Source organism: Brevibacillus sp. Leaf182 (assembly GCF_001423865.2).
GTDB lineage: Bacteria > Bacillota > Bacilli > Brevibacillales > Brevibacillaceae > Brevibacillus > Brevibacillus brevis_C.
The window spans coordinates 346,030-402,473 of the sequence record NZ_LMPN02000037.1 but is presented as its reverse complement, the minus strand read 5'-3'; the positions used below and the strand labels follow the sequence as shown (position 1 = coordinate 402,473).

The following is a 56,444-nucleotide window of genomic DNA, read 5'->3' as shown; positions in this document are numbered from 1 at the left end:
TTCAGTTTGGAAGAAAGAACTAGGGGTTTGCTTCTCGATCAAGTAGTCGGAATAGTCTTTTAATGGAGGGTGTATTTCAGAACCGATAGAGCTTCTATTCAGTGGACTTTCTTCTGCATCATCGATATGTCTGATAAAAATGACAGGACGATTGCTCTCTTTAAAATCCTTGATCACCTGTTCCATCAAAAAAAGTGCCTCTTTGTAATCCCCACAACTCACAATTCCATTTTGCACATCAATCACTAAGAGTGCGTTCATTCCTTCACCTTCCTTTTACCATGTTGAGAAATAATTCGGAAAGATGGAGTGTACTTCCTGCAAGGTAGAAACCATGAGATAATAAAGGGAAGGAAATAATAGGAAAGGTTGAGTTAGATGAAAGTTTCTTTTTCTTATGCATTTATACTTGTCGCATTTATTCTTGTTACAGGATGTGGTTCAACCAATTCAAGTACTTCATCCGTGTTTTCCAATTTAGCGACGCAAGGCTCTTCTTCCACGAGTGAAGGTACAGAGGCAGTTGCGGAATCAGAAAATAATAACATCGCTACGTACCTTTCGTTGGCTGTACTCGCCTTACATGAAGTGAATGGCTTTGAAGCTGGAGAAGAATTTCCACCGGAATCCAAAGCGTTTTTGGCAAAGCATGCTCATTTGTTTCCAGCAACCGGGGATAAAGTGAAAGAAGCCCAGCAATTAGTCGATCATAATGTGCAACCGAAACATATCAATAAAAATATTTCCAAGTATCAAGCCTCGATGATTCAAGATAAAGGAACAGTGTTGAGCATCGAAGAGGAAGAGATACCGGAAATCGGGACTTTTTCTGTCTTGCATGTCGTCAATGACGAGGAGGATAGCTACCAAGTTGTTTACCTAGGAGCATTAGATATTTATGAAGATGATACGGTTGAATTTGTGGGCGTCCCAACCTTGCTCTCTGGCTTCGAGAATGTAAGTGGTGGATACACGAATTCGATCATCATTGCAGGGAGCTATGTCGGAAAAAGTGCGAATTAAGCAAGAGTAGTCGAAAAAAAGGATCGCCGCTCGCTCCTCTACAAAATCTTTCACGGCCTCGAATGGTACAGTTCGAGGCTTTTTGTATGCAGTTTTGCCTGCTGTTTTTGATATGATAGAAAGGTGTTAGTTTGTGCGAATACTTGTTCAGTAAAGATTTATGGAGGTTGCCATGCGCTATCAAGTCATATTATTCGATGTAGATGATACACTTCTCGACTTCAAAAAGACAGAAGAAAATGCACTGCAAAAGACGTTTTCCCAATTTGGACTCGCTACGGGATCGTCTGATTATGGAGCGACTTACAAAGAGATCAGTAAAGGATTGTGGGAGGATTTAGAAAAGGGGCGGATCACTCTAGCAGAGCTGGGCGTAGAGAGATTTCGGAGACTTTTCAAAGCTGTTCAGCTAGATGTCGATGCAGAGGCGTTCGGCAGCGCCTATCTCGAATCCTTGGGCAAAGAAGTGCATTTGGTACCGGGAGCGGTTGAATTGTGCAACAGTTTGGAGGATTGCCGTTTGGTGATCATTACGAATGGGTTCGCCTCTGTTCAAACGGCAAGAATTGCCGCTTCACCGCTTTGTAACACTTTTGAACACCTGATTATTTCCGAAGAGGTCGGCTATAAGAAGCCGGATCGGGAAATTTTTGAATACGCGTTTTCCAAACTGCAATGGACGGAGAAGGCGAACGTACTGATGGTGGGAGATTCGTTGACTTCTGATATACAAGGGGGAGTCCAATACGGGATCGATACGTGCTGGTTCAATCCTTTGGGCAAGGAAAATCAGACGAGCATTCAGCCAACGTACGAAATCAGAGAACTGAGCGAGCTTCAAGAAATTGTGCGGAAGGGTAACGTGAATTTGTAGGATCTTTCCTGTATGATTAGAGGGTATTGATCTACAGATAAATCTATAATCTAGTGATTGGAGCCCTATAGATATGTATCAGAATTTAGAAGAGTGCATCCTTGACTTGGAAAGGCACGGACATTTGGTCCGTATTCGCGAAGAAGTAGATCCCTATCTGGAAATGGCCGCGATTCATTTGAAGGTGTATGAAGCTGGGGGACCAGCCTTGCTGTTTGAAAATGTAAAAGGCTCAAAATTTCGTGCGGTATCCAATCTTTTTGGCACAATCGAGCGCAGCAAATTTATTTTTAGAAGCACTTGGCAAGCCGCTGAAAATATCATCGCCATGCGTAATGATCCGATGAAAGCGCTAAAGCAGCCATTTAAAAATATCGAGAACGGCTTTGCTGCACTGAAGGCTTTGCCTGCAAAAAAATCGACTAGCATGCCCGTAACTGCACAGGAAATCAGCATAACTGACCTACCACTCATCCAAAGCTGGCCAATGGATGGCGGAGCTTTTGTTACGCTGCCCCAAATCTATTCAGAAGATCCGGACAAGCCTGGAATCATGAATTCCAATTTGGGTATGTACCGTGTGCAGTTGACTGGTAATGAGTATGAAGTAAACAAAGAAATTGGCTTGCACTATCAAATCCATCGCGGAATCGGTGTCCACCAAGCCAAAGCGACTAAAATGGGGATGCCGCTAAAAGTAAGCTGTTTCGTGGGCGGACCACCAGCACATACCTTATCGGCGGTAATGCCATTGCCAGAAGGCTTGAGTGAAATTACTTTTGCTGGCTTGCTATCTGGGCGTCGTTTTCACTACAGCTATATCGATGGCTACTGCATAAGCAATGATGCGGATTTTGTGATCACAGGAGATATTTATCCTGAAGATACGAAACCAGAAGGACCGTTCGGCGACCATTTGGGCTATTACAGTCTGATTCATCCATTCCCTGTGATGAAGGTAAAGAAAGTGTATGCCAAGCCGAATGCCATCTGGCCATTCACGGTTGTGGGTCGTCCGCCACAAGAAGATACGTCGTTCGGTCAACTGATTCACGAGTTAACGGGCGATGCGATCAAGCAAGAAATCCCGGGTGTAAAAGAAGTCCACGCAGTAGATGCTGCTGGCGTACATCCGCTGCTGTTTGCCATCGGAAGCGAGCGATATACGCCTTATCAGCAAGTTAAACAGCCGACGGAGATGCTCACCATCGCCAACCGCATTTTAGGGACGGGCCAATTGAGCTTGGCCAAGTATTTATTCATTACTGCTGAAGAAAATCGACCATTGACGACGCATGATGAAGTTGATTTTATGACCTATATTTTGGAGAGAATCGATTTGCATCGCGATGTTCATTTTTATACGAACACGACTATTGATACGCTGGATTATTCGGGAACGGGCTTAAACAGCGGCAGTAAGGTTGTCCTCGCTGCTTACGGCGATCAGAAACGCGAGCTGTGCAAAGAGGTGCCGGATGAGCTGAAGGATTTGCGAGAGTTTGAGAACGCCCGCTTGATTATGCCAGGTGTGGTGTCGATCCAAGGTCCTGCTTTTATCGATTACGCGAGCGCCCAGCAGCAATTACAGAATCTGTGTGACGCGATTCAAGCGAGAGGGTCGATCCCGTCTTGCCCGATGATCATCCTTTGCGATGATAGTAGCTTCATGAGCGCGTCGCTACAAAACTTCCTGTGGGCAACCTTCACCCGAAGCAATCCATCCCACGACATTTACGGTGTTAACAGCTACTATGAGAACAAGCATTGGGGTTGCGATAATTTGATCATTGATGCGCGTACCAAGCCCCATCAAGCACCACCATTGGTACCAGACCCAACTGTTGAGAAAAATATCGAGCGACTGTTTGTCAAAGGGGCAAGCCTGGGAGGAATCCTGTAAGCACCTCTTACTAGAAGAGGTCCGTAACCTTCCGTTGCGGACCTATTTTTGTAATTATGTCAAGTAAGTGATGAAAAAGAGATGGCTTCTTGTTTTAATCCGGAGTCATCTTTTTCATTGCTGTCGAATTGAACTGATAATTGCAAAAATTGCACGATTGATGGGGAAAGGAATCGTTCTTTACCACCGAGAAAGCGTTTTCTATAATGAATCTCAAGTAAGGACACAGCTTTTTATGGAAAGGAGAAAGGAATGGTCTTTTTAACCACACGTTCCCATGCGTTACTGAAGGTGATACTCGACAGCTACTATCCGCTGAAAATCAAGGATGTCGCGCGCGATTTCCAGGTAAGCGAACGCACCGTCAAGTACGATCTGGATAACGTCAGGCAATGGCTAAAGGAACGAAATGTCATCCTCCATTCTCAACCGAATAAAGGGCTGTGGATCACGGAAGAGCAAGAGCATCGAAATGCTTTGAAGGAAAATTTGCAAAGTAATGACAGCAAGACGCTCATTCTGCCGCAAAAGGATCGGGTCAAGCATTTTTTGTTCATTCTTCTGCTGTCAAAAGGGTATCAGCGGATGAACGATTTGGCCGACCACATGGGAGTCAGTCGCAATACCGTTGTGGCCGATGTCAAGGACGCGGAAAAGCTGCTCGATGGCTGGCGTCTCGAGCTCGTCACGAAACAAAGGTACGGTGTACGGGTAGACGGGAGTGAGCGGCACAAGCGGTATGCTCTCGAAAACTTGATTCACGATCTGTTGGATGGAATTGACATGTATCGGATGGTACAAGGGATGTTTTTAGAAAATGGACAAGAAGCGAGAACAGGTCCGTTATTGGAGAAATGGCTGATCAGCCGGACAGAGCTAGGAGAGATCATTCACAGCATCAAAGCATGGATGAATGCTGCTGCCGAGACGCTAGCAGACCGAGCTCTGATTAGTTTATTGATTCGCCTATGCATTGTCGTCCATCGTGTACATCGGGGCCAATTGGTCACTGCGGATGATGCCGAGATGGGAGAAGCGAGGCATTGGAGTGGATACGAGCTGTTTTCACACGAGGTTCGAGCATTATGTCAGCGATTGAACGTCGATATTCCCGAACACGAGATTGCGTATGCGTGCCTTCCGCTGCTAGGGACTGAACAGGTGCCAAGAGAGGCGCGTGCAGGGAGGATTGTCTTGGATGTTTTCCAGGCAACGAAGGAGCTAACGGAAGCGGTTAGCAGCCGGATGCTGGCACCGTTGTACGAGGATCACGAGCTGGTCAGACTGCTTTTTGCTCATCTGGATGACAGTTTGAACCGGTATCGTCAGGGCGTTCTTTTTGCGAATCCACTGACGGAGGAGATTCGCCGTTCATACGCACGCATGTTTGATGCCGTTAAACGCTCTTGCGAAGAAGTGTTTTGGCATCGCGGGGTCTACTGGCTTGATGCAGACATTGCTTACTTTGTCCTGCATTTCCAAGCAGGTTATGATCGATGGCTGGAGCAGAAAAAGGCAGATGCGCTTGTCGTTTGCGGAACAGGCAGAGGGACTTCACGGTTTTTGAAAACGTACTTGGAAAGCGAATTGCGTTCACTTCGGGTCGTAGGCCTGTGTTCCAGCACAGAGGTAGAGAAGTATTTGGCGAGTCGTCGCGTAGATGTCATCATCAGTGTCCTGCCGATCAAAGCCGAGGTGCCAGTTGTGATTGTCAGTCCTCTTCCAACACGCCAAGATATCAACCAGATTCAGAACTGTCTGGAAGCGTTGCAAGTGGAGGACGGAAATCGACAGCAGGCTGTAAATGCTCGCAAGGAAGCTTGGTTTCCCACGCTGACTGCTGATCTCAATCCATCAGATTTACCCGTGGTGGAGAGGCTGTCCCAGGATGTTATCTGCAAAGGGTATGAGATCAGTCAGAAAATCGTGACTGCCTTTCGGGAGTACGTAACGGAACAAACGGCGAGCGGACTTACGCTGCACCTGCTGCTGATGGTGAATCGACTGGCTTTTGGATCACCTTATCAGGAGGAGTGGGAATCGTCGGCTGAGGCAGAATCGAAAGAATGGAAGGCATGGCGTGAAAAGCTGAATCAATTAATGGCTGAGGCCAACCTCCAGGTTCCGCCGAGTGAAGTGACGGCCATTATGCGCTATTTTTCAGGAAAGGGGACGGTAGAGAGTGAAAGTGGATCTACTCATACGCAACGGACGGGTCATTGATCCTTCCCAGAACCTGAACGGGCACTATGATCTTGCCATTCGGGAAGGGCGGATCGTTGGGTTGTATGAGAAAGGGAAGACAACCGATGATCAAGGGATGAATCTGGAGGGCAAGGAGACGATCGATGCAGAAGGATATGTGGTGACACCTGGTCTGATCGATCTGCACGCTCATGTTTTTCCGACAAAGACGAGCTTGGGCGTAGCCGCGGATCGGGTCGGGGTCGAGCAAGGAGTGACAACCGTAGTAGATGCTGGCAGTGTCGGGCTATGGTCGTTTGATGCTTTTCTTGAAGAAGCTGTGTATCCTTCTGTTACTCGTGTTCTGGCATTTCTGAACATTTCAGGGGATGGCTTGTGCACAGGCGGCGGGGAGCTCGCAGACATGTCGCGGTTAACCCCCAGAGAAGCCGTAGCCCTCATAAGAAAGCAACCGATATTACGAGGGATAAAAGCCCGCATGAGCGGTTCTGTCGTCAAGCAAAACGGGATACAACCCTTACTCGTAGCCAAGGAAGCGGCGAGAGAAGCGGGTGTACCCATGATGGTGCACATCGGAAACGCTCCGCCAAAACTCACGGAAATATTGCCTCTGCTAGACCGAGGAGACGTGGTGACACATGCGTTTCACGGGAAAAAAGGAGGAATGTTCGACGAACGAGGCGAGTTGATGCCAGAGGCGCAAGACGCATTGGAAAGGGGAGTCTTACTCGATATCGGGCACGGCGAAGCGAGCTTTAGTTTTCAAACACTGCGCCATGCACAGGCCCAAGGTATTATGCCACATGTCATTAGCACGGATGTTCACCAGCGCAACATCGATGGTCCAGTGCACAGCTTGACGCACACACTTACGAAGTTTCTCGCCATGGGCTACTCGCTCGACGATGTGATTGCGGCGAGTACGCTTGCGCCCGCACGAATTCTTGGGCTAGAAAACGAGATAGGGACGTTGAAAGTAGGGGCATGCGCGGACGTATCCATATTGCAGATAAAAAAAGAGCCGACAATGTTGACCGACAGTGAACAAGAAACGGTGGAGACAAAGGAAAGAGTAGTGGCTTATCAAGCGATTACTTCGGGAAAGGTACTGACATGCAAATGATTGATGACATCCTCAAGGAACTGACTGAGACAAAATTGGATTATTTATCTGAAATTTCTGAAACAAAACAAATTCTCCAAAAAATTGAGGAGGAGTTCCGCCTCATGGAGATTCATATACCGCGAGATCGCTGGCTAGCCATCGGAGCTCATGTACTGGCATTTGTACGACGGATGACAAACGGTGAAAGGCTGCCCGTGATTGAAGCAGAGTTATTCGCCGAAATTCATCCTGATATGGTTACGCTCTCGCACAAAGTTCTTTCGGAAGAGAAGAGTGCGTGGCAGGCAGATGATACAGAAGCGTTTCTGTTAGCGGTTCATTTTGAAGCCATCCGTGCCATGCAGATGGGGCCATCGTAAAACATTGCTATGAAAAAGAGGAGGGCATGTCTATGTCTAAGGTAAAAATCGTGATTGGTGATCGTCTTGGAAAAGGACAGAACATCGCAAAAGGAATCGAAGCTGCTGGCGGGACCGCGATCGTCATTCCAGGTGTTGGCGCTGATATGAAGGTAGGAGATGTCATGGTCAGTGAAAGTGCAGACCTCGGGCTGTCCTTTTGCGGAAGTGGTGGGGCTGGGGCACTGACTGCCAAGACCAAGTATGGTTTTCCGGTCGAGTACGGCTTGCGCTCCGTAGATGCTGGTATTACTGCCTTGCGTAGCGGCAAAAAAGTGATCGGCTTTGGCTTCATGGATACAGAAGAGCTGGGCAGACGCATGGTGGAAGAATACATCAAGCTGGGAGGGAAGTAATCCATGTACACGGAGACGACGCAAACCTTGCGATTATCCGGCAGTGGCGATACGAAGGAGGGAGCCTTCAACAAGATTTTCTCCCAAATCAAGCATGTAGTGGCGAGACAGACGAGTGATTTGGTCGTGCGAATCGAACCTGTAGGCGTTTCCATTGTGTCTGCGACAGAGACAGTGAAGCATGAGCGATTTTTTGGATTGTTCTTCCCACGCAAACGGACGCGGTATGACATTACTGTAGATATACAAGTGAGGTTGGGGCTGGTCCAGGTAGAAAACATAACATTTCAGCAGCAGACCGAGCAGACTGCGGGTATGGTGCAGTTGGTTCGTCAGCGATAGAAGCAGACAGGGGGTAGGTTCATGGTTACGTTGATGATTGTGTTGAAGTCGATCGTCATCGGGGCATTGGTCGGCTTCGGTGTTGGTGCAGGGGCGGCGAGGATGTTCCATGCACCCAATGTCCAAGGGATGGGAGCATTCCGGACTTTTGGAGAGCTGAACGCATGTGCGGGCGATCCCATTTCCCATTTTTCATTTGGACTTGGCTTTTTGTTTAACTCATGGGCGTCAGTTGTCGGTGCCGGTGCGTTGACGCAAGATGTGGATCATCGTGTCATTCCGAACTGGGCCGCAGCCGTGTTGCTCTGGCGCAACAAGAATGTCGGAGAGACGTTGCACAATCCGAAGCAAATGGCGATTGCCGGAGCAGCAGTCGGTGTCGTTGTGGTCACCTTGTTGAATTCTACAGCAACGGCGATTCCCGAATCGATGCAGCTCGTCGCAACGAAGGTACTGGTTCCGGCTGCGAACTGGTTGATCAACCCGATCATGCCGATTGTGTTCTGGATGGCGGCGATGGATGCAGGCAAACGGACAGGGATTTGGGGTACGGTCCTGGGCGGTTTGTCGCACTTGGTCATGGGGAATGCGGTACCTGGAATCGTCTTGGGTATTTTGATCGGTAAAGGCTTAGATGACAGTGGTTGGAACAAAATTACGAAATCCATGTTTATTGCAGTCATTCTCTTGTTTGTATTCAGTGGCTTCTTCCGTGGTTTTGATGTCGCGCTCTTGAAAAGTATGTACGTGGAAATTCCACAATGGCTGATTGAGCTTCACGAAACATTCGGATCGGTGGTGAAAAAGTAATGGGTGAATTGCAGGCAAAAGGATTTTGGTATTCAGAATGGGCATTTCCCCTCTTTGTTGCGTGCTTGTCTTCAGGAATCTTTGCGGGTACTCATCTTTACTATGTGTATCATGTCGGTGCTTTTAACGATATCGCCATCGTTGCGATGCTGGAGGCGGGGATAAAAGGGGGTGGATACGGTGCGGCTGCCGCGTTTGGTGCGAGCTTTTTGTTCGCCCGCATTTTGGAGGGACCGCTGGTTGGGATTCTCGATATTGGCGGCTCGTTGCAAACGGGTATCGGGATTGGCGTTCCAGCATTGATGTTGGGAGCAGGCTTTACAGCTCCGTTGACTTCCTTCCCTTTGGCGCTTGCGACAGGTGCACTCTTGGGTTTGATCATTGGTACCGTGATTATTATGATTCGGAAGTACACGATCAACGCATCGAACTCCACCTTTGGTGCGGATGTCATGATGGGGGCTGGAAACGCAGCAGGTCGTTACTTAGGTCCATTGATTGTTATTTCTGCGATTATGGCTTCGATTCCAGTCGGACTCGGCGCAACAGCAGGAGCAGCGATTTTCTACTATTACAACAAACCGATTGCGGGTGGTGCGATTATCGGAGCCATGATCCTCGGCGCCATTTTCCCGATCCCGACACAATGAGGGTAGAGAGAAAAGTTTTCACAGGAAGGGTGGGCAAACCATGGGAATCTATCAGCAGCTAGGGTTGAAGCAAGTCATTAATGCAAGCGGTAAGATGACGGCACTGGGTGCAAGTGCCGTCCATCCTTCTATTGCACAGGCGATGGGAGAAGCCGCCATGGATTACGTAGAAATCAGCGAGCTGATGATTGTGGCAGGTCGTCATATCGCAGAGGCGACCGGAGCAGAAGACGGTTGTCCTACCTCAGGAGCAGCTGCAGGTATTGCCATTAGTGTAGCGGCAGTCATAGCTGGTTGTCAGTTGAGTTTGATCGAGCGGCTTCCTTTTTCCGAAGGGTTGAATAACAAGATCATCATCCAAAAAGGACACGCGGTGCACTTCGGCGCTTCCGTACAACAGATGATTGCACTGGGCGGTGGGAAAGTCGTAGAGGTCGGGCATGCCAATCACGTAGAAGCAGACCATTTGCGAGAAGCCATTGATGATCAGACCGCAGCACTGCTTTTTGTCAAATCTCACCACGCGATTCAAAAAGGGATGCAGTCGTTAGACGCGATACTTCAACTTGGTAGGGAGTTTGGAATTCCGGTAATAGTCGATGCAGCGGCGGAAGAAGATCTTCGGCGCTATATAGCGATGGGTGCCGATCTGGTCATCTACAGTGGCGGAAAAGCAATTGGTGGACCAACGTCTGGCTTTATCACAGGTCGTGCCGATCTGGTTGCCGCATGTCGCGCGCAATATAAAGGTGTCGGTCGTGCCATGAAGGTAGGAAAGGAAGCGATTGCGGGTTTACTTGTAGCACTTGGACAGTACGACCCTGAAAAACTAAATGTTCTCGAGCAGCGCAGACGAGTGGAGTGGCTGGCAGGGGAACTGAACTGCTTGTCCGGTGTGAAAGCAGTGATCGTACAGGATGAGGCAGGCCGGGCGATCTATCGTGTGCAAATTCAGCTTGACGAACAAGTGACGGGAATGACGGCTCGGGAGCTTACACGCCAGCTAGAACAAGGAAATCCAGCTATTTTTACCCGCAACCATTATGTGAATACGGGAGTGATTGCCTTTGATCCACGACCGTTTCACGAGGGACAAGAGCACATCATAGCAGCGCGAATGAAGGAACTGCTGCAAAAACAGGGTGAAGGAGAATAACAAACGTGGGCACACCAAAAATTCGTTTAAACGTTTTGGCAAGGGATGTAGAAAACGCAAAACAAATATGTTCCGTGGCTGATGGCCGCGCTCTGATCGGGATCTTGGTCAAAGGATTTGCGTCCGTAGAAGCAGCAATAACCGCTGTTGAACAATATCAGCAAGCAGGTGTTCCGGTGTCCGTAGGGCTGGGTGCAGGTGATCCTACTCAATGGAAAAAGGTCGCAGAAGTCGCGGTGCAGACCCAACCGGATCACGTCAATCAGGTATTTCCGGCAGCAGGTTATACGCTCGGGGGGCTACAAGCAGTCGGCAACACACATACCATCGTGAATGCATTAATTGCCCCCGGCGGACAATCGGGAAAGGTTCAAATCACTACGGGACCAATGAGCAACAAAGTGTCTGAATGGCTCTCTTGCGATGCAGCCGCCGCGATGCTGGCGGAGATTGGCGTTCACTCCGTCAAATTTTATCCGGTAGATGGGCTGGAAAGGCTGAATGAAATCAAGGCGATGGCAGAAGCAGCCGTACGTTATGGAATTCCTGTTTTTGAGCCAACTGGCGGGATCGATGCAGCTTCGATTCGCCCGATTGTGGAGGTATGCCTCGCCGCAGGTGCAAAGCAGGTCATTCCGCACATTTATACATCGATCGTCGACAAGGAAACGGGATTGACTCGTTTGGATCAAGTAGAGGAACTGCTGACTGCTATAGAAGGCCTGTAGTTATTTTACGCGAAAGGGATAGGAGTGAATCAAATGAGAGAGAGACAGGTCATCGTCCAGTTGGCACAGGGATTACATGCGCGTCCGGCTACTGTGTTTGTGAAAGTGGCAGCTTCCTTTTCCAGTGAAATCGGATTGAACAAGGATGAAAAGAAGGTGAATGCCAAGAGTATTATCGGCGTCATGTCCCTCGCTGTTTCAAAAGGACAATCGGTCGTCTTGACTGCGGATGGAGCAGACGCGGAACAGGCGTTGGATGCGTTGGAGCGCGTTTTGGTAAGTGTGGAGTAAAGGACAGCGACAATCTGTGATGCACCATGATTGTTGGGAGACGGATTCAAATCATAAGTAAAACAATATCAGCGGCAGTTTAAGACTTTCATTATCAAGGTCTTAAACCACCGCTTTTTCTTTTATTGGAACAGTCTAAAACATTGTTATAGCAATATGTTACTTCCGGGTTCCTATAGCACTAAAAAGTGCGTTCTTTTTTTTGATGAGGCTATACCACATAATGAGTCTCAAGACCATGATCGCCTTTGAAGAAGACGATTATATCGTTCAAGGGATATCGTCGATACGAAAGTAGTAAATCAAATTCTTTAGGAGGAATTCATATATGAAGTACATTTTGCAGGGGAAACAACTTGGTTTTGGTACGGCTCCGCTGGGCAATATGTTCCGCAACATCCCGGAAGAAGAAGCACTGGCTACTGTCGATGCTGCTTGGGAGAATGGCATCCGGTACTTTGACACCGCCCCATTTTATGGTGCTGGCTTGGCTGAGCTTCGCCTGGGTGAAGCCCTCGCGAAACGTCCGCGTGACGAGTATGTGTTGAGCACAAAGGTTGGACGTATCATCCTGGATGAACTCGAAGATCCAACCTTGCGTGACTTGGGCGAAAAAGGCGGACTGTTCGAATATGGTCGTAAAAATAAGATCCACGTGGACTACAGTGAAGACGGTACGCTTCGCTCGATCGAGGACAGCCTGAAACGGTTGCAGACTGATCGCCTGGACATCGTCTACGTTCATGATATCGCACAGGACTTCTATGGCGACGAGTGGCTTTCACACTTTGAAAGTGCTCGAAAAGGTGCCTTTCGTGCCCTGACTCGTTTACGTGATGAAGGTGTCATTAAGTCGTGGGGCCTCGGCGTAAACCGTGTAGAGCCAATCGAGATCGCGATGGCATTGGATGAAGCACAGCCGGATGCTTTCTTGATGGCTGGTCGCTACTCCCTGCTGGATCATGACCGAGCCTTGCAACGCGTGATGCCAAACGCGGCAAAAATGAATGCCAAGATTATTGTTGGAGGGCCGTACAGTTCAGGTGTTTTGGCGGGAGGTACCCACTTCGAGTATCAGAAAGCATCGCCTGAAATCATTGCAAAAGTCAATAGCATCAAAGTGATTGCCAATCGTCACAATATTAGTATCAAGGCTGCTGCGCTGCAATTTGTGCTTGCGAATCCGGCGGTTGCTGCCGTCATCCCTGGTGCGAGTCGCCCGGATCGAATCACGGAGGATGTAGCTGCTATGAACGAAGTGATTCCTGTAGCATTCTGGCAGGAAATGCGTGAACAGAAACTGGTGGCACAAGACGCTCCACTACCAATCTAACTATAAAAGGAGTAATCAACATGGCAAACACAATGGCAACGATTGAAATCTCTGCTTCTCCTGATCAAGTATGGAATTTGATCGGTGGATTTAACTCACTTCCGGACTGGCTTCCTTATATCCCAAGCAGCGAACTGAGCGAAGGTGGACGGGTGCGTCGGTTGGAAAATCCGGACGGCGATGTGATTATTGAGCGCCTGGTAGGCTTCAATGACAAAGAGCGCTCTTACACCTACTCCATTATGCAGGCGCCATTTCCTGTCACCAATTATGAATCCACGCTTCGTGTTCGTGAAAATGGTAGTAAAGGAACGCTGGTGGAATGGTCTGGTACATTTACACCGGTAGGGGTTAGCGAGGATGAAGTTATCAAGCTGTTCCACGGAATCTATACAGATGGTCTGGAAGCGTTGAAAAAAGCCGTTCAAGCTTAATCAATTGGAATTGATAGTAGAGCGAAAGGCCAAATGACCAAAAAATACGGCAACCGTGGTGTAGAACCATGTTAACTCGTTCTATACTGCGGTTGCCTTTTATGTGTATGGGGGCTCTGGATTAAAGTATGTGGATTAATCTAGCCTGTTCGAATTGAATCTTGCTCCGTTGGGGTGAATCCTTTCATGATTAGCCATATAGCCAAAACCAATTGTTGAAAGGCTATTGGAATGTTCAACATCATGTAGGCAGTATCCAGTCCGATGAAGCGAATCATAAATAACAAGCTCGCCAATATAGACAATGTAGACCCAATCAGACCCCAGACTGACAACCATCGTGGAACTAGCTTTGTTTGGTAAAATATGTAGGTAAACAAGAACATAGCCAAAACAAATGCAAGTGTTGTTGCCACATGGTTGACCAAATCACGTCCTTCCCGTAACAAGCCACCCAGGGTCTGAAAATACGATACATGCAAAGCTCCAACTTTTGCAAATTCATGACTTATTGTCAATAGCAAGAGAAGAGTGATGACACCGAGAATAATGAACACACCCGCAATGATGCCAAAAGCAACAGATCCAAGAGCTAAACCTTTGTTATGCTTACTTAGAACGGGATACAACAAAATAGGAATACCTACATAGGAAACAATCATGAACAACTGGAAAAATGCTCCTAGTAGTACCTGGTTTTCATTTGCAGAAGCCTTGACAAGGTATTCGGCTCCATCTATAACCGGAACAACACTTAACATACCTGTAACCAACCCGGCTATTAACAACACCCCAGTCATTACTGCTGACCTTCTCCCTGCATTTGTACTCTTCCTCAGCATAAAATAGCCTCCTTATAATACCATCCCTTTGCGGATGTATGTGGGACGTGCGAATGAAGAGGTCAAAGAAGGGGCGATGATGACATTTCCCTTTAACGACCAATCCGGCCGAGGAAAATTTCACCCCCCCAGTTTTATTTTATTGCTTATCATCATATTGTAAGACTTCTTCGATGGACTTTTTGGAAAATACGCGCGAAGCATAAAGCGAACTCCAACCATACCCCAAATTCCTTTCTTTAAAAATGCTTCCAAGTAAAATCAATACTCAAATACCCAATATGCGTCTCCTTGAAGGTCAGCGTTTCCTTCGTCGCCAATTCCGGTTTGCGAAAACAGACAAGGTCTTTGTGATACCCAAAAGCGCGACACACTTCCGGTCGAACGCTATGAATACCACACTGATCTTTTTGCATGTCGTAGAAGATACAAGTCCCAAACAATCTCGGTTGATTTTTCAGATTGTCACGGAGCTTATTTGGAAGCGCTTTCAATTTCTTGTGTATCATTTTATATTCCTTCTCTGTTATAGGAACAGGACCACAGCACAATCCTTTACAGCCTTGGCAAGGCAATGCATTCATATCATCTACAACCTTTCGTCATGTAATGTTTGCAAGAAAGAACAAAAAAGATGATCCTCGTTGATAAAGGAGATCATCTTAAGAACTACCGCGTTTAATTGTACTGCACTTTTATTATAGCACATGTAGGAAGATTTTGACGAATGCTTTTCGAAAGAATGGCTTGTTTATTTCGTCAAAACATACAACCATTCACCGTTGCAGTCCTCGTCGTCCCCAGTCAGGCCGTCTAAGACACGTTCAAACGAGAAGCCGAGCTTCTCAATGATGCGCAGCGATGCTTTATTGTCTGGGTGTGCTTTTGCGTACAAGTGATCCAATCCGATTACATCAAACGCGTACGTAGTAAGAGCGGAGGCAGCTTCAAAAGCGTAGCCGTTCCCCCAATAATCCCGTCCGATTAAATAATAGAGCTCTTTTTCCGGAGCCAGAAAATCGAGAACGCCCACACCACACCAGCCAATGAACCTGCCAGTAGCCTTTTCGCGTATGGCCACTGAATATTTAAAAGGCTGGTCAAAAGGGGTGTCATAACTGCTTCGTAGCCAGTGAAATAAGCGTTTGTAGTTTTCCAGAGGCATAACGTTCATGGGCAGGTAGGTAAATAACTCTGGGTTTTGCATGAGTTCAAAAGATTCCATTAAATCATCCTCTGTGTAAGGACGAATGATAAGGCGTTCTGTTTCTAAGTGCAAGGTAGATATCGTTGCTTGCATGCAGGTTGTCCTTTCCATTTAAAAAATGATTTCTTCTGCATAAGAAAGAGGAGAAGCGCTCACGGTAAGCTCTTCTGACCTCATGTGTGTTTGATCAGAATGAGTTCTTCCACTTCTTCGCCTCGTGCTTCCGAAAAGGCTCGATCGACACCGAAAGGCTGAAAACCGTTTTTTTCTAGCACACGAATGGATCCGAGGTTGTCATGGGCGACACGCGCATATACAGGACGTGTTCGGAGTTCCTCTAAAAAGAGGGCAAGTGCATTTGTCGCGATTCCTTTGCCCCAAAAGCTTTTGTCAATCCAGTATCCGATCGTAGGCAAGCCTAACAGCTCAAAGCACGAAACATTACCGACAACCTGCCCACTCATGACAATGGCTCTTTTCACAATCGATTCATTGTTCAAAATTCTTGTCCAATGAGCGGTGAATCCGTCTCTATCTTCAGGGTCCTTGACAGTAAAGGCTGCCATCTTATGAGCAGATTTGTCCAATTGCTGGTTGAAAAATATAGGGAGATCTGCCTCAGTTACTTCTCGTAAATCGAGGGTCCGATAACGCAATGGCTCCACGGAAAAGCACCTCCAAAAAATACAGGCTATTCTCTCTTCACCAACACTTTGATAATCAGCGATAGTACAGCGAGAACCAAAATGACATTAGCGATGAGCATAAAGCTAGGTAAACCGAGCCTAAACAAGATGTACACACTCCTACTCGTTAGAACCTTTGAAAGTGAAAAAGACTAGTTCTCCCCCGTTGACTAGCATGATCGCAAAGCCATCATAGCCCTTGCTGCCAACTGTCTGTACAACGGTTCCACTGACACGTTGCTCTTCAGCTACTAAATCGGTGAATTGACGTACACCGACAATATTGGGATCCGTGCTTGTTTCGTCCACGACTTGACCACTTCGTACAACATTATCCGTGATAATCACAGTACCTTTGCGAGAGAGCTTCAATGCCCATTGAAAATAGTCGGGGTTTCCTTTTTTATCTGCATCGATAAAAATAAAATCAAAAGGACCCTGATTTTCATTGTGAAGTTGGATGAGAGAATCAAGGGCAAGTCCGACCTTCACTTCCACGATCTGATCCAGTCCTGCGCGGGCAATGTTCGATTGTGCAACTTCCGCATGCTTTGGATCATATTCGAGAGTAACGAGACGACCGTCAGCAGGGAGTGCGCGGGCTAACCAGATGGTACTGTATCCACCCAGAGTGCCAATTTCCAAAATCGAACGAGCTCCTTGGATCCGTGCTAACAGATGAAGGAATTTACCTTGATTGGGTGCTACATCAATAGCTGGAAGACCTGCAGCTGCGTTCTCTTGAAGAACTGTGTCTAAAACGGAATCGGCTTCCAGTAATTTATCCGTAAAATAGTGATCGACCGCTGTCCATTGCTCTCTATTCATGTACTCAACTCCTCAAGATTTTACAGGGATATCATAACACGATTAGAAACTTCTGGCTGGCTTTTTTGTAGCATGTAACACATTTCAACAGAAGGTTTCAACGGTCGATCCAGCTTTATAGGTAATATTTTCACCTGTTACCATTATTTTCGCATAGCGTAAACGATGAGTTTTCATGATAATAGAAAAGTAATCCAAGCTAGCTAGTATAATCCAATCTTGGGGATTCTATTCCACGCGTTCGACTAAATGATGCAGTCAAAGTCGGCGCCATTTTTTTATTCCATCTATAGGTAAATGTACCTATTATTGATCGTTGTCAACAGAAAACAAGTCCTATATGATTAAATCATTCACGTATGACATATGCGTACTACCCCGTACGCCCCAACCACTTTTTGTTGGTTGGGATTTTTTTTGTTCCATTTTATATCCAGTCATCTCCTATCGCGTTTCGATGCGATTTTTTATATCCTTGTACTTAGGACTCGAAACGTTCTTGGGGTCTGCGGTGACTCAAATTATGCAGAGGAGTCACCGCTTTTTTCTTTACATACTTCCTCCGTTCAAGGTCAAGCTAGTAACAGGTGATTTTGGTCAGGAGGTGTTTTGTGTGCGGGCAACTTTCGTGGTGCTGACACTAGCTTTTGCTTTGACCGTAACGGGGTGTTCGAAGCAATCTGGTACAGAAACGAAGCAAAAAGCGGAACCGGAACCGTTATGCATGCCTGTTCCCGTCAGACATTATCAATGGGAAGAGCGAGCGAGATCGATTACAGCTAACGTGAAGGGCATAGACAAAATAGTGGTTATGCAAATCGATAAAGAGCTTGATGTGGCTATTCAAGTGACGAATTTTAATCGGTTCAAGCTGGAATCGATTCAAAAAGAAGTCGGAAAGAAATTAAAAGAGGCCTTCCCAGATGCCAATATTCATGTGACAGCTGACAAGCGATTGATAAAAGATTTGCAAAAGCTGAGTGAAGAACGGTGGCCAACGGATGTAAAAGAGGCATGCCAGAAGAAGAAATCGTTAAAGGCAATTGAAAAGAAAATGAAGGGCTAGCCATTTTTCCTAACCTCACACACTACATGGGTAGGGTGAGGTTTTTGCTGTCTTTTTTGACAGAATGATCAAGGTGAATTGAATATTCTGTGATTTCCTGATGAAGAAGAACTCCCTAACTGGGAGTCTATATAGGCTAGTGAAGATCACGATCGTAATGATGCGCGCGCTCTCGATCTCGATGAAGGTCGATGCCGCGTAATTCACCCTTGGCTTTTTCCACAAGGACTTGATAATCTCTTACCACTTCCGTCAAGGTCGTAACCGATTCCTTATAGTCGGGATCATTACAGATTCCATCTATCGCTCGATGGAGGTGATACATCTTATCTTCGGTTTTTCGGATAAATTCTACCCAATCCATTCCGTTCATAAAATACCTCCTTTCCGTCATAGGCTTTACTCCCATACATGAAAGTATACAAGGTGAATTTGCAAATAAATGACCTGCATGCAATCTAATAATGAACTTTGGTCTTGTAACAACAATCTGTTCATGATAACATACCTCACATCAATAGCATCAAAGGACGAGACTTGAGGTGTATCAAATGAACGGGTTAGCCAAACTGAATCGATCGCTTGAGAAAATCATGCCCATACTAACGCCGAGTAGTGTTGCCATTGGCGTAATAGCGGGGACACATTTACAACCGTTTGCTTTTTTGTCTCCTTGGGTGTTTGCCTTCATGACATTTACCGGAAGTCTGGGTTCAGGATTTAAAGAATTTGCAAAGGTACTGACCAGACCGCTCCCTTTAATCGTCAACTTGTTGATTCTTCATGCACTTATGCCGCTTGTTGCTTGGTCAATGGCACGGTTGTTTTATCCAGACGATATTCATGTCATCACGGGCTTTTTGTTGGCGGCCTTAATTCCCACAGGGATCACGAGCTTCTTATGGTCGTCGATTTATTTCGGAAACATCGCACTCACGCTATCCATTATTTTGTTGGATACAATGCTCTCCCCATTGATAGTTCCGCTGGGGATGTCCTTATTTTTAGGGGCAACAGTCGAGATGGATTTGGCTGAACTGATGAAGGGTTTGTTTTATATGATTGTGTTGCCATCTCTTGTCGGTATGCTGCTCAATCATTTATCAAACGGGAACGTCAAAAAAACGCTGGCACCAAAATTAGCGCCATTTTCTAAGATGGGAATGGGTGTTGTCGTAGCAATCAACAGCTCGATGGTCTCGTCTTACTTTCATATGATGGACGCTAAACTGGTGAAAATGGCGGTGCTCGTACTGGTAGTAGCCATTTTGGGTTATTTGATGGGGTGGGGGATCGCAAGGTTGTTCGGATGGGAGCGTGATGTGATCGTCACGTTAACCTTCAACAGTGGGATGAGAAACATTAGTGCAGGGGCAGTTATGGCGATCACCTACTTTCCTGCGCCTGTTGCGCTTCCCGTTGTTCTCGGTATGCTTTTTCAACAAATACTCGCTTCTACCTTCGGAAAGTTTTTAGAGCTGGTCGAGAAAAGACCGCAGCATCAACCACAGGAATTATCAAGCTAAAAGCAAGGGCCGTTTTCCAAAACTATTGGGAAAACGGCTTTTTTCTTACAGATTCTTACCAAAGAAAGCAATTAGCGTGACTTGGCAGAACAAATGGGGAGACTTTTCAAGTGGTTCAAATGAAGAAATTGAAAAAAGAGTTGCGAACTTATGTTCGTAGTCACTATAATGTAAGTACAAATTCCTGCACAGGATGAGGATCTGGATATCAAATGATCGTAAGTAGGCGGGTGAAAAGCGTGGCGAACAGCAGTCTTGAAGTAACGAGCGCAGAAAGAGAGGCATTTATGTACATGCTGCGAGATTCGGCAAGAGAGAATTATCCCTTGAATGTGAGCTGGTGTGTGTCCTTTGAGGGGGAGCGGGGGAATACATGTAGCATGTGGGGAGTGGTCAAATGGGTTGACCCGAAGGCGAGACGTGTTCAATTAGCAAACCAAACGGGTAGTCAATGGATCGAGATGGAGAAAATTATCAATGTACATGCATAGGTGTGTGTAGAAACCTTACGTGAAAGTCGACCCGTCGTAAGGCTTCTTTCTTCTTTGCACAAAAAAGGAAGTAGATATGTCATAAAACCTAACATAAAAACACGGAAAATTCGAAAGTTCGATTGACGTTTGAATTTCTTGTGTTAGAATATATTACATAGCATGCATTCTCTCCACTTCCTATTTTGACCCAATCATTGGGTCCTTTTTTTTGCCTATGTTCTATTGTTCGGATATGGCTTCCCATCCGCTTGAAATAACTTGCTCACCATTCCATAAAGACGACCTGACATGTTAGGAAAAATAAAGGAGTATTCATTCGCTCCTTGATTCAACAAGACGATTGGTGCTTCCACGATGTAGGGGATTTTCATTAGATCGAGCATCTTCTTATATTCCTCTACCTTGGAATGGTCGACCGTATAATAAAATGATTTGGAAAAATTCATGCGAGCACGCTCCTTTCCCATATTGTAGCATATCCACAGTTTGTCGTATAAGTGAACATAATAAATATTATGTAAACAAACTTCCTCCCTCTCTCCTTATGAAGAGAGAAGATTCACAAAAACTTCTACCTATGATAGAATAAAAGACCAAAATTTTACCAATAGGAGAAGAAGGATGGTAATCAGCCAACAACTACTTTCTGTGAACGGGTTATCTTACACGATTCGCTCTGCAATGGAAACAGATGCACAACAATTGTCGGAACTGCGCCTGCAAATCGATGGGGAGACTGAAAATTTGGACAGAGAAAGAGGAGAGGCCTTCATTGATGGGCAAGGATTCGAACACATCATCAAAACGGATGCAGAAAGTACTAGGAATTTGTTTTTAGTGGCGGTTGTACAGGATCGGATTGTCGGGTTCTCCAGATGTGCAGGTGTTTACTTAAACAGATTTGCGCACAAAGTTGAGTTTGGTGTATGCGTCTTGCAAGAGTTCTGGGGTTATGGCATCGGGAAAAATCTCTTGCAGGAATCGATTGCCTGGGCAGACGCCAACCACATTACCAAAATGACGTTGAATGTAATGGAAACGAATGAAAAGGCAATTGAGTTGTACAAACGGTTTGGCTTTGAAATCGAAGGGGTACTGAAAAACGACAAAGTTCTTTCCGATGGCAATTATTACAACACCATTATTATGGGGAGATTCAAAACGACAGGAGAGTAACATGACGAGAAAAAGAGCGAGAGAATGTGGCGTATTGATTGGGACGGGTACCCCAGGAGCGTATAATGCAATTACGGATGTAAAAGGAGTGCGGGTCGGCCACAAAACGATTCTCAAGGAAGACGTTTGTTCGGGTGTTACGGTGATAATTCCCAACGAGGGACAATTGGAGGGGCAGCATTTTCCTGCTGGTTTTTTCTCCTTTAACGGTACGGGAGAGTTTACGGGAAGTCACTGGATAGAAGAGACCGGTACGCTTGTGACACCGATTGTATTTACGGGAAGCCATCTGCTAGGGCTGGCACATCATCATCTTGCTCGTGCGACGAGAAAAATCGAGGGGCTTGAACCGTTTTCTAATGGAATCGTCGCGGAGACTTGGGATGGTTGGTTAAGTGATCTCGAAAAGACGCAGATTCAGTATGAGGATTTGGAAGAAGCGATTGTAGAGGCGCAAACAGGAAATGTCGAGGAAGGCAATGTGGGTGGAGGTACCGGGATGATCTGCTTCGAATTCAAGGGCGGAATCGGAACCTCTTCACGCATCGTTGAGACTGAATGTGGCACGTTTACTGTCGGGACATTGGTGCAGACGAATTTTGGAAGAAGACAGGATTTAAAAGTAAATGGTATTCCTGTGGGCCAGATGATCTCCGAAAATGAAGTTCCATTGCCGTGGGTAACACCTGAAAATGATGGTTCTTTCTTGGTAACAATTGCGACAGACGCGCCTCTCTTGCCAACACAATGCAAGCGCATTTCCAAGCGAGCGTCACTCGCGATGGCACAGCTCGGCGCAATTGGCGAGGAGGGCAGCGGTGATTTCTTTCTGACCTTCTCCACAGGAAATTGCTATTCATATGGCGACGAGCAAATGAGCACAGTGAAAATGTTTCCGTCCGAACAACTGGATGCACTGTTTGAAGCAGCAATCGAAGCAGTCAAGGAAGCGATCCTGAACTCCATGTTGATGGCGGAAACGATACAAGGCCAGAAAAACAGAACCGTACATGCATTGCCACTGGATCGTTTCGTAGAAATCATGTCTCGTTAAATGAAAAGACTCCGCTAGCGTTAGCGGAGTTTTGTTGTCTGATCATTTGTTAAACAGTTGTTTAACTGCTGAAGAAGCTACGGCTGGAGTGCTTTCTTTTATAATGAGAGCTGCCGTAATGGGAACGTCCGTACCGATTGCTAGAGCTGTATTTTCTGCGATGCTTGTAATCGCTGCTACTGTATTTCCGGTACTTGTGCGAAGATGAGTGATTACCGAGTAAATTTTTCAAAAGCTTCTTGAGCATATCAATCACTCCTAGTTAGGTTCGAAGTCTATTCCGTATAAGTATATACGAATATATTGGAGAATCGTTTCATTATTTTTCTGCGTTTTCGTGAAAGGCTGGACCAATTAGATCAATCCGGTTCGTCCATATTCCCCCTGTAAAGCTCTCTGGAACTCGTTTTAAATCAGTCGGAACATCAAAGCCTTGCGACACATCTCCACTCCCTGCGACTAGGATCACGCGGGTGTCTTTTGCCTCCATTCTTGCCATGAAACGATTCGGCCAACCCCAGAGCCATGGGGCAATCTGATCAGGAATATGCAATTGGGTTTGCGCACAAGCTTCTGGTACATATCCGGACCAACCGGTTGCGATGTACGGGATCAGGCAGCTTTTCATAGTCGCCATAGACATCACACGCAACTGGGGCAGTTGTTGTTTCAATGTCTCGATTGGCTTGTCACCGCCATAAACTGAGAGCTGTGCCAGTCGTTCAGCAGGCAATTTTGCCAAAACATCCGCTAACGCCTTCCCCTCGAGTGGGTCATTGCTTTTAATATGGATAAGTAGCGAGCGATCAGGGAATGTTTGTAGCACATCATCGAGAGAGGGCATCATGCCAATCCCTTTTCCACGGAAGGGGAAGGTTCTCCCTTCATCCGCTGTATAATGGTAGCCAATGTCAAGCTGTTGTAATTCGGCCAGGGTATAATCTCTCGTGACACCGGTACCGTTTGTCCGACAGTCGAGCGTCCAGTCATGAAACACCGCGAATCGATTGTCTTTCGTCCATTGTACATCGAGCTCCACAACGTCCGCGCCCGCATCAAAAGCCGCCTGCATGGACGGAATCGTATTTTCCAGGTACGGATGCTCCGGTGGATAAATCCGTTCCGCCGTACACGTTTCATTGGTGATGTTCTCCATATGAAAGGTTTGTGCCATCCCGCGATGAGCAAGTAAAAAAGGTTCGCCTTCTGGCTCTTTTGCAAGGTAAGAGCTGTTACCCAGAAACAGGAAAGTGACGAAAAGAAGGGGAACCCAGATGCGTTTTCGCTGGAACCATTTCTTTCGTGGTTGATTTTGTTGTTTTGACATGATGGGATACCGCCCCTTCCTTCAAATACTCTGTTCATTGTAGCAAAACGCAAGGGAGGAAGGTACATCCTTTGGGAGTAGTGCTTGGGGCTTGGCATCATTCGAAAAGACTGGCACAATAGACGGAAGATAAGATGTATCCCATGAAGAGCAAGGGGAGGTTCCATGAAAATAGCTTTACACCAAATCGCTTATCAGATCGGTATGCACCCAACTGAGATGGCGAAGCTTGTCTACGAAGGTGAAGTAACGGGAGAGGTACCTGACCGCAATCCGCAAGCGAAGGATGCCTGGGTGGATTTGCACTCTCTGCGTAACTTCATTCAATGGCGATATGATCAGGGGCGAATGGACCAGATGTTCTATGATAAAGCTATGCGTCACCTGAACAAAGCAATGCCAAAAAAATAATCGAATTCGGAGGAGAAACATGCAAAACTCTATTATTTACTGCATGGTACCAAAAGCATACTGGGAAAAGTGGAAGGACAAGGATCATTATTTACCACGCGATTACGACCAGGAAGGCTTTATTCACGCGACAAAAGGGGACGAGCTGCTTGAAAAGGTAGCAAACCGTGTCTATGCACAGTTTGACGAGGAGTTGTATGTACTCGTTGTCGATGAAACAAAAACGACTTCGGAAGTCAAATACGAGGCAGCGAAGGATGGATTGCTTTATCCGCACATCTACGGACCGCTGAATCAAGAGGCGATTGTAGATAGGAAGCAAATGAATCGGATAGACGGTCAGTGGCGTCTGGGAACGTCCATCCGTTAATCTTCTACCAGCTAAACCATTTGAGTAGCGCCAGCACTTCTTGGCGCTTGGCCTCAGGTAGCTTGTCGAGTCTGCGCAAGAGAAGATCGATTCGCATGCGCTGTTCCACTTCGGATTCAGGTACCTTTTGCCCCTTCACCCATTGTCGTTTCAGTCGTACAGGATCGGTATCAGAGATGATCCGAAGCAGCTTTCTTTCCAACAAATCTAAGGAAGCCATAGGTGAAACCCTCTTTTTCGTTTAATCCGTTTCTTCTATTATAACACGGGTACATAAAGAAACCATGATTGGCGCACAATGGTAAAGGTGTTGAATATAACCCTTTGTAGGAGGCGTATCGATTATGGCGAAGCCGGATGACCGTTCTGACAACGCAGAAAAACTTCAACAGATGATTTCCAATACGGAAGAGAACATTCGTGAGTCCGAAGATTACCTGACGGCTCATGCTGGAGAGATTTCTGCTGAGGAAAAAGCAACCCTCGAAGCGAAAAATCAGCGTCGTGAAGAAAGCATCGAGGGATATCGCGCGGAAATCAAGGATGAATCTTCGCAGGCTTAAGCTTGTTAACCAACGTCTGGCGCCAACTACGCGTCAGGCGTTTTTTATTCTATCGGGCAAAAGTGCAACAAAACATGATTTGTTTTGTGAAACATGGTAATCTGTAATGGTACAAATTGAAAAAGAGGAGAAAGACTTATGAAGCGACCAGAAGATACACGCGTCGTTGTCGGCATGTCCGGCGGAGTCGACTCCTCCGTGACGGCTTACCTGCTTAAGCAACAGGGATATGACGTCATCGGCATCTTCATGAAAAACTGGGATGATACCGATGAATTCGGCCACTGCACGGCGGAAGAAGACTTCCAGGATGTCCGGCGCGTCTGTGAACAGATCGGCATTCCATATTACACGGTAAACTTTGAAAAAGAATACATGGACAAGGTATTCCAGTATTTTTTGGATGAATATAAACGGGGACGTACACCGAATCCGGATGTCATGTGCAACCGTGAAATCAAGTTCGGTGAGCTTCTCGCCAAGGTCATGGATCTTGGGGCAGATTATATTGCTACCGGCCATTACGCGCAGGTCAAGTACATCGATGGTGAGTACAAGCTGATTCGTGGTGCTGACAACAACAAGGACCAGACTTACTTCTTGAATGTATTGGGCCAAGAACAGCTATCCAAAACGATGTTCCCGATTGGTCACCTTCCGAAACCTCAAGTGAGGGAGATCGCAGAGAAAGCAGGACTCTATACAGCGAAAAAGAAGGATAGTACAGGGATCTGCTTTATTGGCGAGCGCAACTTCCGCGAGTTTTTGCAAAACTATTTGCCTGCCAAACAAGGAAATATCGAGACCGTAGATGGAGCAGTCATCGGTACGCACGACGGACTGATGTACTATACACTGGGTCAACGACAAGGCTTGGGTATTGGCGGAGGTCATGGCACGAGCGGACAGCCTTGGTTTGTTGTAGACAAAGATCTGGAGCGGAATGTCCTGATCGTCGGTGAAGGCTCTGATCATATTCGTCTGTACTCGAAGAGTCTCTTGGCGACCAACGTGAGCTGGGTGAGTGACAAGAAGCCTTCCGAAACGTTTACTTGTACAGCGAAATTCCGTTATCGCCAGCCGGATCAGGGGGTAACCGTTCATCCGCTGGAGGATGGTACCGTAGAAGTGGTATTTGATCAGCCGCAAAAAGCAGTGACACCTGGTCAGGCTGTCGTCTTCTACGATGGGGAAGTATGCTTGGGTGGCGGTACGATTGACAAGGTACGCTTAGTCGATAAAGAGAACTAAGATAAGACGGGGGAAGCACTCGGTGGATGCTGCGAAAAAATCAAAAGTGATTATCGTTTCGTTTTTGGCCGGAGCGGTTCTCTTGGCGATCATCTCTTATTTCGGGATGGCCTCCTTGGGGAAAGAGCATATGGCGACGATCCAAAACGTCATCAAGGAGAACGGCGGGGTTGTTACCTCGGGTGGAGTGACAGCGGTTCCGCTGGAAGAAAGTCCTTTTACCAACAGCGGAAAAGGCAATACCATCTACCGCATCTACTATACGAAAGATGGGCAAACGTTGACGGCTTGGTATCGTGCTGATAATGAATCCTCCATCAAGAAAGAGCCAGAAGCATGGATTCTGCCGTGAAAACAAGGATAAACCTGACTGGGAGAGTGAAGGCATCACATGACCCAACATGCTGGACTGCGTGAGCTGGCTGAACTGATTCGAAGACTCGAGCCAGAGTTAGCGAGTGCACAATTAAGTATTCTTGCTCATGAAAATAAAGAGGAAATCGCAACGCTGTTAGTGGAAGGACTCGGTACGAAGGTACCTGTCCAACATAGCTCCGGCGAATATGCGAATCATTTGGCGGTTTTGCGGGTAGGGGCGAACAAGTATACCTTCGCGCAAGATTGGAGAGAAGTGTACATCAGTGAAATCAATTACTGCGCGTGTCGCATACCTCCAGGGGCCCATGGGTTGTTGGTTCACCATATCGATTATCCAGGCGTGATATATGACGTCTCACGAAAACTGGCTGAATATCAAATCAATGTTTCCAAGTTGAATGTATCGCGCGAGCAAAAAGGGAAGAATGCCCTGCTTATCTCTGTGGCCGATGAAGAGATTACACCGACGATTGTATCTGCCATCGAAGAGCTGCCCCAAATCACCAAAGTGTTATCTCTACAGTAAGCGAATCATGATAAACAAAAACTGCCCGTTTTTTAGCGGGCAGTTTTTTTCGTAGCGAATTTGAGTCCTTGGCTAACCAAGACTGGCAAAACGGACGAATGATTTTCGGCCGCAAATTCTTGGAAGGAAGCCTTGATTTGACCTTTGCCCATGGAGGACAATCGTTCGACCATCGCCAGGGATTTTTCTTTGACCAAGAACCGGCCATCGTTTTCCAGCTCCCCGATGGTGAGGAGCGCATGGACGTCGAGGTCATCTGTCAGCAGGCTCGGCAATTGGCTCTCCTTCGCAATCAGAACACTCTCATTCCAGTGGATCGAGGGACTGCCAGCTATATACCGCTGAAAAGCGTGTGGTCTCGACAAAAGTACATGCAAGACAAACAACCCACCAAGTGAATGTCCAAAAATCGCTTGCTCCGTCCGATCGATGGGGAAGTCGTTTTCGATGCTAGGCTTGAGCTCCCCCTCCAAAAAGGTGAGGAACTGCTCGGCTCCCCCCATCTGAGGCCAGTCGGCTCCTTTTGGGTTGCCAGGAAGCTCTGAGGCGGGAACTTCATACGTGTAATCAAAGAAACGGGCAGGATGGTACGGATCGTCCGTTGGATACCCAATCCCGACGACGATAGCAGGATACACGCCAGTTCGTTCAGGGCCACGTGATTGTATCCGTATCGCTTCGGTCATGGTGGCAAAAACAGAGTTGCCATCTAGCAAATATATGACGGGAAAGCCTGATTCCGGAGGGGGATCGGCAGGAATACTTACGAAAATATGATAGTCCCGCTCTTGATAAGTCATGCGTTTACTGTAAGAACGAGGAATGACGACAGGTTGATAGTCGGTGCTTTTCATGAGGGCTACTCTCCAATCTTTCCATGGCTAACCAACACGCACAAAATCTATTATATGAACGAGAACCAGAGATTAGCAATAGCCGAAAAAGGAGAATAGTTAGTTTTCGAAAAGAGCGCATACTGAGCTTGACTCCTACGATATATTGAGGTAAAGTAAGTTTTACCAACTACATATTGATGCGGTAAGGTGTTTGCCAGCCAGATTTGGTAGACTTAATAGGGAAGTCGGTGAGAGTCCGACGCGGTCCCGCCACTGTAATGAGAGAGTTCCATTTGCGGAAGAATGCCACTGATCATGAACGATCGGGAAGGTAAAAATGGAGCGATGATCCAAAAGCCAGGAGACCTGCCTAACCGCTTGCACTGTTTAACCTACGGGAGATAGGGAAGTGTTCGAGCGCTCAATTCGCATTGGCGAATTGCTAGATGGAAGTCATCACGCGCATTCGACATGTAAACGTCGGATGCGCTTTTACTTTGGCTAAATAACATACATACAGAGTAAAAAATGCAGGATAGGATGAGGGACATGATAATCGCTTATGATTCAAAAACAGGAAACGTCCGAAGATTCGTCAACAAAATTAATTTGCCACATGTGGAAATTGATCAAGATATGGTGCTGGACGAGCCATTCATTTTGATCACATACACGACGGGATTCGGACAAGTGCCGGAGAAGGTGGCGACGTTCCTGAAGCGAAATCATGTCCATCTGCGCGGAGTATCTGCCAGCGGCAACCGCAACTGGGGAACCAGCTTTGCCAAAAGCGCGGATACGATCGCGAGCCAATACGGCGTTCCGGTGATTTCTAAATTTGAACTGTCCGGTACCGGCCGTGACGTGGAACAATTTACGAGTGGGGTGGCAGCAATTGCGGCATATTGAATTGAACAACGAACTGATGCAGCGTGGCAATGACGGATTTTATCAACTGGAAAAGGATCGGGAAGCGGTTGCGGTCTTCATGGAAGAAGTGCAGTCCAACACGATGACTTTTGGCAGTGTCAAAGAACGCATGGACTATTTGATCGAGAATGACTTCTATGAAAACGTCTATGAAACATACACTGTTGAGCAGGTCGATGAAGTTTTCCGTTTGGCCTATGATGCTGATTTTCAATTTGCTTCGTACATGGCTATCTCCAAATTTTATAAAGATTACGCCTTGAAAACGAACGATAAATCGATGTACTTGGAGCAGTATCCAGACCGGGTGGCCGTTGTGGCACTGTCCCTTGGACAAGGTGACTTTGAGCTCGCCAAGCGTTTAACAGTATCCATGATGGATCAACGCTTGCAGCCAGCGACACCAACCTTCCTGAACGCAGGCAAAAGCCGCCGCGGGGAAATGGTCTCCTGCTTCTTGCTCGAAATGGATGATTCACTGAACTCCATCAACTTTATTTTGGGAACTTGTATGCAGCTATCCAAAATTGGCGGCGGTGTAGCTGTGAACCTGTCCAAGCTTCGCGGACGGGGAGAGCCGATCAAAGGCGTCGAGGGCGCAGCAAAAGGTGTCATGCCCGTTCTCAAGCTGTTGGAGGATGCGTTTTCCTACGCGGATCAGATGGGCCAACGCAAAGGCTCAGGAGCAGCGTACTACAACATCTTCGGCTGGGATATCAACGAGTTTCTCGATTGCAAAAAGATCAATGCGGATGAAAAAGCACGTATCAAAACGTTGTCCATCGGCCTGATCGTACCGAATGTGTTCTACAAGCTGGCTGAGGAAAACAAGCCGTTGACCGTGTTTGCTCCGTTCTCCGTGTACAAAGAATACGGCGTACATCTGGATGATATGGACCTCGATGACATGTACGAGGAGCTCTTGGCAAACGATCGCATCAAGAAAAAGACTGTGATGAGCGCACGCGAGATGTTGACCAAAATCGCGATGATCCAAATGGAATCGGGCTATCCGTACATCATGAACAAAACGAATGCGAACAACAACCATGCGCTGAAAGATCTCGGTTCGGTAAAAATGTCCAACCTGTGCACGGAAATCTTCCAGCTACAAGAGACTTCGACGATCACCAATTACGGCGAGATGGATATCATCCGTCGCGATATTAGCTGCAATCTGGCATCGCTCAATATTGTCAATGTGATGGAACGAAAAATGATCCGTGAATCCGTTCACGAAGGAATCGAAGCCATTACTGCCGTCAGTGACATGACGCGTGTAGAAAACGCTCCAGGCGTTCAAAAGGCAAACCGCGAGCTGCACTCCGTAGGGCTTGGTGCGATGAACCTGAACGGTTATCTGGCAAAGAACAGAATCGCTTACGAGAGTGAAGAAGCGAAGGATTTCGCTCGTACGTTTTTCATGATGATGAACTTCTACTCCTTGGAAAAAAGCATGGAAATTGCCAAGGAAACAGGCAAGACGTTCTTGGGCTTTGAACAATCGGAATATGCAAAAGGCACTTATTTTAACAAGTACGTAACGAACGATTACAGCCCTCGGACGGAAAAAGCAAAGCTTCTCTTCGAAGGAATGCACATTCCGACGCCAGAGGATTGGGCTGACCTACAGCAAAAGGTGCAAAAGCATGGCGTTTACCATGCGTACCGTTTGGCGATTGCGCCGACACAGAGCATTTCCTACATTCAGAATGCGACTTCTAGTGTGATGCCAATCGTTGAGCATATCGAAACAAGAACGTATGCCAACTCTACGACGTATTATCCGATGCCGTACTTGTCGCAGGAAAACTATTTTTACTACAAATCGGCGTATGTAATCGATCAATTCAAAGTAATTGATTTGATTGCCGAAATTCAAGAGCACATCGACCAAGGAATATCGACTGTGCTGCACGTGAACAGCAATATTTCCACCAGAGAACTGGCTCGCTATTACATTTACGCAGCGAAAAAAGGTCTGAAGTCGCTCTACTATACACGTACGAAGCATTTGACTGTAGAAGAGTGCATTAGCTGCGCTGTTTAGTGGACTCGATTTATAAATGGAAAAGCATCAAGCACAAAGAGAAGAGGAACGCCATATGAAAGCAGTCAATTGGAACAGGCCGGACGACGATTTTACGATGACGTTTTGGAATCAAAACATCATGCAGTTCTGGACGGATGATGAGATTCCGCTGTCAGATGACAAGATGTCCTGGATGGAGCTCAGTGCGACTGAACGGGACACGTATAAAAAAGTATTGGGCGGTCTCACCTTGCTGGATACGGTTCAAGGAGGAGTAGGGATGCCGAAGATCATGGAGCATGTCGATGGACTGCAAAGAAAAGCGGTTCTCGCCTTCATGGGCATGATGGAGCAAATCCATGCCAAATCGTACAGCAGTATTTTTACAACGCTGGCATCGACAGAAGAGATTGACGGTATTTTTTCGTGGGTAGAAAACAATCCACATTTGCAAAAGAAAGCCGCCCTCATCTCGAAACGCTATCAAGAAATTGAGAAACCAAAAGACTTGTACATGGCGATGGTAGCGTCCGTCTTCCTGGAAAGCTATCTGTTTTACAGCGGCTTCTTCTATCCGCTCTATTTGGCGGGGCAAGGAAAGATGACAAGCAGCGGGGAAATTATCGACCTGATTGTTCGCGACGAGAGCATCCACGGACTCTATGTCGGCGTTCTCGCGCAAGAAGTCTATCAAGGTCTGAGTGTGGTCGAGCAGACCGCAGCAAAAGAGGAGCTGTATGCCCTTTTGCATGAGCTGCAAGAAAATGAAGAGGCGTATACGACTTCGTTGTATACGGAAATCGGGTTGGCTGACGAGGTTCATGCTTATGTGCGCTACAACGCGAACAAAGCATTGATGAATCTGGGGCTGGACCCGCTATTCCCGGAGGAAGAAGTGAACCCGATCGTGCTGAACGGCATTCGCACGCAGACGAAGCAGCATGACTTCTTCTCGAAAAAAGGAAATGGTTATGTCCGCACGCTAAACGTAGAGCCGTTGACCGATGCTGATTTTACATTTTAGTATGACAAAAAATGGATTCTGTGTTACTGTATGAACAGTATGCTGCCCTGCTCGTTTACTAGGGCACTTCACAGAACCATGACAATTTCATAGGAGTGGGAACAGGTTCTTTGGTTAGCAAGATCGACCAAGGATGAAAAGGGAAGTCGGTGAGAATCCGACACGGTCCCGCCACTGTATGAGGGGAGTCGGCACATTTATCAGCCACTGATCCAAACGGATTGGGAAGGCATGTGCAGATGATGATCCCAAAGTCAGGAGACCTGCCTGTTTCGACGACACTGCTTAACCTACGGGAGATAGGGAGGTGTTAGGATGCTGTGATCTCAGTGCTTATTTGGCATTTCTAACGTTCTTTTGGATCGTTGGAGATGCCTTTTTTATTGGGCGGATTCAAGTCAAGATCGAATGAGAATGGAGAGGAAGCTCATGAAAAGCAGCAATTTGGGATATCCACGGATCGGGAAGAACCGCGAGTGGAAAAAGGCATTGGAAGCATTTTGGGCAGGGACCATCGATGAGGCAAGCCTGGTACAGCAAATGGAGCAAATCCGTCACCAAAACTTGCTGCGTCAGCAGGAAAAAGGGGTCGAGCTGATCCCGGTGGGTGACTTTACGTACTACGATCACATGCTGGATATGGCTGTGATGTTTGGAATGGTCCCCAAGCGTTATGAATACGAGGGAGGCCCGGTTTCATTAGCCACATACTTCGCCATGGCTCGCGGTTCGAAGGATGCTGTCGCCAGCGAAATGACGAAATGGTTTAACACGAACTACCATTATATCGTCCCGGAGTTCGGTGAACGACAACCAGCCATAACCGAGAACAAGCCTCTCCTGGCATATTTGGAGGCCAAAGAAAAGTTTGGCATCATCGGAAAGCCTGTCCTGGTAGGCCCGTATTCATTTGTCAAATTGTCAAAAGGATATGAGAAAAACGAATTTGAGATCGTTGTGGATCAACTCGTTCCGCTCTACATAGACGTTCTCCGCGAGTTGGAGCTGCACGGCGTGGAATGGGTGCAAATCGATGAGCCTGCATTTGCACTGGATGTATCGGAGCATGATCGTGTCATCATCAAACGAATCTATGCGCAAATCGGTCAGGCACTGCCACATCTACAGTGCATGCTGCAAACCTATTTTGAAGCGGTGGATTGGTACGAGGAGCTGATTTCCTTACCGGTAAAAGGAATTGGTCTTGATTTTGTACACGGAGCGAAGCGCAATCTGACCAATCTGAAAAAACACGGGTTTCCAGCAGACAAGATTCTCGGAGCGGGAATCATCGACGGTCGAAACATATGGCGTATGTCCATTGAGGAGAAATGGGAGCTGGTCAAAGAAATTTCCGAGATCGTTCCACTCGAAAAGCTGTGGCTGCAGCCGTCCAGTAGTTTGTTGCATGTCCCTGTAACAGTTGAAGCAGAAAGTGACTTGCCAGAGGAAGTCATGCCTGCATTGGCGTTTGCAGACGAAAAGATTGGGGAAGTGCAGCTTTTAGTCCGAGGATTCCGATATGGTAAATATGTCATTTCGAAAGATATCGCCCAAAATGAAGCGGACTTGCTGAAGCTGGCATTATCCCCAGCGAGGAATCGGCGAGAAGTGAAGAATGCTTTACGTCAAATAGCTGCTGCAAAACTTGAAAGAAGTGTTCCTTATCTCGAACGTCGAGAGATTCAACATAATACGTGGAAGCTGCCACTGTTGCCAACTACCACAATCGGAAGCTTCCCGCAGACGGCGGAAGTTCGCCAAGCCCGACAGCAGTTTAAAAAAGGGACCTGGACAGTGGAGCAATACGATGCTTTTATTCAGGCGCAAATCAAGGAATGGATCGAAATACAAGAAGAGCTCGGTCTGGATGTCCTCGTTCATGGTGAGTTCGAACGAACTGATATGGTAGAGTATTTTGGCGAAAAGCTCGATGGCTTTTTGTTCACAAAAAACGGCTGGGTACAGTCATATGGTTCGCGTTGCGTGAAGCCACCTATTATTTACGGAGATGTGGAGTTTGTGGCACCGATGACGGTCAAAGAAAGTGTGTATGCAAAATCATTGACCGACAAACCAATGAAGGGGATGTTAACTGGCCCAGCAACCATTCTGAATTGGTCGTTTGCTCGAGTCGATGTCGCCAGGCAAGAAGTGTGGGAACAAATCGCGTTGGCATTGCGAAAAGAAATAGAAGCCTTGGAAGAAGCGGGGATTCTCATGATTCAAGTCGATGAACCAGCGCTGCGTGAAGGATTGCCGCTCAAAAACGAAGAGCAGGCAGCTTATCTCGAATGGGCTGTCAGAGCGTTTCGTCTAGCGACCTCTACCGTCGCACCGAGTACCCAAATTCATACACATATGTGCTATTGCGAATTCCATGATTTCATGGATGTCATCAGCGAACTTGATGCCGATGTGATTTCGATTGAAACGTCCCGCAGCCACGGAGAGCTCGTGTCTGTGTTCGAAACAGGAACGTATGATAAAGGCATCGGACTCGGCGTATACGATATCCATAGCCCCCGAATTCCGGCCGTCTCAGAAATGGAAGATATGGTAGCACGGGGTGTACAAGTACTTCCGCCAGATCAATTTTGGATCAACCCGGATTGCGGACTGAAGACAAGAGGGAGAGAAGAAACCGTTCAGTCATTACGAAACATGGTTGCGGCAACGAAGGCGATTCGGACTCGTTTGACAGCCCAGTAGGGAGGGTGCACACGATGAGAGGAGCCACACAAATGATGACAGAAGCACGACCGATCCAACAATCGAGAACCTTTTTGACTGATCTCGTCTTACCACCGGATACCAATCACCACCATACCATTTTCGGCGGGAAAGTCATGGCATATGTCACCTGGACCCATAAGACATCGATGGAAGTATTCGTGAGGGTGGAAGCGGAGAACTTGTTGACAGGAGAAAAACGCATGACAGCACGCGCGTATCTAACGATGATTGCCCTCGACGATCAAGGAAAGCCGACGAGCGTACCTGGTGTCATTCCTGATACAGAAGAAGAGCGCATACAGTATGAAAAAGCGAAGGAACGCCATGTATTGAGAAGGAAGCGGAAGGTAGAGATGTAAGAAGGAACACCCCGTTACAGAGAAGCCTCTGGTAAACTTGCTTGCGACAGGTTACCGGAGGCTTTGTCAGGAGAAAATAAAGTCTTAGACTACCGCTGGTGTTTTGCTTGTTATTCAATTAACGTTCTCCGTTAGCGTTCAAATTATAAAAGAAATTGATACATCAATCACAGCGATTTACAGATGGCGGTTGATATTTATATGATTACCGCCTTTCGACATTTTTACTGTTTCCTCAGGCTCTGTTCTCATCGTTCTGTACAACTTCGTTTTACGCAGAAACTTCTCGGCAAATGGTACCAAAGAACTGGAAATATCAGTTCATAGACTCTGCCGAAATCGTCTCGCATCCGTTGAATAATGCAAGATTTTGAAAACAATTGTTCAAAGCTGTTCGCAATTGCTTTGTTGGCTTTATGTCGTTCTCGTACCAGATGTTTTTAACAACGAGCGTCCCGGCTTTTCGTTCCACGATTACCTCGGCTCGTCCGATGAAGCTCTCTCCATACAATAGAGGCAGCACATAATAGCCGAATTTCCGTTTGATTGCAGGCGTGTAAATCTCCCAAGTATAATTGAAGCCAAACAATTCGTTGATCAGCTTTCTGTCCCATATCAAATTGTCCAGCGGAGCAATCAGCTCGCAGCGTAATTTCGGCGCCGGATTTTGCAGGACGGCTTCAATAAGCGGCAAATCCTCCGTGCGACAGTATAGCATATCCTTCATTTGTTCTACGGTAACAGCAACAATGCGATCTTCGTGTATCAGTTGGCGGAAAACCTCGTTGCGCTGCTCCGCTTTCAATCCCCATATATTCAGCCAGGCATCGGATGCGCGATTCCATAAAAGGCCAACAGCGCCGATTCGACGTAGTACCCGCCACTTGTGATGCTCATGCTCGTCCTCCAGCGGCTCCGGAGCATTCAGCAGTTTTGGCTGTATGTACTTCCCGGCAATATCGTAATATTTACGCGTTCCTTTTTTATGATGGATAATCAACTCGCCTGTCGAGTACATCTGCTCTAGCACCGATCGGGATGTATTGTTTCCGCTGCTCCAGTGGATGACCGATTGCCAAGTGAAATCTCCATCCAATTTCAGTTCATCCGAACTTAGCGTACCGTGATTTTGGATATGAGTCCGTACTTGCGCTGTCAAAACCTCCATTTCCGGATAGCGCTTGGCATGTTGTCGGGCGGCTTGCCTGTATCGCTCAAAATACGGCCAGTCCTCGACAGGGATAATAGCCAGATTCTTGTCGGGATAATCGATCAGCAATCTATCTTGATACAGCAACTCGTCGAGCATATTCTTGGTGAATCCTTTGATTCGCGAGTGAAGAACCAGTTCGGCGTTTTTTCCGCAAACATCGATGGGATCATATTGAATACAGCCGACCTGCCGCACAAAATCCATTACGCCCTGCTTTCCGGTAAATTGATATTCGCCCAACAGCCCGTGCTTCAATAACAGAAATTGCCGTGCTTGGCGGTTCGTCAATTGGATCATGTACGCGTCGGCTCCTTAACGAAACAAACGGGAACCGCTTGCACATGATGATGGATGGCGAGGTTATTAATCACAATAAAGTTATGATTTGCTTCTTGCCATAATGGCGGTATCCATTGGGGAGCTTCAGGAGCAAACCCCTTTCCTAATTTTCCAATAATCGAAAATTGCTCTTTTTCAATGATTTCAACCACGCCTATTCCCCCTATCTGTAGGAAAATACACAAAATACAAACAAATGTTCCTATGATATTCTACCATTGTCTGAAGCATAAAAACAAGAGCTATTGAAAAATAACTGCCCGTTAGTTAAAAAGACTGGCCGCCAGTCTAACACTTTATTTTACAGTCTACAACTTTATTTTTACGGAACAGGCTTCTTTTATTTTATTCGCATACATACACCATTTTTAAAAATTCAAAATGACTTTATGAATTCAGCTAAATCCTCTTGGCGACTTCCATATCGTAAAACGCATACTCACCGTCATAGGTTCCAATTTTTTTCGCAACCAACAGAATATCGTTAAAGTCCTTCAAGGTAAAGCGGAGGTTGTCAACATACGAGGATGGATTGTAAGCCATTGTTTATAGACTCGTGCGAGAATGATGAAATTGGAGAAAGTAAAGATTCTGTATTTTGGTTGTTTAGGCGGAACAATGGGCTATATGTTACGGCATAAGATGAAATGGGACATTGGACTAATTCGAAGAGTGACAGAAACCATATTCTAAACCTTTTATTTTTGATCGATTTTTAATACTATAAATACTATTGAATATAATTACTAAATAACGGTCCCGAGCTAATACCGAATGCGTTGGGAGAACACCTTACTTCATCTGTTGTAAGCATCGATGACAATGGTGAAATTCTGGTCGGCCAAATTGCAAAAGAGCGTCTCATTACCCATCCCCATGTAACTGCAGCAGCCTTCAAACGGTATATGGGTACAGAAAAGCAGCTTAAGTTGGGGCAGTATTCATTTTCTCCTGAAGAGCTTTCCTCTTTCGTCCTGAAAGCCTTGAAGGCAGATGCTAAAGCATTTTTTGGATATGAGGTTACGGAAGCGGTGATTAGCGTTGCGGCTTATTTTAATGACCCGCAGCGAAAGGCAACCAAGCGTGCTGCCGAATTAGCCGGGTTAAAAGTAGAGAGGCTCATCAGTGAACCTACTGCCGATGCGATCGCGTATGGACTTCATCATGGAGATTGAAGTTACTATAGTCAGTACTGGCTTGAAAAAGAAAATGATTATCGAGAAAAAAACTGGAAGCCTGTCACCTGAGGAGATCGAAGCTCGTCCTAACGAATTGAGAGATATCAAAATCCATCCGCGTGACAGGGCCGAAAATAGACTGTTACTTGCTCGGGGTGAACGGATGTATGAAGAATCCCTTGGGGACAAACGCACAGAAATTGCATATTTACTGGAAAAGTTCGAAGCTGTGTTAGCCACACAAGATCAGCAACTGATAAAAAAGACAACTTTAGCGTTTAAAAAACAACTGGATCATTTAGAAGGGTGGTTCGACTACTAATGGGTGTGTGGGAAGTACTGGGGATTGAACCCACAGAAGATATTCAATCGATTAAAAAAGCCTACTCCCAAAAACTGAAGGTTCACCACCCAGAGGATGATCCGGAAGGCTATCAAAGGCTAAGAGAAGCATATGACCATGCATTGAAGGTTGCGAAAAAGGGAGCCATCAAAGAAACTGGCCCGTCGTTCAGCGATGAAAACAACATCCATATCTGGCCCAATCCTCCCAACACGGTCGAGCTAACAGTTGAAACTATAGACCGACCAGAAGAGATTGACCCAGTAGTTGAATTCATGGAACAAGTTGAAGAGGTGTATTCTGATTTCTCTTCCCGTATCAGCCATGAACAATGGTCAAAGCTTTTAAATAACGATATTGTCTGGAATATAAGGCTCAAAGAAACAGTAGAAGTAACATTATTGGATTTCTTGCATGAACATCGGTTTCTCCCTAAAAGAGTTTGGGAATCCATCGAATACTGTTTTCGTTGGCGTGAACTAGCAACAGAAGATCCGGATGATCGAATGGAGCATTTCACCGAAGAGTTTTACCATTTTTATTGTAGACAATTGAATGAACCTGCTCTTCGTTATACCTTTATACAGCATGTAGCCGATTTAGACTACGATGTGTTTCTGAACAAGCGGGAGACGGCATATCAGGCACTCAAGGAAAACAATCTGGAACTGGCAGGTCAATCGATCGATAAAGCATATGCGATGTATTCAGATGATCCTGACTTGCTTCGGCTACAGGGTGAATACTTCCTTCGAATGGGTGAAAAGGAGTCTGCTCTTGCTGCAATGGAACACGGAATCCGTATTTATCCAGATGACATCGATTGGTATCTGATTCGATCTCGGATATGGTATGAAACCCATCAATTCGTAGAAGCAAAAGACGAATGTCTGTACATCCTCTCACGTATGCCTGCCAATATGGGTACCCTGCGTCTGTTGGGGAAATGCTTCATTCAACTTGGTGAGTTAGAGATGGCAGAGGAGAACTACTTGAAGATATTGGAGAGTTCTCCGAATGATATCGATGCCATAACCAGCCTTGCACATATCTGTTCTGAGATGGTGGAGCGGACCAAGCGGAGGCCCTTTTTCACCAGAAGATCAGTCATAAAGAGATTGTATAAAAAGCTTGGGAAGCCAAATTTTTTTGGCAGTGTGAAACTGTTTTGGATGCAGTTGCCCAAAGTAGGTGTCGTATTCATTCTATCCTTCATTCTTTTTCTACATGTTTTGTTATCTAATTCTTTCATCAATGATACCGGATTAACACCTATCTCCTATCTAAAAAATATGATTCATCCTGTAGAGCTATCTTCTACTGAGGTGCTGAATCAACTGGATTATTCTGATATCGCCCAAATGAAGCTTCCCAGTGTTCATTTTCTAGGAATAACAGAGTATCAAGCAAAAGCCCAAACCGGTGCTATCAGTACTCGATATAATTCTTCCTACAGTAAGCAACGTAATTGGGCTAAAAGCATTCTCCCCACAGGATGGTTTTATGTTGCTAAGCTTGATAACTCATCAATCGTTCTATTGGTCTCAGATGCCAATCAAGCAGTGCAGATACAAAAAAGTAATTTCATTGATTCGCCAGGAACAATCGTGAAAATGCCGCAAGAGTTACCTGACTATGTATGGGAAGTTTTGCAGATTACAGACTTTGGATCCAAATACAAAGATTCCGAATTTGTTGTCGATAAACTAATTGTTGTACATAATGTCACTAATGAAGTTCCCGTTAAAGCAGTGATTTATTCCGTATTGTTACTAGTTCTCTATGCATTTTTGCTTCGACTGTTTGTCAGAACCTACAAAACGGTCCGATTCTAATAAGGAGGAACCGATGGCACCCACCGTTCTTACATATAATCAGAAGGGTCACAGATTATTTCTGCGAGCTCTTTCGTCTGTTTGCTTTAGCCAAAGTGGAGCCTACTATTATGCGTTATATCATGAAAATTTAAGTAGACGAACGTGCCTATTTCTTCTTAAGGAAAAACAGATTACAGATAAGACCGCACTAATTGATACAATAAAATGGCTCATATCGGAAGGGAAGAGGGAAGAATTCAATCGTCTCCGTCATTTCTTATTTACTTTTTCCGAATCAGAACGAACGGCATACATTCAAGCGTTACCCGAGGACCATCAATCGAAATCTCAGTTGATTCTTGTCGATTACTATTCGAGATGTCTACCTTCAGAGGGGATTGCTGCTCATGACTATGCTTGGTGTGTCCTTTTATCCAGAGCTGGTTTGAAACTGGGTTACTTGCAAAAGGATCAGGCAATGGAATATATGTTGAGTGCTGCAAGACTGGCACAACAAGCGTATTCCGGATGGAGTGAATATATTGCCGGTTTTGTGGCAGGAATTGATTTTTTAATTCCGGATACGTCTTTCCAAACTGCTAAAGAAAATCGAGGTTTCTACACCAAGCTGCTCGCCTCTAGGCACAGTCCCATGCGTCAAGTTGATTGGAATATAGCTCTCAACAGTAGTGAATGATCTGACCTTCGTGAAAATATCAGTCCTCAATGCCCAAAGAATGTCATTCATTTCATATGACAATGTCGTAATACTTTCACCACGTACACGTGCTCCAAAAAATGGGATGATCTTTCTCGAAAGGCATAAAATGAAAGCAGCAATACTGCTTCAGGCCATTGCGCAATTCTAGGGTGGCAGCTTTCCTGAAGTGACTGATCAGGCTATCGCATCTCTTCCTTCTACACAAATCTAAAGTAATGTTCATAACATAGAGTGGTTATCAACACGTCCTCGTCGATTAACACGAGGGCGTGTTTTTCAATAAAGGTATGGGATTATCCAGAAATATTAGAATAATATGTGACTCAAATAATTTCCCCTCCGTCTTACCATTGGTAAGGTCAAACCGAACTTATTCGCAAATCTGAACAGTATTTGGAGGTGTGCCCAATGAAACTCAATCCATCCATGATGACGGTTATAGCGGCGTGCTTACTTGCCTCTGCACCTGCATGGACTACCCATCAACCAACGGTACAAGCAGCAAGCGATGTGAAAAAGGAAGAGTCTCAAAAAAATGATTATTCCCAAGATGTTCAGAATTCTCTGGACAAGCTATTTGAGGCGATTCCAGAGTTGAAAGGGTATCGTCTAATTGATAAATATCATGAGGAAGACAGCTTTCGCGGTTATCCGTCACCGATCTGGAGCTTGAACTTCACCAACATGCCAAAAACAGATGAAAAAGAAGAGTATGACGCATACTCATCCGTTAGCCTTGAGCTGGATGCGCATACGGGCCGACTGCTTTTCATGGATATCCAAAATCCAGCATGGGCTTCAGCCGATTATCCGGAAGAAAAGCTTGCCAGAGACAAGGCTTCAACTTTTATCGAGGACTTATTCGGTACGGAAGCAAAACAGCTGAAAGCCGAACAAAAACTCGGCAGAGGAAAAGCAGGGTCAGGTGACGGGAAAGGCAACAAGCTGGAATGGGCTCGCTCCACCGTGAAATACCACTCTCTCATCAATGACCTCCCTCTGTCCAACAACTCTATCTCCGTATCCGTTGATCATGCTGGCCATATTATTCGCTATGAAGCGTATGATTTCATCGATCCTAGCAAAGTGAACTGGCCTGATCCGAAAAAAGCGATAACACTTGAGGAAGCAAGCAAAATCTATAAGGACAAGCTTAAGATGGACCTGGTATACGTATCGGAGCAGCCGATTTCCTATGCTCAAAATGGAAAACCGGCAAAAAAGAAACCGATGCTTATTTATCAACTGAATGCTATTGGTTGGATCGATGCTCTAAACGGCATAGTCATAGGGGAAGAAGCCGAACTGGCAGGGGAGGGTGTTCGTGTAAAAGGAGAAGGGAAAAGCATCAAAATAGCTTCCCGCGAACAAGGAGAGAAATGGCTAAAAACACAGTTTGGTATTGATGTTTCAGGTGCGACCTTTGAATACGATGATCACAAGGACAATCTTTTAGAAGGACTTCAGACAATCGAATCCTATCGTTGGATGAACGATTCAAATAAAGGTACGCCTGCATTTGAGCTGGTGAGCCTCACGACAGATGAACAGAGTGATCGGCTCATCGACTTCGATCTGAATTTGCCAGACGAACGAAAAACAGAGCAGAAAATCAGTGTAGAGGAAGCGAAGAAAAAAGCGATTGCAGCACTCGTACCTTATCTTGACCCGGCGTTAACGGAGCTATCGCTTATCGTAGAGACTCCTGAAGAAGATATTCCGGAGTGGGTAGACAAGAACAGGCTGGGGAAGGAAGAGGATAAAGCGTATTCATTCACTTTCCTCGGAAAACGCAACGGGATCGAAGTATCTGACGAGTCTTATATGGTGGGTGTAGACAAGGCGACGGGTGCGATTACCGAGTTAAACCTCCACCCTCTCAACCCGGGCATTACCCTTCCAGATTCCAGGAAGATTGTAAGTGCAGCAGAAGCAAAAGAAACGATCCAACAAGAAATTGACCTGGAACTGGTCTACGTGTGGGAGCAGTATGATGGTCAAAGAGCTCCCGAACCGCAGTTGGTCTATCAGCGCAAATGGAAGAATGGCTATAGCTTTATCGATGCTTTGACAGGGGAGCTCGTCAAGGTGTCCCGCCAATAAATGACGTAACAGCCGATTTGCTCTCGCAGCAATATCGGCTTTTTTGGGTGCGCCTATCAGATTATCTCGTCGATTCACAGATAGAGAATGACTAATTTGTCCTACAGAAAAATTCCGTTACGAACTCCAAGAATTTTCTAGCTGCTACAGATAAATATCGTGATTCAAGCCAAATGAACTTATAATTACGTTTCATACTGTGGTCATGAATCTTTAATAAAGTGAGTAGAGAGTCAGAGCTTCGTCCGCACTCACCTACAAGAGCGACACCAACGCCGGCCCGGACAAGACTCGCAATAGCAGAAGGCTCATTTACCCTGCAAATATATTTAGGATGAATTCCAGCCTCTCCAAAAAAGATATCGTTCAGTGGTTGATAAAATTGCCCCTCATTGTAACCAATGAAAGCTTCAGTAGCAGCTTCTGCCAAAGAAATGCTCTGTCGGTCTGAGAATCGATGGTTAGGAGAAACAGCAAGGTATACTTCTTCCTCCAAGACATGGGAGGAGCACACTCCAGCATTTTGCGTAGGTAACGCTGTGAGACATATGTCCACTTCTCCACTCAGAAGAAGAGGCTCCAGTTCCATCATAGAAACTTGGGTTATTCGGAAATCGGTATTCGGGTATTGGGATAGAAAGTCAGCAAGTGGCCTAGACAGGAGCTCGACGCTCGTAACCGCTAAGTGAACACTGCCCGAATACAACCCAGAAAGTTCTTCAATTTCTTTCCTTCCATCTTCTAATGCGTTTAAAGCAATTTCTACCTTTCGAAGGAACGTTTTACCAAACGTGTTTAATCTAATATTTCTCCCCTGTCGGTCAAAGAGGGGGACACCAAGATCTTCCTCAAGTCGAGCGATTATTTTGCTTAATGCGGGTTGAGCAATTTGCAGTTCTTCGGCTGCTTTGGTCATATGTTGAATTCTAGCGATAGTACGAAAGTAATGTAAATGTGAAGTATCCATGATTACCTCCATTTATATACAATTTAGCATGATACTCATGAAATTTATGTATTAGATATTATTGATATTATGTTATAGTATCAGATTTAACAATGAAGTAAGCAATAAAGGGAGGAATTTCTATGGTATACAAAGAAGAGGAACCATTGGAGCATGATCGCGAGCTTATCAAACATATAGTTAATGAAATGGAGGCAGCGTTTAATCGGCACGATGCAGATGCGTTAGACAGCCATTTCACACAAAACGCCACTTGGGTGAATGTAATGGGTGAAAAGTTGTCGGGTTGGGATGAAATAAATAAAGTGCACAAAATCGTCTTGACAGGTCCTTTACGTAATTCTTATAGCAAATATACTGTTGACAGCATCTCGTTCATTAATTCCAATGTAGCTGTTGTTCATGTCCGTCAATATTCAACAACATCCGATGGTAAACGAATTGGCGGAGGGCAAGAAAGCATTGCTATCTACGTAATGGTCAAGGAAACGAAAGTTTGGAGGCTAGCAGCAGGACAAAACACACTTCTAAAATCCGTCTAACTAGATATTGTGAGTTGAGCTAACGCGTTCGATAGCATAGTAAAGCAGCGGTGAGTCTTAGACTTTATTTTCTGGTCTTAGGTCACCGCTGTTTCATTTATTGGGGGCAGTCTTAAACTTAAATAACTTAAGCTGGAGATTTTTTTAACCAAGAACAACGTTGGATCAACAGCACTATACAAAATGCTTTCCCAAAAGCATCTGCAGCATCCCGATGCATCATAGGGACGAGGTGAATGTATGTATCTATGGTTATCAGTGGTGCATATTAATCCAACTTAATTACAAATTAATAATAATAATTTTATTTGATGCAAAATTATAAGTAAAATAAAGTCAGTTAATTCGCAATAGTTAATTGTTTGATAAACTTGAAATCGTAAACAATTTGCGATTAGCGTCAAAACTTTCATGGGAAGAGGGGATATAAATGAGTAATGCGAAAGATGTAGCAGCATTGGCTGCTAATCATGTTAATCCAGACGATTTGCCTTGGATTCCTTATTTTGGAGACGCGAAATTTAAGCTGCTTAAGGCCAACCCGGTGACAGGACAAAATCTTACCATATTAAAAGTTCCCCCTGGTATGCAACTTCCTGCTCATTTTCATTCTGGTACAGTCATTGTGTATACCATCCAGGGATCCTGGAGGTATCTTGAGGATGATTGGATCTCCAGAACTGGTGATATCGTATATGAACCTGCTGGCTCCAAACATACACCGCAAGGCTTAGGGGATGAAGATGTTATTACCTTAAATATCGTAGAAGGAACATTGGACTATTTGGGTGAGAATGGCGAAATTATTGCGAGAGATAATTGGGAATCATTCCTGAAAAGATACCATGACTACTGTGCAGCCGAAGGAATTGAATCTACAGATGTAACCAAATTTTAAATGGTAGACATGAAAAAGAGAAGCCGCTGCCGTAATCGTACGGAGGTGCTTCTCTTTTATGTTACGTCTTAACTCTTAATGATTTCAGATTTTAAATAATGAATATACTTGTTGGCAAAAGTTGATAAATGTTTCACCTCTGATTTAACCAACCCGACAGAAATATTGACAGGCCCATGATTCACCAAATCAATAGCAATGATATCACCCTTTATGACAGGGTGATAGTTTTTCATTTGGAAATCAGGAGCAAATGTAAAAGCCAAACCATCAATGATCGCCTGGAGAACTCCTTCCATGTTATTTGCTGTAAATAAAATTCTCAAGGGTTTGTACTTGTTAAAGAAATCTTGAACAAAACACTGCATTGATTCACTGTTAAATGTGACCAAAGTTTGATCTAGTAACTCATGCGGAGTTATGGTGCTAAGAAATGCTAATGGAGAGTGCTTAGAAACGTATACTTTCGGTCTCCCTTCAAGCAGGGCTTCAAAAGCGATTCCTTCCAAGTTTATGTTCCAATTAGTTGAATACGTAATCAATCCAATGTCGGTCTTATGCTGACGAACATCTTCAATCACAGTAGGGGCCCATTTTTCGGCAACTTCCACATTTACGTGAGGATAATCATGTCTAAAAGCAGCAATAGCTTTTACCAGAAGCGTCGTCATCCCAGGTGCAGAAGAAACTTTTAGTTCCCCCACTTCCGTGGAGTTGTATGAGTTAGCTGTTTCTTTTATTTCCTCAAGCTTCCTAAGCACTTCGTAGGCTTGTTTCAGAATGATTCTGCCTTCATCGGTTGGCACTGCTCCGTGTCCCCGTGACCGATTAAAAATTTTAAGCCCCAACTCCTTTTCTAAGTTGGTAATGGACTGGCTAACACCGGATTGGGTCACATGAAGATTCTGTGCTGCTATAGACAGAGAGCCGTGTCTTGCGACTTCAACAATATATTGTAATTGCTCAAGGTTCACAGTCATTCCCTCTTTATTCAATATTAGAAATACTTATTTGCAAGTAAAAATCTATAATTTTATTTAAATACAATTTATCAGTATAATCAAGATAAGTTTTCGAAACACTCATAAAAATCACAATAATCGATATTTAAAGAAGCCAACCACACTATTGAAGGAGGAGTATTTATGGGATCCATTATAAAGGAAAAAATTCAAGGAGCAGTAGCGTGGAAAGGGACTGATCTAGCACAAGATGATTCATGGATCTATTATTTGTCCGAAAAAACGATTGAAGCTCTTGAAAACGCTTTATTTCATGTGAAGCAAAAGGGTTTGCAAGCACCTGATTTTAACAAGGAAGACTTCCCGATTCAGGATCTCTCTGACGAAGTTACTTACTTTGTTGACGAGTTGGAGAACGGTAGGGGGTTTCTATTAATTCGTGGTTTACCGATCGAAAGGTATACGGATGAAGAAGCAAGCATCATTTACTGGGGGCTTGGACTTCATATGGGCATTCCGGTAACGCAAAATGCAAGAGGTGATGTTTTAGGGCACGTCATAGATCAAGGTCTCAGTTTAGAAAATCCAAATGTACGTGGTTACCAAACGAAATTACATCTTCCCTTTCACGCAGATGGATCTGACGTCGTCGGATTATTAAGTCTTCGAAAAGCGAAATCTGGCGGTTTTAGCAGTATCATAAGTTCGATGGCTGTTTATAACGAAATTCTGGAGAAATACCCAGAGTATCTCGGAATTCTCTATCGTCCATTCATCTTTGATCGCCGTGGAGAGGAAGCGCCGGGTGAATCTCCCGTATTTACTTCACCTATCTTTAGCTATTACGATGGTAAATTGAGCTGCAGATATGTGCGTACATTTATTGAATCAGCACAAGTGAAAACAGGTACTCATTTATCAAAAGTTGAAATCGAAGCATTAGACATGCTGGATTCCATTCTTCATGATGAAAATATGCATTATAACATGATGATGGAACCAGGTGATATGCAATTCGTCAATAACTATACAATGCTTCATTCACGTACTCTGTACGAAGACTATGAAGAACCGGAACGCAAACGTCATTTATTAAGATTGTGGCTCACGATGCCAAATGGTCGGGAAATTGCATCAGATTTCGCGATGTATATTGATGAGCACACAGGTAAACCGGGTCGCGGTGGTATTCCTGTACGTAAAAAAACCGCCGGCGGTATTGTAGAAAACTTGAAGTAATTGAACGTAAAACTTGAAGATTTACCTTTATTGACCGTTTCATAAGAACACCAACTGAGCCATGTGATGGGGAGTACCTTTTCAGATATTACGAAATGGTGTTCCCTTAATGGTAAAAAAAGGGGGATCTTATGCCGAAAACTCCAAAATATTCCTGGATCATCTTATTATTCCTAGTTCTTTCCGGGATGATCAACCAAGTCGATAAAATTGTCATTGGCTTAGTTTCCGTTCCCCTCATGACGGAGTTACAATTAAGTCCTTCCGAATGGGGACTTGTGGGTAGTTCTTTTTTTTGGTTCTTTATCTTTTCCTCTATCGTACTTGGAGGAATGGCCGATTCAATAAACACAAAAAAAATGTTAACTTGGCTGTCATTAATTTGGTTGGCTGTTCAATTTGCCACACCGTTTGTTTCCGGTCTGTCTGTCTTAGTGTTGACAAGAATAATCTTGGGAGCAGGTGAAGGTCCAGCACCTGCACTATCAACGGCTATAATCGGAAAATGGTTCCCAAAACATAGACATGGTATAGGTTTTGGCGCTGTTCTGTTAGGAACAACTGGGGGATCAGCGATTGCTTCCCCATTATTAATTTCCATGATCGAACAATATGGGTGGAGATCTGCTTTTATCGCTATGGGTATTCTTGGGCTTATTGTGCTAGGGTTTTGGGTAATTGTGGGTAAAGAAAGTCCACAAGAAATCGGGTTGCCTTCCTTTGATCAAGAGGAGCAGCGTTCATCAACCCTCTCCAAGGTTTCTTGGCGTCAGTTTCTCCCATATCTTTTTTCTAAAAATTTCGTTTTTACCGTTTTGTGTGGAGGCTGTGCCTATTGGTTACTGTCCGTTCAAGCGGTATGGTTTCCGGCATACTTTTCCAAAATTCAACATTTTAATGGCCCAACATTAAAACTAGCGGTGTCTTTACCATTTCTTTTCGCTGCCATTTGCCAACTTGGCTTTTCGATGCTATCAGATTGGCTTTATCGTAAAACAGGGGATATTCGTAAAGCGCGAATCAATCTTGCGGGTTTCATGATGGTGCTATCCGCAGTGTGCATATTTCTGGCAAATGCCGTGAATTCAACTGATCTTAAGATACTGTTCTTTACCATTGCCCCAGGTCTTTCGTATGTCATCCTTTCACTCGCACCCGCCATATTGATGGATTTTTTTTCTCCCAAAAATATCGGAAAAGCACAAGGGACGTTCATTGCTCTTTCAAGTTCAGCAAGTATTATTGCTCCACTCGTATTCGGTTATCTCATCCAAAATGCTGCGACTGAAGCAATTGGATATCATTATTCGTTTCAAGTAACCTCTTTGGGCATGTTGGTTATTGGATTATTGTTTTGGATCGTTGTGCGTCCCTTAAAGCGGAGTCTTAAAGCGCTACAAGAAGGGGAACAAGTGAATGTTTAATCACCTTTACAATAAAATACTAGATTGGGGATGAAAATTATGGATAAAGATCTAAAACAACACATTAGAGGACTTGAGGAACAATTGTTAAGACCGGAAGTTCGCTCATCTCCTGAGGAATTAAATAAACTGCTTGCAAATGATTTTCGTGAATTTGGAAGTATGGGTCATATACTTTTGAAAAGTGATTGCATAGCAGCTGTTGGAGCCGGTGGTGTCTTTAAAATGACTCTCCATAATTTTGAGATGCATACTTTGGCTGACGATGCGGTACTGGCTACTTATCAAATAATTGATGAAACAAGAAATCGACATACTTTGCGTAGTTCTATTTGGAAAATGAGAAATGGAAGATGGCAATTGTTTTTCCATCAAGGTACAATTATTCATTTACAACCTTAACCTTTTCAGCGCAGGGTAACCAAGATTTGGCGTATGCAAGAAATGAACGAATTGGAATGGAAAACAGGATTATTTTTACGGTCCATTTTATAGAAAAAAATCAATCATATGCTTATGTTCCTAGGACAAATATTGGCTGTTGATGGGGGATTTGGAGCTAAGTCAAAGGACGTCCAAAACACTTTCATATGTAACCTTACGAACTACAGGATAGCCTGCTGATCTTCGCTCGCAGGAGCGCTCAGCTTTGGAATCTCTTGACTTTAGTGGCGAGAGCTTCATTTCCACTCCTTTCTCTATTATTTCTTTCCGTTTTAGCGAAAGAGAATAGCCGTCTTATGCCAAAGGAATGCATGTAACGACATGTCGTGAGGATTTCAATTCTAAAGGAGGGTACCTTCCATGGCGAAAATTGACATTTGTATTTATTGTAACGAGCCCCTCTTCATTTGGGAAAGGATAAGAAGTTACTGCTGGAATTGTAGTGAATTAACTACGGATACTTCTCATGAGGAAGTAGAAGCAGAATGAGACTATGAACTCGAAAGGGAGAGAGAATTTATGAATTTTATTTTATCGGATGAACATTTAATGATGCAGAAGATGGTACGTGAGTTTGCTAGAAATGAGTGTGAACCAACAGCAGGAGACCGTGATGAAGAAGAGCGTTGGGATATGTCGATATGGCAAAAGATGGGGGAAATAGGTTTGTTAGGAATCCCTTGGGGTGAAGAATATGGTGGAGCTGGAGCCGATTACTTAAGTTATGTGATCGCGATTGAAGAGCTTTCTCGTATCGATGCTTCTGTAGGCGTAACGCTAAGTGCGCACACATCACTTGCCAGCTGGCCAGTATATAAATTTGGGACGGAAGAACAAAAGCAAAAATATCTTCGGGCGATGGCAAAAGGACAATGGATGGGTGCCTACTGCTTAACTGAACCGGGATCCGGTTCCGATTCCGCGAATATGAGGACAACTGCTGTTTTACAAGGGAATGAGTGGGTGATTAACGGGAGTAAGATATTTATTACTAACGGAGAATATGCGGATGTCTTTATCGTTTTTGCTCAGACTAATCCTGAGTTAAGACATAAAGGAATCGCTGCATTTATAATAGAAAAAACATTCCCCGGTGTAAAGATTGGTAAGAAAGAGAAGAAGTTAGGGATTCGTTCTTCGGCAACAAATGAAATTATTTTTGAAGGATGCCGCGTGCCAAAAGAGAATATGCTAGGCTCTATTGGCGAAGGGTTTAAGATTGCTATGATGACGCTCGACGGGGGAAGAAACGGCATTGCAGCTCAAGCTGTAGGGATTGCGCAAGGGGCATTCGATCACGCTTTAGCCTACTCCAAGGAGCGCGTACAGTTCGGCCAGCCGATCTCTACGCTACAAGCAATCCAATTTAAGCTTGCTGATATGGCGACTAAGATTGAAGCTGCTCGCTTGCTGACATATCAGGCAGCCTGGCGAGAAAATCAAGGAATCTCTTACGGACTTCAGTCTGCGATGTCTAAGCTTTTTGCTGGAGATATTGCCATGGAAGTGACCGTTGAAGCTGTTCAAGTGTTCGGCGGATACGGTTATACTCGTGAATATCCAGTTGAGCGTTTCATGCGCGATGCGAAGATCACTCAAATCTATGAAGGAACAAATGAAATTCAGCGTGTTGTGATTGCAAACCTGCTTCTTAAAGGATAAAAATTAAACGAGCCTCAGATTTTAGAGAGGCTCGTTTTTTAATAGAGAAGATATTTTTATTTTTGACTTGTCCTAGCTATTAGTAAAAAACCGTATTCCCTATGCCGCCAGTTACCGAAATGACATCGCCAGTAATCGATGTCGACAAAGGTGAAGCCAGGAAGGTAACGACATAAGCAATATCCTCCGCTGTAACCAAGCGGCCAATTGGATACATTTCTACTGCCTTGCGCAAATCCTCCTCATTAGGGAATCGCTCTTTAATCGTCTCCGTCACGGTAACGGCTGGATAAACAGCATTGACGTTAATTCCGTGCTTTCCTAATTCCATTGATGCAGATTTTGTTAAATGGACAACAGATGCATTACGCGGACCGGAACTAAAATAATTGCCTCCTATTCTGGCAGCCAGACCGCTTATATTAACGATGCGCCCCCAATTGTTTTTCATCATATATGGAGCGACAGCTCGCATGCAACGAAAATAGCCCATATACTTTTCTTCAAAATCTTTCAAAATAAGTTCATCTTTAATACGGTTAAAATCCTCTGGCTCTCCACCCCCAACACGAGCTCCGCTGTTGATGAGAATATCAATACTACCCATCGCAGCTGCCGATTGTTCAACTAAATGTAGGATAGAGTCAGGATTCGAAGTATCTGCCACGATCGGATAGATATTTCTTTTTGTTTCTTGGGCTAATTCATCCGCAGCGATCTCTAATGCGGATTCGTTTCTTGCACAAATCGTACAATCTACACCTTCCAGAGCCAACTGTCGGGCAATCGCTTTACCAATTCCCCGGCTTCCTCCTGTAATGAGTGCTTTTTTTCCAGATAACTTTAAGTCCATACAATACCTCCTGTTTTAATCAAGACTTTATGCGACCAAAATAGAAAGTGATTTTTGAGAATATTAACTCTTTTATACATTTGATTATACTTGTCAAAAATAATTAAATAAAATTAGAGTTTTTTACTTGCAAGTAAGTATTACTAATATTAAAGGGGAACAGCCTTTGTCTTTCAATCATGGTTATACAGCCAGAACGTTTCATATATTCACCGTTTTACGTGACGAGAGTTTGATCAAGGATATGGTACTTCACCATGCCCTCTTGAGTGATTAAAAATGTTGAACCCTAACTCCTTTTCCAATGTTAGTAATACTTATTTGCAAGTAAAAAACTCTAATTTTATTTAATTGCAATTGATGAGTATAATCAAAATAAGATTTCTAAACAGTCATAAAAGTCATAATAATCACTATTTACAAACACCTAATTGTGAGTAAAGGGGGAGTATTATGTAATGAGTTATCATTTAGATGGAAATTTGAAAAGAAGCGCAAGTAATTTCCCGGATAGTAACGCTTATATCTATGGGGATAAAAGTGTTACTTATAAAGAATTAAATCAGCAGGTGGATCGTTTCGCTGCCGGGTTGTCTGCCCAAGGAATCGGGAAAGGTGATGGAGTAGCTCTTGTATTAGGAAACAGCCCTGAATTTGTCATCGCGTACTACGGCATTTTACGTGTCGGTGCATTTGCTGTTCCAATCAATCCTTTATTTACCTCTGGGGAAATCACCTACATTTTAGACAATAGTCAAGCCAAAGCGGTCATTGCTCATATATCCGTAGAACCGAAGTTATCAGAAATAAAGGGACAATTGGAAAATCTAAAACTCGTCATTTATACAGATGCAAAGGATCAGGAATGGACTTGGGAGCATCTGATGGAAACAGGCAATTATGTTTGTGAAAGTCCTCTCATTGATCAGGAAGACCTTGCCGTCATTCTATACACATCAGGAACAACCGGTAAACCAAAGGGTGTGATGTTATCTCATCGAAACCTGGCTTCGAATGCAGACTCCGTTTTTAAATTACTGGAAATGTTTGAGGGAGATCGCGTCGTAGCAGTTCTGCCGATGTTTCATGTTTTTAGTATGACCGTTTGTCTGAATGCGCCAATTGCTTGCGGGGCAACTGTCCTTATCGTGCCTAGATTCAGCCCTCTCGATGTGGTCAGCACCATCCGAGAAAAAAAGGGAACTGTGTTTGCAGGAGTTCCCACGATGTACAATTTTATCTATCAATTGCCTGAAGCAACTGCGGAAGATCTATCATCCATTCGCTTGTGCATCTCTGGAGGTGCCTCCATTCCAGTTGAGGTGCTGCAAAAATTTCAAAACAAGTTTAACGTGTTTATCTTGGAAGGGTATGGCCTTTCCGAAACTGCTCCTGTCGTCGCTTTTAATCCTTTAAAGGGAACACGCAAGCCAGGTTCTATCGGTCTGGATATTCCTGGTGTCAAGAGCAAAGTGGTAGATGAATACGGAAAAGAATTGGCGAAAGGAGAAGTCGGAGAATTAATTGTCCAAGGCCCAAATGTCATGAAGGGATACTTGAGCATGCCGGAAGCTACATCAGCTGTTTTAAAGGATGGCTGGTTTTATACGGGTGATCTAGCCAGAATGGATGAAGAAGGATACATCTACATTGTTGATCGCAAGAAAGACATGATTATCGTTGGCGGGTACAATGTATATCCCCGTGAAGTAGAGGAAGTCCTTTATGAACATCCTGCAATTTTAGAGGCGGCCGTGATCGGAGTACCAGATGCAGAATACGGTGAAAGCATAAAAGCTTATGTCGTCGTCTCGGATGAACAGATTACTAAGGATGACATGATTCGATTCTGTCAGGAAAAGCTGGTGAAGTACAAACTTCCAGAATATGTAGAATTTTTGAAGGAGTTACCGAAGAATTCAGCAGGGAAAATTTTACGCAGAGAATTAAGAGAACTGACTGAAGGTAAAACCAGCTATATTATTTGAGGAGGAATTTTTATGGGATCCATTCTAAAGGAAAAAATTCAAGGTTCAGTAGCTTGGAAAGGGAGTGATCTCACGAAAGATGATTCATGGATTTATTATATGTCCGACAAAATGATCGCATCCCTTGAAAACGCTTTATTTCAAGTAAAGCAAAAGGGTTTACAAGTACCTGATATTAACAAGGAGGATTTCCCGATTCCTGATCTCGCTGATGAAATCGCTTACTTTATTGACGAACTGGAGAATGGGAAAGGGTTTCTATTAATTCGTGGATTGCCGATGGAAAGGTATACAGATGAAGAAGCGAGCATCATTTACTATGGTCTCGGGCTTAATTTGGGCATTCCGGTAACGCAAAACGCAAAAGGCGACCTCTTGGGACATATCAAAGACAGAGGTCTCGACTTTTCCAATACAAGTGTACGTGCTTACCAAACGAATGTACATCTTCCTTATCACACAGATTTAACGGACGTAGTCGGGTTACTCTGTCTTCGCAAAGCGAAATCTGGCGGTTTAAGCAGTCTGGCGAGTGCAATGGCTCTTTATAATGAAATACTGGAGAAGTACCCAGAGTATCTTGGAATCCTCTATCGCCCTCTCTTCCATGATCTTCGCGGGGAACAAGCACAAGGTGAATCTCCCGTATTTTCATCACCGATCTTTAGTTATTACGATGGTAAATTGAGCTGTAGATTTATGCGTTATTATGTTGAATCTGCACAAGAGAAAACAGGTATCAAACTGTCGAAAATGGAAATTGAAGCATTTGATGTAATGGATTCCCTCCTTCATGATGGAAACTTGCAGATTGATATGATGATGGAACCGGGTGATATGCAATTCGTCAACAATTACACCGTACTTCATTCAAGGACTGTATTTGAAGATTATGAAGAAGAGGAACGCAGACGTCATTTATTAAGGTTGTGGCTCATGATGCCAAATGGTCGAGAAGTTGCCCAAGAATTCGATGTGTTTAGCGGTGGTATTCCTGTACGTGAAAAAAAAGCTAAACGGTAGTGTAGAAAACCTGAGGTAAATGGGCTTGAATTTGGAACACCAATGGATTCATGTGAGAGGGAGTGCCTTTTCAGATTTCAAGAGAAGGCGTTCCCTAAAAAGTAAAATGTTAGGGGGGATTATTATACGCAACACTCCTAAATACTCCTGGATTATATTGTTGTTTCTAGTTCTTATCGGTATGATCAACCAAGTTGACAAAATTATCATAGGTTTGGTTTCCGTCCCCGTCATGAATGAGTTACATTTAAGTCCTTCCCAATGGGGACTTGTGGGGAGCTCCTTTTATTTGTTTTTCACCCTAACATCGATCTTACTAGGTGGTATGGCTGATTCCAAAAACACGAAAAAAATGTTTATTTGGCTGTCGATGATATGGTTGACTGTTCAATTTGCCACACCTTTTGTTTCCAGTCTGTCTCTCTTGGTGTTGACAAGAATCATCTTGGGAGCAGGCGAAGGTCCAGCCGCCGCTGTAGCAACTGCTATGTTGGGAAAATGGTTCCCGAAAGAAAAACATGGGATCGGCTATGCTGCTATTCTGTTTGGAACCATGATTGGACCTGCGATTGCTTCGCCACTATTAATCTCCTTGACAGATCAATATGGATGGAGATCTGCTTTTATAGCCATGGGTATCGTAGGACTGATTTGGGTAGTTTTTTGGCAGTTTTTTGGTAAAGAAAGTCCACAAGAAATTGGTTTGCCTGCATTTGATCAAGAGGAGCAGCATTCATCAAACCTCGCTAAACTTTCTTGGCGTCAATTTCTCCCGCATCTATTTTCTAAAAATTTCGTCTTTGTTGCATTGAGTGGAGCTTGTGCATATTTTTTAGTGGCCATTCAAGTGATTTGGTATCCAGTATACTTTACCAAAATTCAACATTTTGATAGTCAATTATTAAAACTTGCCGTGGCTCTACCTTTTCTTTTCGCTGCTATTAGTCAAATTGGATTTGCCATGCTATCAGACAGGCTATATCGCAAGACAAGAGATATTCGTAAAGCACGAGTAAATCTTGCAGGTTTGTCGATGGTGCTGTCCGCACTTTGTATATTTCTTGGAAGTGTTGTGAATTCGAGTGCTCTCTCGATACTGTTCTTGACCCTTGCTCCAGGTTTAGGAATGCTCGTTCTCTCAATTGGACCAGCCGTATTGATGGAACTTTTTTCTGCCCAAAACATCGGAAAAGCACAAGGGATGTATATTGCTCTCGCAAATACAGGGAGTATGATTGCTCCTCTCGTATTCGGGTTCATTATCCAATATGCAGCGACTGAAGCAATCGGATATCGTTATGGGTTTCAAGTAGCTTCATTGGTTATGTTCGTTATCGGATTGTTCTTTTGGGTCGTTGTACGTCCCGCAAATCAAAGTCACACTCCAATAAAAGCAGACAAGAAAGTAAGTATCTAAACACCATTTCTAGGAGGAGATCTAATATGTCATTTAACAAAATGTTTGATTTAACTGGAC

The 56,444-nt window shown here is 44.8% G+C and carries 63 protein-coding genes, 1 pseudogene and 2 riboswitches (2 of these 66 only partly in view); of the genes and pseudogenes, 46 read left to right on the top strand and 18 right to left on the bottom strand.

Annotated elements, in window-relative coordinates; all coding sequences use genetic code 11:
* Positions 1-261, bottom strand: partial view of an isochorismatase family protein gene (locus ASG16_RS28940; protein ID WP_056487917.1) — the 5' end (the start) only. Its footprint begins 267 nt before the window's first position; the window shows 261 of its 528 coding nt (coding positions 1-261); it begins with the start codon at positions 259-261; its stop codon lies beyond the left edge, outside the window.
* 117 nt (positions 262-378) lie between these two features.
* Here ASG16_RS28940 and ASG16_RS28935 point away from each other — a divergent pair, with 117 nt between their 5' ends.
* The 15 genes from ASG16_RS28935 (at position 379) to ASG16_RS28865 (ending at position 13,629) form a co-directional block, all read left to right on the top strand.
* Positions 379-1,023, top strand: coding sequence for a hypothetical protein (locus tag ASG16_RS28935; RefSeq protein WP_056487915.1), 645 nt, complete (start codon positions 379-381; stop codon positions 1,021-1,023).
* Between the two features lie 172 nt (positions 1,024-1,195).
* Complete coding sequence (locus tag ASG16_RS28930; RefSeq protein ID WP_056487912.1) at positions 1,196-1,897, top strand: YjjG family noncanonical pyrimidine nucleotidase; 702 nt, start codon at positions 1,196-1,198, stop codon at positions 1,895-1,897.
* Between the two features lie 73 nt (positions 1,898-1,970).
* Entirely contained in the window at positions 1,971-3,800 is a 1,830-nt protein-coding gene (locus tag ASG16_RS28925) for a UbiD family decarboxylase (protein ID WP_056487909.1), read from the top strand.
* A gap of 252 nt (positions 3,801-4,052) precedes the next feature.
* Positions 4,053-6,023: a BglG family transcription antiterminator gene (locus tag ASG16_RS28920; RefSeq protein WP_056487906.1), complete on the top strand. Its 1,971-nt coding sequence runs from the start codon at positions 4,053-4,055 to the stop codon at positions 6,021-6,023.
* Positions 5,983-7,128, top strand: a complete 1,146-nt coding sequence (locus ASG16_RS28915; protein ID WP_056487903.1) for an amidohydrolase/deacetylase family metallohydrolase — start codon at positions 5,983-5,985, stop codon at positions 7,126-7,128. The genes ASG16_RS28920 and ASG16_RS28915 overlap by 41 nt, the downstream gene beginning before the upstream one ends.
* A gap of 104 nt (positions 7,129-7,232) precedes the next feature.
* Positions 7,233-7,490: a hypothetical protein gene (locus tag ASG16_RS28910; protein WP_241970853.1), complete on the top strand. Its 258-nt coding sequence runs from the start codon at positions 7,233-7,235 to the stop codon at positions 7,488-7,490.
* Between the two features lie 32 nt (positions 7,491-7,522).
* Positions 7,523-7,885, top strand: coding sequence for a glycine-rich SFCGS family protein (locus tag ASG16_RS28905; protein ID WP_007727312.1), 363 nt, complete (start codon positions 7,523-7,525; stop codon positions 7,883-7,885).
* Between the two features lie 3 nt (positions 7,886-7,888).
* A complete protein-coding gene (locus ASG16_RS28900) occupies positions 7,889-8,227 on the top strand; it encodes a DUF4312 family protein (protein ID WP_056487897.1) in 339 nt (112 codons plus the stop codon).
* 21 nt (positions 8,228-8,248) lie between these two features.
* The gene (locus ASG16_RS28895) at positions 8,249-9,037 is read left to right on the top strand and encodes a DUF4311 domain-containing protein (protein WP_056487894.1); all 789 of its coding nucleotides are present in this window, start codon (positions 8,249-8,251) and stop codon (positions 9,035-9,037) included.
* Complete coding sequence (locus tag ASG16_RS28890) at positions 9,037-9,687, top strand: EF_0833/AHA_3914 family membrane protein (protein ID WP_048033218.1); 651 nt, start codon at positions 9,037-9,039, stop codon at positions 9,685-9,687. Before ASG16_RS28895 ends, ASG16_RS28890 begins: the two co-directional genes overlap by 1 nt.
* 40 nt (positions 9,688-9,727) lie before the next feature.
* Positions 9,728-10,843 (top strand): DgaE family pyridoxal phosphate-dependent ammonia lyase, encoded by a 1,116-nt coding sequence (locus ASG16_RS28885; protein ID WP_056487891.1) that lies wholly within the window; start codon positions 9,728-9,730, stop codon positions 10,841-10,843.
* A 5-nt stretch (positions 10,844-10,848) separates the two neighbouring features.
* Positions 10,849-11,571, top strand: coding sequence for an EF_0839/AHA_3917 family putative aldolase (locus tag ASG16_RS28880; RefSeq protein WP_056487888.1), 723 nt, complete (start codon positions 10,849-10,851; stop codon positions 11,569-11,571).
* 33 nt (positions 11,572-11,604) lie between these two features.
* Positions 11,605-11,862, top strand: a complete 258-nt coding sequence (locus tag ASG16_RS28875; protein ID WP_056487884.1) for an HPr family phosphocarrier protein — start codon at positions 11,605-11,607, stop codon at positions 11,860-11,862.
* Positions 11,863-12,190: 328 nt separating this feature from the next.
* Complete coding sequence (locus ASG16_RS28870) at positions 12,191-13,195, top strand: aldo/keto reductase (RefSeq protein WP_056487881.1); 1,005 nt, start codon at positions 12,191-12,193, stop codon at positions 13,193-13,195.
* Positions 13,196-13,215: 20 nt separating this feature from the next.
* Positions 13,216-13,629 (top strand): SRPBCC family protein, encoded by a 414-nt coding sequence (locus ASG16_RS28865; protein WP_056487878.1) that lies wholly within the window; start codon positions 13,216-13,218, stop codon positions 13,627-13,629.
* Between the two features lie 140 nt (positions 13,630-13,769).
* Here ASG16_RS28865 and ASG16_RS28860 read toward each other — a convergent pair whose 3' ends face one another.
* From ASG16_RS28860 to ASG16_RS28840, 5 genes are all read right to left on the bottom strand, one after another.
* The gene (locus ASG16_RS28860) at positions 13,770-14,471 is read right to left on the bottom strand and encodes a DUF4386 domain-containing protein (protein ID WP_056487876.1); all 702 of its coding nucleotides are present in this window, start codon (positions 14,469-14,471) and stop codon (positions 13,770-13,772) included.
* Between the two features lie 239 nt (positions 14,472-14,710).
* Positions 14,711-15,055, bottom strand: coding sequence for a YkgJ family cysteine cluster protein (locus ASG16_RS28855; protein ID WP_056487873.1), 345 nt, complete (start codon positions 15,053-15,055; stop codon positions 14,711-14,713).
* A 167-nt stretch (positions 15,056-15,222) separates the two neighbouring features.
* Positions 15,223-15,771 (bottom strand): GNAT family N-acetyltransferase, encoded by a 549-nt coding sequence (locus ASG16_RS28850; protein ID WP_056487870.1) that lies wholly within the window; start codon positions 15,769-15,771, stop codon positions 15,223-15,225.
* Between the two features lie 80 nt (positions 15,772-15,851).
* Positions 15,852-16,343: a GNAT family N-acetyltransferase gene (locus ASG16_RS28845; protein ID WP_056487868.1), complete on the bottom strand. Its 492-nt coding sequence runs from the start codon at positions 16,341-16,343 to the stop codon at positions 15,852-15,854.
* Positions 16,344-16,484: 141 nt separating this feature from the next.
* On the bottom strand, positions 16,485-17,192 hold the full coding sequence (locus tag ASG16_RS28840; RefSeq protein WP_056487866.1) for an O-methyltransferase: 708 nt from the start codon (positions 17,190-17,192) through the stop codon (positions 16,485-16,487).
* Positions 17,193-17,805: 613 nt separating this feature from the next.
* Here ASG16_RS28840 and ASG16_RS28835 point away from each other — a divergent pair.
* A complete protein-coding gene (locus ASG16_RS28835) occupies positions 17,806-18,258 on the top strand; it encodes a YhcN/YlaJ family sporulation lipoprotein (protein WP_056487863.1) in 453 nt (150 codons plus the stop codon).
* Between the two features lie 136 nt (positions 18,259-18,394).
* Here the strand turns inward: ASG16_RS28835 and ASG16_RS28830 are convergent, their stop codons facing one another.
* Complete coding sequence (locus ASG16_RS28830) at positions 18,395-18,631, bottom strand: hypothetical protein (RefSeq protein ID WP_056487861.1); 237 nt, start codon at positions 18,629-18,631, stop codon at positions 18,395-18,397.
* A gap of 178 nt (positions 18,632-18,809) precedes the next feature.
* Between ASG16_RS28830 and ASG16_RS28825 the strand changes: the two genes are divergently transcribed.
* Both ASG16_RS28825 and ASG16_RS28820 read left to right on the top strand, forming a co-directional pair.
* Positions 18,810-19,784, top strand: a complete 975-nt coding sequence (locus ASG16_RS28825) for a bile acid:sodium symporter family protein (protein ID WP_056487858.1) — start codon at positions 18,810-18,812, stop codon at positions 19,782-19,784.
* A 239-nt stretch (positions 19,785-20,023) separates the two neighbouring features.
* Positions 20,024-20,275, top strand: coding sequence for a YolD-like family protein (locus ASG16_RS28820; protein ID WP_056488510.1), 252 nt, complete (start codon positions 20,024-20,026; stop codon positions 20,273-20,275).
* Positions 20,276-20,490: 215 nt separating this feature from the next.
* Here ASG16_RS28820 and ASG16_RS28815 read toward each other — a convergent pair whose 3' ends face one another.
* Positions 20,491-20,724 (bottom strand): hypothetical protein, encoded by a 234-nt coding sequence (locus ASG16_RS28815; RefSeq protein ID WP_056487856.1) that lies wholly within the window; start codon positions 20,722-20,724, stop codon positions 20,491-20,493.
* A 175-nt stretch (positions 20,725-20,899) separates the two neighbouring features.
* On the opposite strand from ASG16_RS28815, the gene ASG16_RS28810 reads away from it, so the two are divergent.
* Both ASG16_RS28810 and ASG16_RS28805 read left to right on the top strand, forming a co-directional pair.
* Complete coding sequence (locus ASG16_RS28810) at positions 20,900-21,454, top strand: GNAT family N-acetyltransferase (RefSeq protein WP_056487853.1); 555 nt, start codon at positions 20,900-20,902, stop codon at positions 21,452-21,454.
* Between the two features lies 1 nt (position 21,455).
* A complete protein-coding gene (locus tag ASG16_RS28805; RefSeq protein WP_048033204.1) occupies positions 21,456-22,508 on the top strand; it encodes a P1 family peptidase in 1,053 nt (350 codons plus the stop codon).
* 61 nt (positions 22,509-22,569) lie between these two features.
* On the opposite strand, the gene ASG16_RS28800 is transcribed toward ASG16_RS28805, so the two are convergent.
* Positions 22,570-22,755, bottom strand: coding sequence for a hypothetical protein (locus ASG16_RS28800; RefSeq protein ID WP_082195948.1), 186 nt, complete (start codon positions 22,753-22,755; stop codon positions 22,570-22,572).
* A 72-nt stretch (positions 22,756-22,827) separates the two neighbouring features.
* A complete protein-coding gene (locus ASG16_RS28795; protein ID WP_056487851.1) occupies positions 22,828-23,835 on the bottom strand; it encodes a glycerophosphodiester phosphodiesterase family protein in 1,008 nt (335 codons plus the stop codon).
* A 165-nt stretch (positions 23,836-24,000) separates the two neighbouring features.
* Here ASG16_RS28795 and ASG16_RS28790 point away from each other — a divergent pair, with 165 nt between their 5' ends.
* Entirely contained in the window at positions 24,001-24,246 is a 246-nt protein-coding gene (locus tag ASG16_RS28790) for a hypothetical protein (RefSeq protein ID WP_048033202.1), read from the top strand.
* Positions 24,247-24,265: 19 nt separating this feature from the next.
* The gene (locus tag ASG16_RS28785) at positions 24,266-24,616 is read left to right on the top strand and encodes a DUF952 domain-containing protein (protein WP_056487848.1); all 351 of its coding nucleotides are present in this window, start codon (positions 24,266-24,268) and stop codon (positions 24,614-24,616) included.
* Positions 24,617-24,620: 4 nt separating this feature from the next.
* Here ASG16_RS28785 and ASG16_RS28780 read toward each other — a convergent pair whose 3' ends face one another.
* Entirely contained in the window at positions 24,621-24,836 is a 216-nt protein-coding gene (locus ASG16_RS28780) for a hypothetical protein (protein ID WP_056487845.1), read from the bottom strand.
* Positions 24,837-24,960: 124 nt separating this feature from the next.
* On the opposite strand from ASG16_RS28780, the gene tlp reads away from it, so the two are divergent.
* From tlp to ASG16_RS28760, 4 genes are all read left to right on the top strand, one after another.
* A complete protein-coding gene (gene tlp, locus ASG16_RS28775; RefSeq protein ID WP_007727168.1) occupies positions 24,961-25,179 on the top strand; it encodes a small acid-soluble spore protein Tlp in 219 nt (72 codons plus the stop codon).
* Between the two features lie 138 nt (positions 25,180-25,317).
* Positions 25,318-26,430 (top strand): tRNA 2-thiouridine(34) synthase MnmA, encoded by a 1,113-nt coding sequence (mnmA, locus tag ASG16_RS28770; protein ID WP_048033198.1) that lies wholly within the window; start codon positions 25,318-25,320, stop codon positions 26,428-26,430.
* Between the two features lie 22 nt (positions 26,431-26,452).
* Positions 26,453-26,782 (top strand): hypothetical protein, encoded by a 330-nt coding sequence (locus ASG16_RS28765; protein ID WP_048033197.1) that lies wholly within the window; start codon positions 26,453-26,455, stop codon positions 26,780-26,782.
* Positions 26,783-26,821: 39 nt separating this feature from the next.
* Positions 26,822-27,334, top strand: a complete 513-nt coding sequence (locus tag ASG16_RS28760) for an ACT domain-containing protein (protein ID WP_056487842.1) — start codon at positions 26,822-26,824, stop codon at positions 27,332-27,334.
* Between the two features lie 32 nt (positions 27,335-27,366).
* Here the strand turns inward: ASG16_RS28760 and ASG16_RS28755 are convergent, their stop codons facing one another.
* Complete coding sequence (locus ASG16_RS28755) at positions 27,367-28,188, bottom strand: alpha/beta hydrolase (protein ID WP_056487840.1); 822 nt, start codon at positions 28,186-28,188, stop codon at positions 27,367-27,369.
* 170 nt (positions 28,189-28,358) lie between these two features.
* Positions 28,359-28,558, top strand: a riboswitch (cobalamin riboswitch).
* A gap of 161 nt (positions 28,559-28,719) precedes the next feature.
* On the opposite strand from ASG16_RS28755, the gene nrdI reads away from it, so the two are divergent.
* The 5 genes from nrdI (at position 28,720) to ASG16_RS28730 (ending at position 35,251) form a co-directional block, all read left to right on the top strand.
* The gene (nrdI, locus tag ASG16_RS28750) at positions 28,720-29,079 is read left to right on the top strand and encodes a class Ib ribonucleoside-diphosphate reductase assembly flavoprotein NrdI (protein ID WP_056487837.1); all 360 of its coding nucleotides are present in this window, start codon (positions 28,720-28,722) and stop codon (positions 29,077-29,079) included.
* Positions 29,066-31,150, top strand: a complete 2,085-nt coding sequence (gene nrdE, locus ASG16_RS28745; RefSeq protein WP_056487834.1) for a class 1b ribonucleoside-diphosphate reductase subunit alpha — start codon at positions 29,066-29,068, stop codon at positions 31,148-31,150. The genes nrdI and nrdE overlap by 14 nt, the downstream gene beginning before the upstream one ends.
* Positions 31,151-31,205: 55 nt before the next feature.
* Positions 31,206-32,156 (top strand): class 1b ribonucleoside-diphosphate reductase subunit beta, encoded by a 951-nt coding sequence (gene nrdF, locus ASG16_RS28740; protein WP_056487832.1) that lies wholly within the window; start codon positions 31,206-31,208, stop codon positions 32,154-32,156.
* An 86-nt stretch (positions 32,157-32,242) separates the two neighbouring features.
* Positions 32,243-32,441: riboswitch (cobalamin riboswitch) on the top strand.
* Between the two features lie 144 nt (positions 32,442-32,585).
* Entirely contained in the window at positions 32,586-34,868 is a 2,283-nt protein-coding gene (gene metE / locus ASG16_RS28735) for a 5-methyltetrahydropteroyltriglutamate--homocysteine S-methyltransferase (RefSeq protein WP_056487829.1), read from the top strand.
* A 14-nt stretch (positions 34,869-34,882) separates the two neighbouring features.
* Positions 34,883-35,251, top strand: coding sequence for an acyl-CoA thioesterase (locus tag ASG16_RS28730; RefSeq protein WP_056487826.1), 369 nt, complete (start codon positions 34,883-34,885; stop codon positions 35,249-35,251).
* Between the two features lie 316 nt (positions 35,252-35,567).
* Here ASG16_RS28730 and ASG16_RS28725 read toward each other — a convergent pair whose 3' ends face one another.
* The 3 genes from ASG16_RS28725 to ASG16_RS30750 all read right to left on the bottom strand — a co-directional run bounded on the left by ASG16_RS28725 (position 35,568) and on the right by ASG16_RS30750 (position 37,346).
* A complete protein-coding gene (locus tag ASG16_RS28725) occupies positions 35,568-36,761 on the bottom strand; it encodes a winged helix-turn-helix domain-containing protein (RefSeq protein WP_056487823.1) in 1,194 nt (397 codons plus the stop codon).
* On the bottom strand, positions 36,758-36,955 hold the full coding sequence (locus ASG16_RS28720) for a hypothetical protein (RefSeq protein WP_056487819.1): 198 nt from the start codon (positions 36,953-36,955) through the stop codon (positions 36,758-36,760). The genes ASG16_RS28725 and ASG16_RS28720 overlap by 4 nt, the downstream gene beginning before the upstream one ends.
* Before the next feature lie 247 nt (positions 36,956-37,202).
* Positions 37,203-37,346 (bottom strand): hypothetical protein, encoded by a 144-nt coding sequence (locus ASG16_RS30750; RefSeq protein ID WP_157966788.1) that lies wholly within the window; start codon positions 37,344-37,346, stop codon positions 37,203-37,205.
* Positions 37,347-37,555: 209 nt separating this feature from the next.
* On the opposite strand from ASG16_RS30750, the pseudogene ASG16_RS31720 reads away from it, so the two are divergent.
* From ASG16_RS31720 to ASG16_RS28700, 5 genes and pseudogenes are all read left to right on the top strand, one after another.
* Positions 37,556-37,966 (top strand): annotated as a pseudogene (locus ASG16_RS31720) (Hsp70 family protein); the annotation flags it as partial.
* A 1-nt stretch (position 37,967) separates the two neighbouring features.
* Entirely contained in the window at positions 37,968-38,303 is a 336-nt protein-coding gene (locus ASG16_RS31715) for a hypothetical protein (protein ID WP_370444423.1), read from the top strand.
* Positions 38,303-40,159: a J domain-containing protein gene (locus tag ASG16_RS28710; RefSeq protein ID WP_056487810.1), complete on the top strand. Its 1,857-nt coding sequence runs from the start codon at positions 38,303-38,305 to the stop codon at positions 40,157-40,159. Before ASG16_RS31715 ends, ASG16_RS28710 begins: the two co-directional genes overlap by 1 nt.
* Before the next feature lie 13 nt (positions 40,160-40,172).
* On the top strand, positions 40,173-40,838 hold the full coding sequence (locus ASG16_RS28705; RefSeq protein WP_056487808.1) for a DUF1266 domain-containing protein: 666 nt from the start codon (positions 40,173-40,175) through the stop codon (positions 40,836-40,838).
* Positions 40,839-41,270: 432 nt separating this feature from the next.
* Positions 41,271-42,965 carry a YcdB/YcdC domain-containing protein gene (locus ASG16_RS28700; protein ID WP_056487805.1) on the top strand — a complete coding sequence of 565 codons (1,695 nt, stop codon included), beginning with the start codon at positions 41,271-41,273 and terminating at the stop codon, positions 42,963-42,965.
* A 91-nt stretch (positions 42,966-43,056) separates the two neighbouring features.
* On the opposite strand, the gene ASG16_RS28695 is transcribed toward ASG16_RS28700, so the two are convergent.
* Positions 43,057-43,932 carry a LysR family transcriptional regulator gene (locus tag ASG16_RS28695; RefSeq protein WP_056487800.1) on the bottom strand — a complete coding sequence of 292 codons (876 nt, stop codon included), beginning with the start codon at positions 43,930-43,932 and terminating at the stop codon, positions 43,057-43,059.
* A 116-nt stretch (positions 43,933-44,048) separates the two neighbouring features.
* Here ASG16_RS28695 and ASG16_RS28690 point away from each other — a divergent pair, with 116 nt between their 5' ends.
* Both ASG16_RS28690 and ASG16_RS28685 read left to right on the top strand, forming a co-directional pair.
* On the top strand, positions 44,049-44,474 hold the full coding sequence (locus tag ASG16_RS28690; protein ID WP_056487798.1) for an SgcJ/EcaC family oxidoreductase: 426 nt from the start codon (positions 44,049-44,051) through the stop codon (positions 44,472-44,474).
* Between the two features lie 430 nt (positions 44,475-44,904).
* Entirely contained in the window at positions 44,905-45,372 is a 468-nt protein-coding gene (locus tag ASG16_RS28685; protein ID WP_056487795.1) for a 2,4'-dihydroxyacetophenone dioxygenase family protein, read from the top strand.
* Positions 45,373-45,440: 68 nt separating this feature from the next.
* Here ASG16_RS28685 and ASG16_RS28680 read toward each other — a convergent pair whose 3' ends face one another.
* Positions 45,441-46,352: a LysR family transcriptional regulator gene (locus tag ASG16_RS28680; protein ID WP_241970852.1), complete on the bottom strand. Its 912-nt coding sequence runs from the start codon at positions 46,350-46,352 to the stop codon at positions 45,441-45,443.
* 165 nt (positions 46,353-46,517) lie between these two features.
* Here ASG16_RS28680 and ASG16_RS28675 point away from each other — a divergent pair, with 165 nt between their 5' ends.
* The 4 genes from ASG16_RS28675 to ASG16_RS28660 all read left to right on the top strand — a co-directional run bounded on the left by ASG16_RS28675 (position 46,518) and on the right by ASG16_RS28660 (position 51,103).
* Positions 46,518-47,573: a TauD/TfdA family dioxygenase gene (locus tag ASG16_RS28675; RefSeq protein ID WP_056487790.1), complete on the top strand. Its 1,056-nt coding sequence runs from the start codon at positions 46,518-46,520 to the stop codon at positions 47,571-47,573.
* A gap of 131 nt (positions 47,574-47,704) precedes the next feature.
* Positions 47,705-48,997, top strand: coding sequence for an MFS transporter (locus tag ASG16_RS28670; RefSeq protein WP_056487787.1), 1,293 nt, complete (start codon positions 47,705-47,707; stop codon positions 48,995-48,997).
* Between the two features lie 39 nt (positions 48,998-49,036).
* Positions 49,037-49,399: a nuclear transport factor 2 family protein gene (locus tag ASG16_RS28665; protein ID WP_056487784.1), complete on the top strand. Its 363-nt coding sequence runs from the start codon at positions 49,037-49,039 to the stop codon at positions 49,397-49,399.
* 561 nt (positions 49,400-49,960) lie between these two features.
* Positions 49,961-51,103: an acyl-CoA dehydrogenase gene (locus tag ASG16_RS28660; RefSeq protein ID WP_056487782.1), complete on the top strand. Its 1,143-nt coding sequence runs from the start codon at positions 49,961-49,963 to the stop codon at positions 51,101-51,103.
* A gap of 79 nt (positions 51,104-51,182) precedes the next feature.
* On the opposite strand, the gene ASG16_RS28655 is transcribed toward ASG16_RS28660, so the two are convergent.
* Positions 51,183-51,956 (bottom strand): SDR family NAD(P)-dependent oxidoreductase, encoded by a 774-nt coding sequence (locus tag ASG16_RS28655; RefSeq protein WP_056487779.1) that lies wholly within the window; start codon positions 51,954-51,956, stop codon positions 51,183-51,185.
* A 458-nt stretch (positions 51,957-52,414) separates the two neighbouring features.
* On the opposite strand from ASG16_RS28655, the gene ASG16_RS28650 reads away from it, so the two are divergent.
* The 4 genes from ASG16_RS28650 to ASG16_RS28635 all read left to right on the top strand — a co-directional run.
* On the top strand, positions 52,415-53,944 hold the full coding sequence (locus tag ASG16_RS28650; protein ID WP_056487775.1) for a long-chain-fatty-acid--CoA ligase: 1,530 nt from the start codon (positions 52,415-52,417) through the stop codon (positions 53,942-53,944).
* Positions 53,945-53,956: 12 nt separating this feature from the next.
* Complete coding sequence (locus tag ASG16_RS28645) at positions 53,957-54,967, top strand: TauD/TfdA family dioxygenase (RefSeq protein ID WP_056487772.1); 1,011 nt, start codon at positions 53,957-53,959, stop codon at positions 54,965-54,967.
* Positions 54,968-55,073: 106 nt separating this feature from the next.
* On the top strand, positions 55,074-56,384 hold the full coding sequence (locus ASG16_RS28640) for an MFS transporter (protein WP_056487769.1): 1,311 nt from the start codon (positions 55,074-55,076) through the stop codon (positions 56,382-56,384).
* Between the two features lie 26 nt (positions 56,385-56,410).
* Positions 56,411-56,444, top strand: partial view of an SDR family NAD(P)-dependent oxidoreductase gene (locus tag ASG16_RS28635; protein ID WP_056487766.1) — the start only. Its footprint extends 755 nt past the window's final position; the window shows 34 of its 789 coding nt (coding positions 1-34); its start codon is at positions 56,411-56,413; its stop codon lies beyond the right edge, outside the window.

Excerpts from the sequence above, each read along its gene's own strand:
- ASG16_RS28810 (WP_056487853.1), top strand. The coding sequence starts at position 20,900 with ATGGTAATCAGCCAACAACTACTTTCTGTGAACGGGTTATCTTACACG.
- nrdF (WP_056487832.1), top strand. The coding sequence starts at position 31,206 with ATGAAAGCAGTCAATTGGAACAGGCCGGACGACGATTTTACGATGACG.
- nrdI (WP_056487837.1), top strand. The coding sequence starts at position 28,720 with ATGATAATCGCTTATGATTCAAAAACAGGAAACGTCCGAAGATTCGTC.
- ASG16_RS28680 (WP_241970852.1), bottom strand. The coding sequence starts at position 46,352 with ATGACTGTGAACCTTGAGCAATTACAATATATTGTTGAAGTCGCAAGA.
- ASG16_RS28885 (WP_056487891.1), top strand. The coding sequence starts at position 9,728 with ATGGGAATCTATCAGCAGCTAGGGTTGAAGCAAGTCATTAATGCAAGC.
- ASG16_RS28645 (WP_056487772.1), top strand. The coding sequence starts at position 53,957 with ATGGGATCCATTCTAAAGGAAAAAATTCAAGGTTCAGTAGCTTGGAAA.
- ASG16_RS28760 (WP_056487842.1), top strand. The coding sequence starts at position 26,822 with ATGACCCAACATGCTGGACTGCGTGAGCTGGCTGAACTGATTCGAAGA.
- ASG16_RS28920 (WP_056487906.1), top strand. The coding sequence starts at position 4,053 with ATGGTCTTTTTAACCACACGTTCCCATGCGTTACTGAAGGTGATACTC.
- ASG16_RS31715 (WP_370444423.1), top strand. The coding sequence starts at position 37,968 with ATGGAGATTGAAGTTACTATAGTCAGTACTGGCTTGAAAAAGAAAATG.
- ASG16_RS28785 (WP_056487848.1), top strand. The coding sequence starts at position 24,266 with ATGCAAAACTCTATTATTTACTGCATGGTACCAAAAGCATACTGGGAA.
- ASG16_RS28650 (WP_056487775.1), top strand. The coding sequence starts at position 52,415 with ATGAGTTATCATTTAGATGGAAATTTGAAAAGAAGCGCAAGTAATTTC.
- ASG16_RS28795 (WP_056487851.1), bottom strand. The coding sequence starts at position 23,835 with ATGTCAAAACAACAAAATCAACCACGAAAGAAATGGTTCCAGCGAAAA.
- ASG16_RS28755 (WP_056487840.1), bottom strand. The coding sequence starts at position 28,188 with ATGAAAAGCACCGACTATCAACCTGTCGTCATTCCTCGTTCTTACAGT.
- ASG16_RS28670 (WP_056487787.1), top strand. The coding sequence starts at position 47,705 with ATGCCGAAAACTCCAAAATATTCCTGGATCATCTTATTATTCCTAGTT.
- ASG16_RS28725 (WP_056487823.1), bottom strand. The coding sequence starts at position 36,761 with ATGATCCAATTGACGAACCGCCAAGCACGGCAATTTCTGTTATTGAAG.
- ASG16_RS28895 (WP_056487894.1), top strand. The coding sequence starts at position 8,249 with ATGGTTACGTTGATGATTGTGTTGAAGTCGATCGTCATCGGGGCATTG.
- ASG16_RS28930 (WP_056487912.1), top strand. The coding sequence starts at position 1,196 with ATGCGCTATCAAGTCATATTATTCGATGTAGATGATACACTTCTCGAC.
- ASG16_RS28730 (WP_056487826.1), top strand. The coding sequence starts at position 34,883 with ATGAGAGGAGCCACACAAATGATGACAGAAGCACGACCGATCCAACAA.
- ASG16_RS28905 (WP_007727312.1), top strand. The coding sequence starts at position 7,523 with ATGTCTAAGGTAAAAATCGTGATTGGTGATCGTCTTGGAAAAGGACAG.
- ASG16_RS28640 (WP_056487769.1), top strand. The coding sequence starts at position 55,074 with ATGTTAGGGGGGATTATTATACGCAACACTCCTAAATACTCCTGGATT.
- ASG16_RS28840 (WP_056487866.1), bottom strand. The coding sequence starts at position 17,192 with ATGAATAGAGAGCAATGGACAGCGGTCGATCACTATTTTACGGATAAA.
- ASG16_RS28900 (WP_056487897.1), top strand. The coding sequence starts at position 7,889 with ATGTACACGGAGACGACGCAAACCTTGCGATTATCCGGCAGTGGCGAT.
- ASG16_RS28685 (WP_056487795.1), top strand. The coding sequence starts at position 44,905 with ATGAGTAATGCGAAAGATGTAGCAGCATTGGCTGCTAATCATGTTAAT.
- ASG16_RS28780 (WP_056487845.1), bottom strand. The coding sequence starts at position 24,836 with ATGGCTTCCTTAGATTTGTTGGAAAGAAAGCTGCTTCGGATCATCTCT.
- ASG16_RS28655 (WP_056487779.1), bottom strand. The coding sequence starts at position 51,956 with ATGGACTTAAAGTTATCTGGAAAAAAAGCACTCATTACAGGAGGAAGC.
- ASG16_RS28830 (WP_056487861.1), bottom strand. The coding sequence starts at position 18,631 with ATGAACGGAATGGATTGGGTAGAATTTATCCGAAAAACCGAAGATAAG.
- ASG16_RS28865 (WP_056487878.1), top strand. The coding sequence starts at position 13,216 with ATGGCAAACACAATGGCAACGATTGAAATCTCTGCTTCTCCTGATCAA.
- ASG16_RS28825 (WP_056487858.1), top strand. The coding sequence starts at position 18,810 with ATGAACGGGTTAGCCAAACTGAATCGATCGCTTGAGAAAATCATGCCC.
- ASG16_RS28815 (WP_056487856.1), bottom strand. The coding sequence starts at position 20,724 with ATGAATTTTTCCAAATCATTTTATTATACGGTCGACCATTCCAAGGTA.
- ASG16_RS30750 (WP_157966788.1), bottom strand. The coding sequence starts at position 37,346 with ATGGCTTACAATCCATCCTCGTATGTTGACAACCTCCGCTTTACCTTG.
- ASG16_RS28800 (WP_082195948.1), bottom strand. The coding sequence starts at position 22,755 with ATGCTCAAGAAGCTTTTGAAAAATTTACTCGGTAATCACTCATCTTCG.
- ASG16_RS28890 (WP_048033218.1), top strand. The coding sequence starts at position 9,037 with ATGGGTGAATTGCAGGCAAAAGGATTTTGGTATTCAGAATGGGCATTT.
- ASG16_RS28855 (WP_056487873.1), bottom strand. The coding sequence starts at position 15,055 with ATGAATGCATTGCCTTGCCAAGGCTGTAAAGGATTGTGCTGTGGTCCT.
- ASG16_RS28790 (WP_048033202.1), top strand. The coding sequence starts at position 24,001 with ATGAAAATAGCTTTACACCAAATCGCTTATCAGATCGGTATGCACCCA.
- ASG16_RS28660 (WP_056487782.1), top strand. The coding sequence starts at position 49,961 with ATGAATTTTATTTTATCGGATGAACATTTAATGATGCAGAAGATGGTA.
- tlp (WP_007727168.1), top strand. The coding sequence starts at position 24,961 with ATGGCGAAGCCGGATGACCGTTCTGACAACGCAGAAAAACTTCAACAG.
- ASG16_RS28925 (WP_056487909.1), top strand. The coding sequence starts at position 1,971 with ATGTATCAGAATTTAGAAGAGTGCATCCTTGACTTGGAAAGGCACGGA.
- ASG16_RS28700 (WP_056487805.1), top strand. The coding sequence starts at position 41,271 with ATGAAACTCAATCCATCCATGATGACGGTTATAGCGGCGTGCTTACTT.
- ASG16_RS28870 (WP_056487881.1), top strand. The coding sequence starts at position 12,191 with ATGAAGTACATTTTGCAGGGGAAACAACTTGGTTTTGGTACGGCTCCG.
- ASG16_RS28675 (WP_056487790.1), top strand. The coding sequence starts at position 46,518 with ATGGGATCCATTATAAAGGAAAAAATTCAAGGAGCAGTAGCGTGGAAA.
- mnmA (WP_048033198.1), top strand. The coding sequence starts at position 25,318 with ATGAAGCGACCAGAAGATACACGCGTCGTTGTCGGCATGTCCGGCGGA.
- ASG16_RS28710 (WP_056487810.1), top strand. The coding sequence starts at position 38,303 with ATGGGTGTGTGGGAAGTACTGGGGATTGAACCCACAGAAGATATTCAA.
- ASG16_RS28665 (WP_056487784.1), top strand. The coding sequence starts at position 49,037 with ATGGATAAAGATCTAAAACAACACATTAGAGGACTTGAGGAACAATTG.
- ASG16_RS28850 (WP_056487870.1), bottom strand. The coding sequence starts at position 15,771 with ATGCAAGCAACGATATCTACCTTGCACTTAGAAACAGAACGCCTTATC.
- ASG16_RS28860 (WP_056487876.1), bottom strand. The coding sequence starts at position 14,471 with ATGCTGAGGAAGAGTACAAATGCAGGGAGAAGGTCAGCAGTAATGACT.
- ASG16_RS28875 (WP_056487884.1), top strand. The coding sequence starts at position 11,605 with ATGAGAGAGAGACAGGTCATCGTCCAGTTGGCACAGGGATTACATGCG.
- ASG16_RS28935 (WP_056487915.1), top strand. The coding sequence starts at position 379 with ATGAAAGTTTCTTTTTCTTATGCATTTATACTTGTCGCATTTATTCTT.
- ASG16_RS28695 (WP_056487800.1), bottom strand. The coding sequence starts at position 43,932 with ATGGATACTTCACATTTACATTACTTTCGTACTATCGCTAGAATTCAA.
- ASG16_RS28805 (WP_048033204.1), top strand. The coding sequence starts at position 21,456 with ATGACGAGAAAAAGAGCGAGAGAATGTGGCGTATTGATTGGGACGGGT.
- ASG16_RS28910 (WP_241970853.1), top strand. The coding sequence starts at position 7,233 with ATGGAGATTCATATACCGCGAGATCGCTGGCTAGCCATCGGAGCTCAT.
- ASG16_RS28705 (WP_056487808.1), top strand. The coding sequence starts at position 40,173 with ATGGCACCCACCGTTCTTACATATAATCAGAAGGGTCACAGATTATTT.
- metE (WP_056487829.1), top strand. The coding sequence starts at position 32,586 with ATGAAAAGCAGCAATTTGGGATATCCACGGATCGGGAAGAACCGCGAG.